Here is a 57671-nt window from a genome sequence, read left to right as displayed (position 1 = left end):
TAGCTTCGCCAGCAGCAATAGTCGTGGTGCAGTAGATCTTGTGCTGCAAGGCATTACGACGAATGGAGTACGAATCAGCGATCGACTGACGGCCTTCGGTGGTGTTGATGATCAGGGTGACTTCGTCATTCTTGATCATGTCGACCACGTGCGGACGACCCTCGGTCACCTTGTTCACACGACGCACTTTCAGGCCTGCGGCTTCGATCAGCTTGGCAGTACCGGCGGTGGCAACCACTTCGAAGCCCAAGTTGATCAGATCACGAGCCACGCCTGCAACCAGTGGCTTGTCGTCATCACGCACGCTGATGAATGCGGTACCGCCGGTCGGCAGCACTTCGCTGGCGCCCATCTGGGCCTTGGCGAATGCTTCGCCGAAGGTATCGCCCACGCCCATCACTTCACCGGTGGACTTCATCTCTGGGCCCAGGATCGGGTCCACGCCAGGGAATTTGGCGAATGGGAACACCGCCTCTTTCACGCTGTAGAAGTTCGGAATGATTTCTTTGGTGAAACCGATTTCTTTCAGGGTTTTACCAGCCATCACGCGAGCGGCGATCATGGCCAGGGAAACACCGATGCACTTGGACACGAACGGTACGGTACGGGAAGCGCGCGGGTTGACTTCGATGACGTAGATGTCTTCGCCTTGCAGCGCCAACTGAACGTTCATCAGACCGACAACGCCGAGTTCCAGGGCCATTTTCTTGACCTGTTCGCGCATCTCGTCCTGGATGTGAGCAGGCAGCGAGTACGGCGGCAGGGAGCACGCGGAGTCACCGGAGTGAACGCCAGCCTGCTCAATGTGCTGCATGATCGCTCCGATCACCACGTCGGTGCCGTCGCAAACCGCATCCACGTCCATTTCGATGGCGCAGTTGAGGAAGTGGTCGAGCAGCACAGGGCTGTCGTTCGACACTTTCACCGCATCACGCAGGTAGCGCTTGAGCTCTTCTTCTTCGTAGACGATTTCCATCGCGCGACCGCCCAGTACGTAGGACGGACGAACCACTAGCGGGTAACCGATCTTGGTGGCAGCACGAATCGCTTCGTCTTCGCTGCGCACGGTGGCGTTTGGCGGCTGACGCAGGTTCAGACGCTCGACCATTTGCTGGAAGCGCTCACGGTCTTCGGCGCGGTCGATGGCATCAGGGCTGGTACCGATGATTGGTACGCCGGCTTCTTCCAGGGCACGCGCCAGTTTCAGCGGGGTTTGGCCGCCATACTGGACGATCACGCCTTTGGGCTTCTCGACGCGAACGATTTCCAGCACGTCTTCCAGGGTAACCGGTTCGAAGTACAGGCGATCGGAAGTGTCGTAGTCGGTGGAAACGGTTTCCGGGTTGCAGTTGACCATGATGGTCTCGTAACCGTCTTCACGCAGGGCCAGTGCCGCGTGTACGCAGCAGTAGTCGAACTCGATACCCTGGCCGATACGGTTTGGACCGCCGCCCAGGATCATGATCTTGTCGCGGCCCGACGGCGCGGCTTCGCACTCTTCCTCGTAGGTCGAGTAGAGGTAAGCGGTGTCGGTGGCGAACTCGGCCGCGCAAGTGTCAACGCGCTTGTAGACCGGGAAGATTTCCAGCTTGTGACGGTGACGACGCAGAGCCTTCTCGGTCACGCCCAGCAGCTTGGCCAGACGCATGTCGGAGAAGCCTTTGCGCTTGAGGCGGAACATCAAGTCGCGATCGATGCTGGTCAGACCGAGGGTCTTGACCTTCTCTTCTTCTTTGATCAGATCTTCGATCTGTACCAGGAACCACGGATCGATCATGTTCATGCCGAAGATGTCTTCGACCGACAGGCCGGCACGGAAGGCATCAGCCACGTACCAGATGCGCTCGGCGCCCGGCACGGTCAGTTCGCGCTTGAGCACGCTCATGCTTTCCGGGTTGCTCAGGTCGAGCTTCTCGTCCAGGCCGCAAACGCCCACTTCCAGACCGCGCAGGGCTTTCTGCAAGGATTCCTGGAAAGTCCGGCCGATGGCCATGACTTCACCGACCGACTTCATTTGAGTGGTCAGGCGGGCGTCGGCTTTCGGGAATTTCTCGAAGGCAAAACGTGGCAGCTTGGTCACGACGTAGTCGATGGACGGTTCGAAGGACGCAGGCGTAGCGCCGCCGGTAATTTCGTTCGACAGTTCGTCGAGGGTGTAGCCGATCGCCAGCTTGGCAGCGATACGCGCAATCGGGAAACCAGTGGCTTTCGAGGCCAGTGCCGAAGAGCGGGATACACGCGGGTTCATCTCGATCACGACCATACGACCAGTGTCCGGGCAGATGCCAAACTGAACGTTGGAGCCGCCGGTTTCCACGCCGATCTCACGCAGTACCGCCAACGAGGCGTTACGCATGATCTGGTATTCCTTGTCCGTCAGGGTCTGTGCTGGCGCAACAGTGATCGAGTCACCGGTGTGCACGCCCATCGGGTCAAAGTTTTCGATGGAGCAAACGATGATGCAGTTGTCCTTCTTATCGCGGACAACCTCCATCTCGTATTCCTTCCAGCCGATCAGGGATTCGTCGATCAGCAGCTCTTTGGTCGGAGACAGGTCCAGACCACGGGCGCAGATTTCTTCGAACTCTTCACGGTTGTAAGCGATACCGCCACCGGTGCCGCCCATGGTGAAGGAAGGACGAATGATGCACGGGAAGCCCAGGCGTTCGAGAACGGCGTTGGCTTCTTCCATGCTGTGGGCGATACCCGAACGCGGGCAGTCCAGGCCGATGGATTTCATCGCCTTGTCGAAGCGCGAACGGTCTTCAGCCTTGTCGATGGTGTCCGCGTTGGCGCCGATCATCTCTACGCTGAACTTCTCCAGAACGCCTTCGCGCTCCAGGTCCAATGCGCAGTTCAGAGCGGTCTGGCCGCCCATTGTTGGCAGCAGCGCATCCGGACGCTCTTTCTCGATGATCTTGGCAACGGTCTGCCACTTGATCGGCTCGATGTAAGTCGCGTCGGCCATGTCCGGGTCGGTCATGATGGTCGCCGGGTTAGAGTTCACCAGGATGACGCGGTAACCCTCTTCGCGCAGGGCTTTACAGGCCTGGGCGCCGGAGTAGTCGAATTCGCAGGCCTGGCCGATAACGATCGGGCCAGCGCCGAGAATCAGGATGCTTTTAATGTCTGTACGTTTTGGCATGGGTTTGTCACTCAAATCCGCAGGTCAGTCGGCAAGCCGTCTTGTTCAATCTTTGAAGCCTTGAGGGGACCGCCGGTGTCGGGACCGCCCTCAAGCCTTGCACCAATAAAGGTGAGCGATCAGCGTCGCTTGGCCATCTCATTGATGAAGCGATCAAACAATGGCGCTACGTCGTTCGGGCCAGGGCTGGCTTCCGGGTGACCCTGGAAGCTGAAGGCGCTCTTGTCGGTACGCTCGATCCCTTGCAGGGTGCCGTCGAACAGCGATTTGTGGATCGCACGGACGTTGGCTGGCAGGGTCGCTTCGTCTACCGCAAAACCGTGGTTTTGGCTGGTGATCATCACCACACCGCTGTCCAGGTCCTGGACCGGGTGGTTGGCACCGTGGTGGCCGTGACCCATTTTCAGAGTCTTGGCGCCAGAGGCCAGGGCCAGCAGTTGGTGACCGAGGCAGATACCGAAGACCGGAATCTCGGTTTCCAGCACATCCTTGATCGCCTGAATCGCGTAGTCGCACGGCTCAGGGTCACCAGGACCGTTGGACAGGAACACGCCGTCCGGCTTCATCGCCAGAACGTCTGCGGCCGGAGTTTGTGCTGGCACCACGGTCACGCGGCAACCGCGCTCGACCAGCATGCGCAGGATGTTCAGCTTGACGCCGTAGTCGTAGGCGACCACGTGGTACGGCAGCTCGGAGGCTTCGATCGTCGCGTGGCTGTCGGTTTTCAGATCCCAGACCGTCGAGCGCCATTCGTATTGCTCTTTGGTGCTGACGACTTTGGCCAGGTCCATGCCCTTGAGGCCAGGGAAACCCTGTGCAGCGGCGATGGCGGCGGCTTCGGAAATGTTGTCACCGGCCATGATGCAGCCGTTCTGTGCGCCTTTCTCACGCAGGATGCGCGTCAGGCGGCGGGTGTCGATACCGGCGATAGCCACAACGTTGTTGGCTTTCAGGTAATCGGACAGGGACATCGTGTTACGCCAGTTGCTCGCAACCAGTGGCAGGTCACGGATGACCAGGCCAGCGGACCAGACGCGGTCGGATTCGGCGTCTTCCGGCGTGGTGCCGGTGTTGCCGATGTGCGGATAGGTCAGGGTAACGATCTGTTGGGCGTAGGAAGGATCGGTAAGGATTTCCTGATAGCCGGTCATTGCGGTGTTGAACACCACCTCACCAACGGTTTGACCGTCGGCTCCAATGGCTTCGCCGCGAAAAATGCTGCCATCAGCAAGGGCGAGTATGGCTGGCTTAGTCAAGAAGACCTCCCGTAAATAAAGCCTGAAAGGGCGATCGCAGGTTGTAAAAAAGCGGAGTGACGTATGGACACGTCACCCCGCTTCTTCACTGAATTATTCTGCGCGCTTTTAGTGGACACACTAAAGCTGTAGCTTACAGAAAAAGGCATTTTTGGTCTACCGCCAATGAGCCCGAAAGGCTGGAGAATGCGACAGGACGTCGCTTGGCGGTGTAAAACCGGGCTCAAACACTGTGTTTGAACCCGATTTCGGGCGCATCTTAACGCAGATCGAGCACGTCTTGCATGTCGTAAAGGCCTGGCTCACGACCATCCAGCCACAACGCCGCTCGCACCGCGCCTTTGGCGAAGGTCATGCGACTGGACGCTTTATGCGTGATTTCCAGACGCTCGCCCTCACAGGCGAACAGCACCGTGTGATCGCCAACCACATCACCACCGCGAACAGTGGCAAAGCCGATCGTTTCACGCTCACGCGCACCGGTATGACCTTCGCGACCATAGACCGCGACCTTTTGCAGATCACGATCCAAGGCGCTGGCGATCACTTCACCCATGCGCAACGCGGTGCCTGAAGGTGCGTCGATCTTGTGTCGGTGATGCGCTTCGATGATTTCGATATCCGCCTCATCACCCAGCACACGTGCGGCCATGTCGAGCAACTTCAGCGACAGGTTCACGCCAACACTGAAATTGGCCGCGAACACGATCGGAATCTCCTTGCCCGCCTCAGCCAGCAACTGCTTCTGCGCCGCATCCAGCCCGGTAGTGCCGATTACCATGGCCTTGCCGGTCTTGCGGCAGAACGCGAGGTTTTTCAGCATGACTTCCGGGAGCGTGAAGTCGATCAAAACATCGAACTCGTCAGCGACCGCATCCAGATTGCCGGACAACGGCACACCAATACGCCCCAGCGAGGCCAGCTCACCGGCATCCACACCAATCAGCGTGCTGCCGGGGCGCACGATGGCCGCCGTCAGACCGGTCAGCGGCGCGCGCTCCTGCACGGCCTCGACCAGAATTTTGCCCATGCGCCCGGCAGCGCCCATCACAGCTATACGTCGCATGCCGACTCCTTACAAATCGCCGAAGAAGCGCTTCACGCCTTCAAACCAACCGGTGGTTTTCGGCGAATGGCTGTTGTCGTCTGCCAGGGAGCTACGGAACTCTTCCAGCAATTCACGCTGAYGACGACCCAGATTGACAGGGGTTTCGACCGCGACACGACACATCAGATCACCCGCACCGCCGCCACGCACCGGCGCGACGCCTTTGCCGCGAACGCGGAACTGCTTGCCGGTCTGGGTCCCCTCAGGGATCTTCAGTTTGACTCGACCATCAAGGGTCGGAATCTCCAGCTCACCGCCCAACGCCGCATCGACAAAACTGATCGGCACTTCGCAGAACAGGTGTTTGCCATCACGCTGGAAGATCGCGTGCTCGCGCACATTGATCACCACGTACAGGTCGCCAGTCGGCCCACCCTGAGCGCCCGCCTCGCCTTCGCCGGACAGACGAATGCGGTCACCGGTATCGACACCGGCCGGCACTTTCACGGAAAGGGTTTTGTACTCTTCAACACGGCCTTCGCCGTTGCAGGAGTTGCACGGGTCGGAAATGATTTTGCCCTGGCCATGGCAACGCGGGCAGGTCTGCTGCACCGAGAAGAAGCCCTGCTGCATGCGGACCTGGCCGATACCGCCGCAAGTCGGGCAGGTAACTGGCGAGGAGCCTTTCTTGGCACCCGAGCCGTCGCACGGCTTGCAGTTGACCAGCGTCGGAACGCGGATGTTCACGGTGGTACCGCGCACCGCCTCTTCCAGGTTCAGTTCCAGGGTGTAACGCAGGTCGCTGCCGCGCTGGGCACCGCCACGGGAACCGCCGCGACCGCCACCGAAGAAGTCACTGAAGACATCGCCAAAGATGTCGGAGAAGTTCTGACCGCCAAAACCGGCACCGCCGCCACCCATGCTCGGGTCGACACCGGCATGACCGTACTGGTCGTAGGCCGCGCGCTTGCTGGAATCGGACAACACTTCGTAGGCTTCGTTAGCCTCTTTGAACATTTCTTCCGACGCTTTGTCATCGGGATTACGGTCCGGGTGATGCTTCATCGCCAAGCGGCGGTAGGCCTTCTTCAGGTCTGCTTCGCTTGAGCCACGCTCAACACCCAATACTTCGTAATAGTCACGCTTTGTCATAAGTCTTTGCACTCTTGAGGACGTTCGGCAAACCTCTCCTGAGCCTTGCCAAACTCGTTGAGCCCCAATACAGGCCCGGACCCAACTCACGTCAATTCAACGATCCTGGTCTTTGATTCATTGCGGTACTTGCGGCTCGAAAAGCAGGAGCATTCCCGGCCATACCAGCAGCACGCGAACGCTGTCGCATGCTGTAAAAATTCGCGTATTCCAGACACGCCAACGCGGGAGCAAGCTCCCGCGCGGCGACATCCTACCAGTCACCGCCTAAAGGCAGTCAACCGGGCGACCAACAACTTACTTGTGGTCTTTGACTTCTTCGAACTCGGCATCGACAACGTCGTCAGCCTTTTCAGCTTTTTCGTCGTGCGGTGCCGCGCCTTCAGCAGGCTGAGCCTGTTCGGCGTACATCTTCTGCGCCACTGGAGCAGAGACTTTCGACAGTTCTTCAACCTTGGCTTCGATTGCAGCTTTGTCGTCGCCTTTGACAGCGGCTTCCAGAGCAACAACAGCAGCTTCGATCGCAGTCTTCTCTTCGGCAGTCACTTTATCGCCAGCGTCAGCGACCATTTTGCGAGTCGAGTGAACCAGCGCATCGCCCTGGTTGCGAGCGGTTGCCAGCTCTTCGAACTGGCGGTCTGCGTCGACGTTGGCTTCAGCATCGCGAATCATCTGCTGAATTTCTTCCTCGGACAGACCGGAGTTGGCCTTGATCACGATCGACTGAGTCTTGCCGGTGGCCTTGTCTTTGGCGCCTACGTGCAGAATGCCGTTGGCGTCGATGTCGAAGGTCACTTCAATTTGTGGCACGCCACGTGGTGCTGGTGGAATGTCGGCCAGGTCGAACTTGCCCAAGGACTTGTTCTGAGCCGCTTGCTTACGCTCACCTTGCAGCACGTGAATGGTCACAGCGCCCTGGTTGTCATCGGCAGTCGAGAACACTTGCGATTTCTTGGTAGGAATCGTGGTGTTTTTCTCGATCAGCGCGGTCATCACGCCGCCCATGGTTTCGATACCCAGGGTCAGCGGGCTGACGTCCAACAGCAGAACGTCTTTGACGTCACCGGCCAATACCGCGCCCTGGATAGCAGCACCCATGGCAACAGCTTCGTCCGGGTTCACGTCTTTACGAGCTTCTTTACCGAAGAACTCGGTTACCAGTTTCTGAACCAGTGGCATACGGGTCTGACCGCCTACCAGGATCACGTCGTTGATTGCGCCAACGTCGATACCGGAGTCTTTCAGAGCGATGCGGCAAGGCTCGATGGTGCGCTGAACCAGGTCTTCAACCAGTGCTTCCAACTTGGCGCGAGAAATCTTCACGTTCAAGTGCTTCGGACCGGTGGCGTCTGCAGTGATGTACGGCAGGTTCACGTCGGTCGACAGAGCAGAGGACAGCTCGATCTTGGCTTTTTCAGCGGCTTCTTTCAGGCGCTGCATGGCCAGCGGGTCACCTTTGAGGTTCATGCCGCTTTCTTTCTTGAATTCGTCAACGAGGTAGTCGATCAGACGAATGTCAAAGTCTTCACCGCCCAGGAACGTGTCACCGTTGGTGGCCAATACTTCGAACTGGTGCTCGCCATCGACTTCAGCGATTTCGATCACGGAAACGTCGAAAGTACCGCCGCCCAAGTCGTAAACGATCACGGTGTGATCGCCCTTCGCCTTGTCCATACCGTAAGCCAGAGCGGCTGCGGTTGGTTCGTTGATGATACGTTTTACGTCCAGACCCGCGATGCGGCCGGCGTCTTTGGTGGCTTGACGCTGGCTGTCGTTGAAGTAGGCCGGAACGGTGATGACCGCTTCAGTCACTGGCTCGCCGAGGTAGTCTTCGGCGGTCTTCTTCATTTTCTTCAGAATTTCAGCCGAGATTTGTGGCGGCGACATTTTCTGGCCGTTCACTTCTACCCACGCGTCGCCATTGTCAGCCTTGGCGATTTTGTAAGGGACCATCTTGATGTCTTTCTGTACGACTTCTTCGTCGAACTTACGACCGATCAGACGCTTCACCGCATACAAGGTGTTGTGCGGATTGGTCACAGCCTGACGCTTGGCCGACTGGCCAACGAGGATTTCGCCATCGTTGGCGTAAGCGATGATCGACGGCGTGGTACGCGCGCCTTCAGCGTTTTCAATAACTTTGGCTACGCCGTTTTCAAGTACGGAGACGCAGGAGTTGGTGGTCCCCAGGTCGATACCGATAATTTTGCCCATGTTCACTCTCCCGAAACTTTGGATTTGGTTGCCGCAGCAGTGGTGGCTAACTGCGGTAGCACTTAAACGCTTGACTTATAAATGGGGGCCTTGCGGCCATTTTCAAGCCTGCTCATCAATCGAAGGCGAAACTGGCGCAGGCGCCTTGCTGACCACGACCATGGCCGGGCGCAGCAGGCGGCCATTGAGCTGATAGCCCTTCTGGAACACCTTGAGCACGCTGTTCGGCTCGACATCGGCGCTTTCCTGCATGGCCATTGCCTGATGCTGAACAGCGTTGAACGGTTCGCCATGCGGATCGATCACTTCCAGCTGATAACGCTTCAGGGTGTCCTGGAACATTTTCAGGGTCAGCTCGATGCCTTCGCGCATTGGACGGATGCTTTCGTCGTCCGGGTTGGACAACTCCAGACCGCGCTCAAGGCTGTCGATGATCGGCAGCAAATCGCCCGCGAATTTCTCCAGGGCAAATTTGTGAGCCTTTTCTACATCCTGCTCGGCGCGACGGCGGACGTTCTGCAGATCGGCGGCTACACGCAAAGCCTGATCCTGCGCGCCTGCCAGTTGCTCTTCGAGCACTTGTACACGAGCCGTCAGGTCATCGCCCGAAGCTTGTGGAGCCTGATCGGCGTCTAGATTTTGCGTATCCACTGTCTGTTCGTCAGCCATAGATTTCTCCTTTCAATATCGTCCGCGAGCTCAACTCGCGCTTCTGTCCCGGTATATGGGGCCGCAAAATCCAGCTTCAAGGGGATTCTTGCGATTACCCTTACAAAAAGCGCTGCATTGCGATTACCCGATGCACCGGGCATTTCGTCAGGCCAAGCAAATCGAGCCAAGCGAGGCCATTGTCAGGCACAAATAAAACACTGTATAAATAACCAGACCTAAAGCCTGGGAGCGGCCTTTATGCTGGTGCACCTGTCCGTACATAACTACGCCATCGTTGAACATCTCGATCTCGAACTCGATCGCGGGATGAGCGTGATCACCGGGGAAACCGGCGCTGGCAAGTCGATCATGCTCGACGCCCTGGGCCTGACTCTGGGTGACCGCGCCGACAGCGGCGTGGTCCGCCCAGGCGCAGACAAGGCTGACATCCTGGCCACCTTCGACCTTGTTGATATTCCGGAAGCCAGTGCCTGGCTCGCCGAGCGCGACCTCGAAAGCGATGGTCCCTGCATCCTGCGTCGAGTCATCACTGCCGAAGGCCGCTCCCGCGGCTACATCAACGGTACGCCCTGCCCTCTCGGCGACCTCAAGGCCCTGGGCGAGTTGCTGATCGACATCCATAGCCAGCACGAACACCAATCGCTACTCAAGACCGACACCCACCGCCGCCTCCTCGACGAGTACGCCGGAGCCACGGACCTTGCCCGCCAGGTACAACTGGCTGCCCAGCGCTGGCGCCAGACGCGCCAGGAGCTCGAACGCCTTTCCAACTCCGGCGACGAGCAGCGCGCTCGCCATCAATTGCTCAGCTATCAACTCGAAGAACTCGAAAACCTCGGCCTCGGCGAAAACGAGCTGGAACAACTGGAGCAGGAACACAAGAACCTTACCAACGCCGAAACCCTGCTGGGCATCTGCCGACAAGTCGTCGAGCAATGCAGCGAAAGTGATTCCGGCAACGTCCTGAACGCCCTGACCGCCAGCCTCAACCGTCTTTCGAGCGTGAACAATTCAATCGGCGCCCTGGGCGAAGCCAGCAGCCTGCTGACCAGCGCACAAATCCAGGTAGAAGAAGCCGTGGGCGAGCTGAACCGCTTCCTCGACAACTTCGACGCCGACCCGGCGCGACTGCAATACCTGGAAGAACGCCTGGATGCGATCTACACCATGGCACGCAAGCACCGCATCCAGCCGACCGAAGTCGCGGAGATGCAGCAACGGCTGCTGGATGAAATCGAAACCCTGAATGCCAACGACGAATCCATCGAGCGGCTCAGCGATGAGCTGGCCTCCTATGCCCGTCATTATCAGGAGCGCGCGCGTGAACTGAGTGACTTGCGCCATCAGGCGTCGAGCAGCCTGGCCAGCGCCGTGGAGCAGGAAATCCAGCGACTGGGCATGCCGGGGGGCCGCTTCACCATCGAACTACGACCCAACAGCAGCGATGAGCTGTTACCCAACGGGCTCGAACAGGTAGAACTGCTGGTGAGCGCCAACCCTGGACAGCCATTGAAAGCCTTGGCCAAAGTAGCTTCGGGTGGCGAACTGTCGCGGATCAGTCTCGCTATTCAGGTGATCACCGCACAAACCTCACGCGTACCAACACTGGTGTTCGACGAAGTGGACGTGGGTATCGGTGGTCCGACCGCCGAAATCGTCGGCCAACTGCTGCGTCGACTTGGGGAGCGGGGGCAGGTGCTGACAGTGACTCACTTGCCGCAAGTGGCTGCGCAGGGTCACCAACACCTGTTCGTACACAAGGTGCGGGGCGAGGATGCAACTCATACGGCTGTCTCCAAGCTGAGCAAAAATGATCGCATCGAAGAAGYGGCGCGGATGCTGGGAGGCATCGACCTCACCAAGGAATCTCTGGCACACGCGAAAAAAATGGTTGTTACCGCAAAAATTTAGGAACAGCAGACAGCACGAAGGCGACCCTGGGGTCGCCTTCGTTCGTTTCGCGAATCTGAAATTCGCGCGACATGCTTACTTTTTCTTGCGTACGTACAGCACCAGATTGTGATCAACCATCTCGAAACCATACTTGTCGACGATGGCTTTCTGCAGGCGCTCGATTTCTTCGTCGAAGAATTCGATCACTTCGCTGGTTTCGACGTTGACCATATGGTCGTGATGCTTGCCGTCATCCAGTTCGAAGACCGCGTGGCCTCCGTCGAAGTTGTGCCGCACCACAAGGCCAGCTGCCTCGAACTGAGTCAGTACACGGTAAACCGTGGCCAGACCGACGTCCTCACCAGCCTCCATCAGCGCCTTGTAAACATCTTCGGCACTCATGTGGCGTTGCTCGGCGGAATCGAGCATTTGCAGAATTTTGACCCTTGGCAGGGTCACTTTGAGGCCGGCTTTGCGTAGTTCGCTATTTTCAACCATGGTCAGCTTTCTCGCGATGCTGCTTCGCAGCTTCTCTTAATGCGGGTATGATCGGCGTTTACGTTGTCCCAGCCAAGATAGTGGAAGTCGCCCACCGATGCAAAACACCAAGCTCTTGCTAACCAGTTTCACCTTTGTGGGACTGCTCGCACTCGCCGGTTGTTCATTCCCCGGGGTTTACAAAATCGACATCCAGCAGGGCAATGTCGTCACGCAGGACATGATAGACCAGTTACGCCCGGGAATGACCCGCAAGCAAGTACGGTTTATCATGGGCAACCCTCTGTTGACTGACACGTTCCATGCCGATCGCTGGGATTATCTGTACAGCCTGCAACCGGGTGGCGGTGAACGCCAACAGGAACGCATTAGCGTTATCTTCAACCCAAATGACCAGCTTGTCAGCCTCTCTGGTGATTTCATGCCAGGCGTGAGCCGCGACGAAGCCATTCTCGGCAAGGACAAAGGCACCACAGTCACTGCGCCAGTTGAAAATGTCGAGAAGCCGAAACCGGAAAAACCGGCCAAGCCTGGTTCGTTGCTGGATCAGATCCAGAAGGACGTCGACGGTGTAGAAACCGTTCCAGTCCCGACGCCAGAACCGCTGGACACCACGCCGCAATAATTTGCGACGCAATAAAAAACCCGGAATTACCGGGTTTTTTATTGTCTGGCGTTTGACCGAATCACTGATTCCGGGCTTTGGCCTCGGCAGCCTTGGCTGCGCGCAACCGGCGAACCTCCTTCGGGTCGGCCAGCAAAGGCCTATAGATCTCGATGCGATCCCCAGCCTGAACCCGTCGACTGTCCGGATCAGCGACGACCTTGCCGAAAATCCCTACAGGGCAAGCCGCCAGATCCAGTTCCGGAAACGCTGCGCCAATGCCTGAGCATTGCACGGCGGCTCGCACCGTCGATGCTGCTGGCATCGTTACGCAGAGCAATACCTGGCGATCCACGGCGGCATACACCACTTCGACCTCAATCACCGACTCAACCATGTATCTGCTTGGCGCGCTGGCAGAACGCGTCCACCAGCGTGTTGGCCGCCTGATTGAACAAAGGCCCCAACGTTGCGCGAACAATCGGCCCGGCGTAGTCGAACGACAGGTCCAGACTGATCTTGCAGGCCTTCTCAGTCAGCGACTTGAACACCCACACGCCGTGCAATTGGGTGAAAGGACCTTCCTCGAGGTTCATTTCGATCGATTGCCCCGGCACCAGTGTATTTCTGGTGACGAAATGCTGGCTGAGGCCGCCCTTGGCCACACCCACGCTGGCACGCATGTACTCAGGCGAAATTTCCAGCACTTCGGCGGCCGAACACCACGGCAGAAACTCGGGGTAACGCGCTACGTCGTTGACCAGGTCATACAGCGCTTGTGCCGGATATGGCAGCAAGGCCGAACGTTGAATATGCGTCGTCATGTCAGCGTCACTTCCACAGCTGGGCGGCAAACACTACGAGAATGCCGATGGGCGCCACATAGCGCATCAAGAACAGGGACAGACCAAACAGTATCGGGCTGCGGATCGACAACTCGTCGCGCACCGCTTCACGCCCCATGATCCAGCCCGCAAACACCACGAAACACAAACCACCGAGTGGCAACATGATCCGTGAGGTAAAGAAATCGATCACACCAAAGAAGTCCAGACCACCGGTCGCCCCCCATTGGTAGAGGTGGAACATCCCGCCATCGTTCACGAAAAACTTGGCTTGCTTCCAGATATTGAAGGAAAACACGGTACCCAGACCGACGAACCAGCAGGAGAAAGCCAACCAGAACGTCACCCAGGCGCGGCGGATTTTGGTGCGTTCAACCAGGTAAGCCACCATGGGCTCAAGCAGCGAAATCGCCGAACTCCAGGCAGCAACCGCAACCAGCACGAAGAACACTACGCCCATCAACTGACCAAACGCTACGTTGCCGAAAGCAAATGGCAGGCTGACGAACATCAAGCCAGGGCCTTCGCTCGGGTTCAAGCCCGCTGCGAACACAATCGGAAACAATGCCAGGCCGGCCACCAGCGAAACGAACGTATCCAGCAGCGCCACGCCCACGACGGTGCCGGAAATCGACGAATGCTTTGGCATGTAGGCGCCATAGATCATGATCGAACCGACACCGACGCTCAGCGAGAAGAACGCGTGCCCCATGGCAGGCAGCAAACCGTCGAGTACTTTTTCCGGGTGGAAGTCGAACATGAAATGCACGCCTTCCATGAAGTGGCCGGTGGTCATGCTGTAACCCAGCAGCACGATGACCATCACAAACAGCAGCGGCATCATGATCCGCAAGCTGCGCTCAAGCCCGGCGACCACGCCTTTGGCGATCACCACGGCAGACAACAGCATGAAAATCGTGTGCCAAAGTGTCAGGCGCCAAGGATCGGCGATCACATTGCCGAAGTACGCGCCGACCTGGTCAGCCGTCACGCCCTGGAAGTCGCCTCGCCCCATGTCGATGATGTAATCCAGCGACCAGCCACCGACCACACTGTAGAACGACAGGATCAGCAACGCCGTGATCATCCCGGCAAATGCGCCCCACGACCATTTGGCCGAATGCCCTGCTTCAAGCGCCAACACCTTCAAGGCGTTGGCCGGACTTTGCCGGGCGCGACGACCAATCAGGGTTTCGGCCAGCATGACCGGCACACCGATCAGCGCGATACAGGCCAGAAACATCAGCACGAAAGCGCCGCCGCCATAGACGCCGACCATGTACGGGAATTTCCAGATACTACCCAGGCCCACGGCCGAACCGGTCGCGGCGAGTATGAAGACCCAGCGGCTAGCCCAACTGCCGTGGACAGAAACCTTGTCTGTCGACATCGTTATCACGCCCAAGCGTTCAAAAAAGAGGCCGCATTGTCCGGGATTCAATCAACCTGCTCAAGCACGTAGCGATACCGTAGCCGACTCGCGCGCAACTCCCTATAATGCCGCCCCTATGGCTAAACAGAAGAAACACCCAACAGGGACCATCGCGCAGAACAAAAAGGCGCGACACGATTACTTCATCGAACATCGGTTCGAGGCTGGTCTGGTCCTGGCCGGCTGGGAAGTAAAAAGTCTGCGGGCAAGCAAGCTGCAACTGGTCGACAGTTACGTGCTGCTCAAGGATGGCGAAGCCTGGCTGCTTGGCAGCCACATTACGCCCCTGATGACCGCCAGCACCCACGTCATTGCTGACCCGACCCGCACCCGAAAGTTGCTGCTCAACCGCCGCGAGCTGGAAAAGCTCGCCGCGGCCGTGCAACAGAAAGGTTATGCCTGCGTATGCTTGTCCTGGTACTGGAGCAAGCACATGGTCAAGTGCGAGATCGCACTGGGCAAGGGCAAGAAGGAATACGACAAGCGTGATACCGAACGCGAGCGCGACGCCGGTCGCGAGTTGCAGCGTGCGGTGCGCAACAAGGGCAAGGAAGACTAACTCTTTGCCTTGAGTTGATCGTTCCCACGCTCTGCATGGGAATGCAGCAATGGACGCTCTGCGTCCGCCTTGTGACGCGAAGCGTCACGGGATGCATTCCCACGCGGAGCGTGGGAACGATCAGACTACATCCCTTTGCGCCGCTCCGCCCGAGCCATGCGCTGCACTTCCTGACGCACTTCCTCCAGCACTTCCTGCACATACAAAATGTGCCGGCTGGAGACTTCCCGCGCCTGCTCCGCCCGCCCCTCGATAATCGCCAGGTACAACTCCCGGTGCTGCGTGATCAGCATGTCGCGGGTTTCGGTGCGCTGCTTGTACATGCCGCCAATATTGGTCACCACGTTGCGCTTGAGCAGATCGAACAGCCCGCGAATGGTGTGCAGCAACACCGCGTTATGACTGGCCTCGGCAATCGCCAGGTGAAATTTCGCATCTGCCGCACCCTCTTCAGCCCGACTGACGTCATCGTGACGCGAATAACAGTCCTGCAACTCATCAAACGCGGCCGTCAGCCGCTCACGGTCCACATCGGTGGCACGCAAGGCCGCGTAGTAAGCGCAGGACGCTTCCAGCGTGTGGCGAAACTCCAATAGATCGCGTTGCGCCTCAGGGTTATTTTCCAACAGCTGCAGCAATGGATCGCTGAAGGTCGACCCCAACGAATCGACGACGTAATTGCCACCGCCCTGGCGACTGACCAGCAAACCCTTGGCCGCCAGCTTCTGAATCGCCTCGCGCAATGAAGGGCGTGACACACCGAACTGCTCAGCCAGCGTGCGCTCGGCCGGCAAGCGCTCACCAGGCTTCAGCGTGCCTTCCAGGATCATCCCTTCGAGCCGCTCGACAATATCGTCAGACAAACGGCGCTGACGAATCTGATCAAACCCCATAACTCAATTCTCCACGATCCCGACAGCTTGCCGGGATCTCTATTCTGGCCTATTGGCGCGACGCCAGCATCTGGCAAGACGACGCTCGATCAAACCGATCCGATGCGCTGCACACGGCTTATTCGACAAAAGTTTTAGGGCGGCAAATTGACACGCCGCGCATAAGGCTTTTACCCTAGCCAACAGCGATTGTAAATTGGTATTACCAATTAACCAACAACGCTGCCCAGTGCCTGACCAACAACAATTAGGGGCCACCCCATATGCAAACCTGGCAACAGCTCTACACCCCGCTCGGCAGTCTCGGCGTCTCCGCCCTCGCAGCCGTCATCCCTATCGTGTTTTTCTTCCTGGCGTTGGCGGTGTTCCGCCTCAAAGGTCATGTGGCCGGYAGCATCACCCTGGCGTTATCCATCGCCGTGGCGATTTTTGCCTTCCAGATGCCGGTCGACATGGCGTTCGCCGCCGCCGGTTATGGTTTCGCCTACGGTCTCTGGCCCATCGCCTGGATCATTGTGGCAGCCGTGTTCCTCTACAAACTGACGGTCAAGAGCGGTCAGTTTGAAGTCATCCGCAGCTCGGTACTGTCGATCACCGACGACCAGCGCTTGCAGGTTTTGCTGATCGGCTTCTGCTTCGGCGCTTTCCTGGAAGGTGCAGCCGGTTTCGGCGCGCCGGTAGCGATTACCGCCGCACTGCTCGTTGGCCTGGGCTTCAATCCGCTGTATGCCGCGGGCCTGTGCCTGATTGCCAACACCGCGCCGGTAGCCTTCGGCGCCCTGGGCATCCCGATCATCGTCGCCGGGCAAGTGACCGGCATCGACGCGTTCAAGATCGGCGCCATGACCGGTCGCCAACTACCGCTGCTGTCGCTGTTCGTGCCGTTCTGGCTGGTGTTCATGATGGACGGCCTGCGCGGCGTCAAGGAAACCTGGCCCGCTGCCCTGGTGGCCGGTTTGAGCTTCGCCATCACCCAATACTTCACGTCCAACTTCATTGGACCGGAACTGCCGGACATCACCTCGGCTCTGGTCAGCCTGATTTCGCTGACCCTGTTCCTGAAAGTCTGGCAGCCGAAACGCGCCGCGGGCCAACACATTGTCGGTGCCGTCTCGGCGTCCGTGGTGACCGCCAGCGCCGGCGGCTTCGGTCAACCGCGCACCACCGTGGCCTCGCCTTACAGCCTCGGTGAAATTTTCAAAGCCTGGTCACCGTTCCTGATCCTCACCGTACTGGTCACCATCTGGACCCTGAAACCGTTCAAAGCCATGTTCGCTGCTGGCGGTTCGATGTACAGCTTCGTATTCAACTTCGCCATTCCGCACCTGGACCAAATGGTGATCAAGGTTGCTCCGATCGTGGCGGCGCCGACTGCCATTCCGGCGGTGTTCAAACTTGACCCGATTTCCGCGACCGGCACGGCGATTTTCTTCTCTGCGCTGATCTCGATGCTGGTTCTGAAGATCAACATCAAAACTGGTCTGACCACTTTGAAAGAGACCTTCTACGAACTGCGTTGGCCGATCCTGTCCATCGGCATGGTGCTGGCGTTCGCTTTCGTCACCAACTACTCGGGCATGTCTTCGACCATGGCTCTGGTGCTGGCGGCGACGGGTGCAGCGTTCCCGTTCTTCTCGCCGTTCCTCGGCTGGCTGGGCGTGTTCCTGACCGGTTCCGACACCTCCTCCAACGCACTCTTCAGTTCGTTGCAAGCAACCACCGCGCACCAGATCGGCGTCAACGATGTGTTGCTGGTGGCGGCAAACACCAGTGGCGGCGTGACCGGCAAGATGATCTCGCCACAATCGATCGCCGTGGCCTGCGCCGCGACCGGTCTGGTGGGCAAGGAATCGGATCTGTTCCGCTTCACCCTCAAGCACAGCCTATTCTTTGCAACGATAGTCGGCTTGATCACCCTGGCCCAGGCCTACTGGTTCACCGGCATGCTGGTGCACTAAGTACTACACGTTAAAAAGCAAAAACCGACGCCGGACCACGATTCCGGCGTCAGCAATTCACAACCCGGTCTGCAAGGCTGCTGAAAGCTTCCCTCTCTATATTCAGCAGCCTCAGCGGACGGATAACCGGGACCACCCGGAGACACGCCTGATGAGCGAGCTTTTTTACAACGCCGTGCCGAATGCGACCCGCGTCGCCCCGCCACTGCACGAGCCTCGGCAATACCCTAGCGAGAAACCGTCACGGGTTTACCTGTTCGGAACCTGCGTGGTGGACTTGTTCTACCCCGAAGCCGGGATGGACGCGATTCACTTGCTGGAACGCGAAGGTATTCGTGTCGAGTACCCGCAAGGGCAAAGCTGCTGCGGACAACCGGCCTACACCTCGGGTTACACCGAGCAGGCAAGGACGGTGGCGCGCTCGCAACTGGCGCTGTTTGCCGGGGATTATCCGGTGGTGGTGCCGTCGGGATCGTGTGCCGGGATGTTGCGCGAACACTACGCCGACTTGTTCAAGGACGAGCCGCAGACGTTGAAACAGGTTCAGGCCTTGGCGGCCAGGACGTATGAGCTGGCCGAGTTCCTGCTGTTTGTCTGCAAGGTGCAGCTCAAGGACAGCGGCGAGCCGGTCAAAGTGGCGCTGCACACGTCGTGCTCGGCACGCCGCGAAATGAACACCCACCTGCACGGTCGCGAGTTGTTGGCGCAATTGAGCAACGTAGAGCGGGTCAATCACGATCACGAAAGTGAATGTTGTGGCTTTGGCGGGACGTTCAGCGTCCGTATGCCAGACATTTCCGGTGCGATGGTGGTGGACAAGACCCGGTCGTTGAAGGAGTCCGGCGCGCACAAGGTACTCAGTGCCGACTGCGGTTGCCTGATGAACATCAACGGCTCGCTGGAGAAACAAAAGGAAACGCTGCGCGGCCAACACCTGGCCAGTTTTCTCTGGCAGCGAACCGGAGGTGCCCGATGAGCACTTCCACGATTATTCCTACGGTTGCCGTAGAAGAGGATTTTCGCACCCGGGCTCACAAGGCTTTGGACGACAAGCAACTGCGAAACAACTTTCGCACTGCGATGGATTCACTGATGACCAAACGGGCAGCGTCCTTCAGCGATGCCCACGAAAGAGAACATTTGCGAGCGCTGGGCAATGCTGTCCGCGCCCGTGCGTTATCCAAGTTGCCCGACCTGCTCGAGCAGCTTGAACAGAACCTGACCCGCAACGGTGTGACAGTGCACTGGGCGGAAACGGTGGACGAAGCCAATGGCATCGTCCTCTCGATCATCCGCGCTCACGAGGGGCGGCAAGTGATCAAGGGCAAATCGATGGTCAGCGAAGAGATGGAGATGAACCATGTCCTCGAGGCTCAAGGCATTGAATGCCTGGAGTCGGACATGGGTGAGTACATCGTCCAGCTCGACCACGAGAAGCCTTCACACATTATTATGCCGGCGATCCACAAGAATGCCGGTCAGGTCGCGTCCTTGTTCCACGACAAACTTGGCGTGGAATACACCAAGGACGTTGACCAACTCATTCAGATCGGTCGCAGAGTCTTGCGGCAGAAATTCTTCGAAGCGGACATCGGCGTCTCCGGCGTCAACTTCGCCGTGGCCGAAACCGGCACCCTGTTGCTGGTGGAAAACGAAGGCAACGGGCGCATGACCACCGCTGTCCCACCCGTGCATATCGCCGTGACCGGCATCGAAAAAGTCGTGGAAAACCTGCGTGACGTGGTGCCACTGCTGTCGCTGCTGACCCGCTCGGCGCTGGGCATTCCGATCACCACCTACGTCAACATGATCTCCGGCCCACGCCAGGAGCATGAACTCGACGGCCCCCGGGAAGTGCACCTGGTATTGCTCGACAACGGTCGCAGCCAGGCGTTTGCCGACAGCGAATTGCGCCAGACCCTGAACTGCATCCGCTGCGGTGCCTGTATGAATCATTGCCCGGTCTACACCCGAATCGGCGGCCACGCCTATGGGGAGGTTTACCCTGGGCCTATCGGAAAAATCATCACGCCTCACATGGTCGGCCTGGCGAAAGTCCCGGATCATCCCAGCGCTTCATCGCTTTGCGGTGCTTGCGGCGAAGTCTGCCCGGTAAAAATTCCTATCCCTGCATTGCTGCGTCGCCTGCGGGAAGAGAACGTCAAAGCCCCGGACAGCCCGAATCAGGTCATGCGCGGTCAAGGCAGCAAGTATTCGCGCAAGGAACGGTTCATCTGGAACGCCTGGGCCAGGCTCAACAGTTCGCCGACGCTTTATCGCCTGTTCGGTTTCTTCGCCACTCGCCTGCGCGCCCTCACGCCAGACAATGTCGGCCCCTGGACGCAAAACCACAGCGCGCCAAAGCCCGCCGCCCGCTCACTGCACGACATGGCCCGCGAACACCTGGCCAAACAGGGAGACCGTTGATGAGCGCCAAGCAAAACATCCTTGCCAAGTTACGGAAAAGTCTGACCGGCACTACGCCCGTGCCTGACGAATTCGACGTCGGACTGGTGACCGCGCCCTACACCTACACACCTGAACAACGCATTCCACAACTGCGCAAACTGATGGAAGCGGTGCACACCGAAATCCATCTGACCTCCAGTGAAGCCTGGCCCGCATTGCTCGCCCAACTGCTGCGTGATCGCCAGTTGCCAAGCCTTTTGATCGCACCGACGACGCCCCACGGCCAACGCATCACTGCGCACTGGGCGAATCATCCTGAGCTGCCGACGCTCAAAGCCTACGATCGTCCGGTTGAAGAATGGAAAGCCGAGCTGTTCAACGATACCCCGGCCAGCCTCACCGGCACCCTTGGCGCCATTGCCGCAACCGGCAGCCTGATTCTCTGGCCGACGCGTGAAGAACCGCGCTTGATGAGCCTGGTACCGCCGGTGCATTTCGCCCTGCTCAAGGCCAGTGAAATCCGCGACAACTTCTATCAGGTGCAGCAGGAATTCAATTGGGCCCAAGGCATGCCGACCAACGCTTTGCTGGTATCCGGCCCGTCGAAAACTGCGGACATCGAACAAGTCCTGGCCTACGGCGCGCATGGACCGAAAGACCTCGTGGTGCTGATCCTGGAGGACCAATGAGTCTACCGACGGCGTTCCTCAGAGATGCAGAAAAACTGATTCCCCACGAGCGACGTTTCGACGACCCGCTATCGACCCTGGCCTTCGGCACTGACGCCAGTTTCTATCGGCTGATTCCGAAACTGGTGATTCGCGTCGAATCGGAAGACGAAGTGGTCTCGCTACTCAAGCTGGCGCAACGGGATCACGTCCCGGTAACGTTCCGCGCCGCCGGCACCAGCCTGTCTGGTCAAGCCATCAGCGATTCGGTGCTGATCGTGCTGGGGGACAACTGGAATGGTCGCGAAATCCGTGGCCAAGGCACGCAAATCCGTCTGCAACCGGGCGTGATCGGCGCGCAGGCCAACGCCTGGCTGGCACCGTTCGGCCGCAAGATCGGCCCGGACCCGGCCTCGATCAACGCCTGCAAAATCGGCGGTATCGTCGCCAACAATGCCAGCGGTATGTGTTGCGGCACGGCGCAGAACACCTATCACACCCTGGCCGGCATTCGGCTGGTGCTGGCCGATGGCAGCCGCCTCGATACCGAAGATTCGGCCAGTGTCGCGGCGTTTCGCCAAAGCCACGCCTCGTTGCTCGAACGCCTGGCGACCTTGGGCCGCGAGACCCGCGCCAATGCTGAATTGGCTGCGAGAATCCGCCACAAATACCGTCTGAAAAATACCACCGGCCTGTCACTCAATGCGCTGGTGGATTTCGACGAGCCTGTGGATATCTTGAGCCACTTGCTGGTGGGTTCCGAAGGCACCCTCGGTTTTATCAGTGCCGTGACGTACGACACGGTGATCGATCACCCGAACAAGGCGTCCGCGCTGATCGTGTTCCCGGATGTGGAAACCTGCTGCAATGCCGTCAGCGTGCTGAAAAGCCAGCCGGTGTCAGCGGTGGAATTGCTCGACCGCCGCAGCCTGCGCTCGGTGCAAGACAAACCCGGCATGCCGTCTTTCGTACAACACCAGTCGAATAATGCCTGCGCGCTGCTGATCGAATCCCGCGCCGCATCGTCCACTTTGTTGCAGGAACAACTGGCGCAGATCATGGCGTCGCTGTCTTCGTTCCCGGTGGAGAAACAGGTCGACTTCACCGAAGACCCGGTGGAAAACGCCCGTCTCTGGGCGATCCGCAAAGACACCTTCCCCGCCGTCGGCGCCGTGCGAAAAACCGGCACCACGGTGATCATCGAGGACGTGACGTTCCCGGTGGAACAACTGGCCATCGGCGTCAATCGCCTGATCGAGTTGTTTGACAAACATCACTACGACGAAGCGATCCTTTTCGGACACGCACTGGAAGGCAATCTGCACTTTGTCTTCACCCAAGGCTTCAACAACCCGGAAGAAGTCGCACGCTATCAAGCGTTCATGGACGACGTGGCGCAGTTGGTGGCGGTGGAATTCGGCGGCTCGTTGAAGGCCGAACACGGCACCGGTCGCAACATGGCGCCGTTCGTTGAGCTGGAATGGGGCAGCGATGCCTACCAATTGATGTGGCAGCTCAAGCGCCTGCTCGACCCCAACGGCATTCTCAACCCGGACGTGGTGCTCAGCGAGGACCCGCAAATCCACCTCAAGCATTTGAAGCCGTTGCCGGCCGCCGACGAGATTGTGGATAAGTGCATCGAATGCGGTTTCTGTGAGCCGGTCTGCCCCTCGAAAGGCCTGACCCTGAGCCCGCGCCAGCGCATTGTGATCTGGCGGGATATTCAGGCGAAAAAGCGTGCAGGCGTTGATACCACCGAACTTGAAGCGGCATACGAATACCAAGGCATCGACACCTGCGCGGCCACCGGTCTTTGCGCTCAACGTTGCCCTGTCGGCATCAATACCGGCGAACTGGTGAAAAAGCTGCGCAGCCGTCACGCAACACGTACGAAAACTGCCAACTGGCTGGAAGGCAATTTCGCCACGGCGCTGCAAGGTGCACGTTTCACTCTGCACGTCGCCAATGGCGCACGGATGCTGCTGGGAGCACCACGCCTGGCGAAACTTTCGGCGTCGCTGACGAAGCTGTCCAAAGGTCAGGTTCCGCAATGGACCAACGCCATGCCGCAGCCGGAAAAAGCCATTCGCTTCAGCCCCACCGTATCGGACGAACGCCCTCGCGTGGTGTACCTGGCGGCGTGCGTGTCGCGGGTCATGGGCCCGGCGGCGGCGGATAAAGAACAGATGTCGCTGTACGACAAAACCCGTGGGCTGCTTGAAAAAGCCGGTTACCAAGTGGTCTTCCCGGACAACCTGGACAACCTCTGCTGCGGCCAGCCATTCGCCTCCAAAGGCTACGCCGAACAGGCCGAACACAAGCGCCAGGAACTGATCGGCGCATTACTGCACGCCAGTCGCGGCGGGCTTGATCCGATTTATTGCGACACCAGCCCGTGCACGTTACGGCTGGTTCAAGACCAGGGTGAAGTTCGACTCGACCTGTACGACCCGGTGCGTTTCATCCGTACGCATTTGATGGATCGCCTCGACTTCACACCGCAGGAAGCGCCGATTGCAGTGCACGTCACGTGCAGCACTCAGCACCTTGGGGAAAGTCAGGCGCTGATCGAACTGGCGCGCAAATGCAGTAAAAACGTGGTGATTCCTGAAGGCATTCACTGCTGCGGGTTTGCCGGTGACAAAGGATTCACGACGCCCGAACTGAACGCCCACTCGCTGCGCACGCTCAAGGATGCGGTTCAGCAGTGCAGCGAAGGGATCTCTACCAGCCGCACTTGTGAGATTGGTTTGACGCAACATGGCGGCATTGACTACCACGGACTAGTCTATCTGGTGGACCGCGTTACCCAGGCTAGGGTGCCCTGATAGCAGGATCTAAAGGAAGAAGCATAGGCATGCCGTGCTTATGCTTCTTGCTGGAAACGACAGATTTAAAGCAAAAAAAAGAACCCTGACGTGCCGCCGCAGTCCACTGACCAAGTCCCGCTAATGCGGGACCTCCTAAAAAATCGGTAGACCGTTTTGATGGCCAGCAATGCCTGGTCCTTCAGTCCAAGGAGAAACACATGAATCGTTCTGTGCTTTTAGGTTTGTTCGTTACTGCTTCCATGATGGCTTCCACTTCGTTTGCGGCCGAAAAAACCCAATGCGATGTCAACCTGCAAACCATTGAAAACGGCAAGGCACAGGTTCCTCAGGAAATGGCGGACCAGGTGGAGGCCTCCGTCAAGCAGGCCAAAGCCGACCAGGCAAAAGGCACCAAGGAAGGTATTGATGATTGCATCGCCGAGACCAACGACATCATCAAGACCATCACCGACGCGCACAAAGGCGGGAAGTAACTCAGCTCCGGGCCAACCTTCGGGTTGGCCTTCTGGGCCGTGCTAGCCCCACCAGATATGAAGCAAACCAAAACCCGTCAATTGCGGGTTTTGTTGCATTTGGGGGTTTGGTAATCCGTTTTAGTGCCATTGCTCCTGTCACACAGTTTTTTCATCGCTTTTCCGCAAAAACCGAATTCCTGTGCCGCGCCGCAGTCTTTTAGATAAGCCCATCAATCGTGGCTGATTTTTCAGACTCGGCCGAGCCGCCCGCCCATGCGGCAGCACCGAGACCATCAGTTCGAGGAGATACCCATGAAACGTACCGCACTCGCTGGTCTGTTCATTTCTGCTGCAATGCTGGCCTCTCCCGTATTTGCTGCGGACAACAACCTGTGTACGAGCAAGCTGCAAGAGCTCGAAGCCAAAGTGAATTCGCTGCCAGCGACCTCCAGCAATGCGCCGGAGATCAAAAGACTGTTGGCCAGCGCCAAGGCTTCACAAGCCGCCAACGATGAAAAAAAATGCGCCACCGAGGCCAGCCAGGCATTGTCGATGGCAAATTGAACAAGGAACCACCCCATGATCAATCGAGGCCAACCTTGCGGGTGGCCTTCTGAGGCGTGTTGGCGTACACTGCAAAGGCTTGTTGCTCACTTTGATTCACGGAGCAACAGGCTCGGGGCCGTTTAGGATTCGACGCCGGTTGCGAAACTTTAGGTGCATGCCGAGTTGGTAACAGAACTCGTAAATCCACTGTTGCAACTACTTATAGTTGCCAATGACGAAACCTACGGCCAGGAATTCTCTCTCGCTGCGTAAGCAGCTTTAGATCCTGAGCTTCTGGTACCTTCGGGTCCAGCAATCACCAGGGGATGTCTGTAAACCCAAAGTGATTGTCATATAGAACAGAATCGCCGTGCAGTACGTTGTGGACGAAGCGGCTAAAACTTACACAACTCGCCCAAAGCACCCTGCCCTTCGGGTCGCTGAGGGTTAACTTAATAGAAACGGCTACGCATGTAGTACCGACAGCGGAGTACTGGCGGACGGGGGTTCAAATCCCCCCGGCTCCACCATTTGATCAACTAAAGACGTCCACGGACGTCTTTTTTTGTGCCTGCAATCCAGTAAATACGGGGGGTTCAGGGCCACGGGAGGCTTTCCAGGCTTTTTGAGTTCCAGGCAGTTTGGTATTCCCAATGGTATTCCCGGCTACCCGGCGCTAATCTTGGGAATACCAAAAGGTGTCATGGAGTACTTCTCATGTGCGCTCAAACCACCCGCCTCTCCGACCGCCAGCTCAAGGCGGTCAAACCGAAAGACAAGGATTACGTCCTCACGGATGGCGACGGGCTCCAACTGCGAGTCAGGGTCAATCGCTCGATGCAGTGGAATTTCAACTACCGGCATCCCGTCACCAAAAATCGAATCAACATGGCACTCGGCTCTTATCCCGAGGTTTCTCTTGCGCAAGCGAGGAAGAAAACCGTTGAGGCCAGAGAGCTGCTTGCACAGGGCATCGACCCAAAAGCTCAGCGCAATGAGCTACAGGAAGCCAAACGAGCGGAAACGGAACACACCTTCGAGAACGTGGCCTCCGCCTGGTTCGAGCTGAAGAAGGATTCCGTCACGCCGGCGTATGCCGAAGACATTTGGCGCTCCCTCACACTGCATGTTTTTCCGAGCATGAAATCAACGCCTCTCTCCGAAGTCAGCGCCCCAATGGTCATCAAGCTCCTTCGTCCGATTGAGGCCAAAGGCAGCCTCGAGACAGTTAAGCGAGTGAGCCAGCGCCTTAACGAGATCATGACCTACGGGGTCAATTCCGGAATGATCTTTGCCAACCCTCTCAGCGGCATTCGAGCGGTGTTCAAGAAACCTAAGAAAGAGAACATGGCAGCGCTACCACCAGATGAGCTTCCGGAGCTCATGATGGAAATCGCGAACGCCAGCATCAAGCGGACGACCCGCTGCCTGATCGAATGGCAGCTACACACTATGACCCGCCCTGCCGAAGCGGCGACTACCCGATGGGCAGACATCGACTTCGAAAAACGCATCTGGACCATCCCTCCGGAGCGAATGAAAAAGCGTCGTCCGCACACAATCCCGCTGACCGAACATGCACTCTCGTTATTGGAGACGCTTAAGCCCCATAGCGGCCACAGGGAATATGTGTTCCCGTCAGATAGAAATCCGCGCACCCACGCGAATAGCCAGACAGCCAACATGGCATTGAAACGAATGGGCTTTCAGGACCGCTTAGTCAGCCACGGCATGCGCTCCATGGCCAGCACAATTCTGAATGAGCATGGATGGGATCCGGAGCTAATCGAAGTCGCGCTGGCGCATGTCGATAAAGACGAAGTTCGAAGCGCCTACAACCGGGCGGATTACATCGAACGCCGGCGTCCGATGATGGCCTGGTGGAGTGAACATATCCAGAAGGCAGCCACCGGCAGCCTGTCGGCATCCGCCATCAATCAAACCAGGGACCGTAACGTCGTGCCGATACGCTGAGCAGGCGACAATTCGTGCAGTGCAGCAGGGCGACTGAAGTGGCGACTGTCGCTAAATCAGCCGCATGCCTGCGCTTCTTCGGCCAAGCCCCTAAGTATGGGAAGGCTCCGCATTCCCATACTTAGGGGCTCACGCTTAAAGATCTATCAGACAACCACGAGTTGCGTCTTTCTGCGGCGGATCAGCCCTGCTGTTAACTCATAGTAATAGATGGTCGCTGGTGCTGAGCAACGCAGGTAGTGCTCTAAAAACCATCTGGTGTGCTTTTCCTTCCAGGACCAAGGGGTCGCACAACTCCAGCGCTCACGAATCGCCTCGTGCATCCTTTCTGCCTGCCTGATATGCCGCTGCCGCGTGGCATGCGCACCTTTGAGCACGGGGCTCAGAAACAACGCCATATCGAACTCGGACTTCATCGACGACCTCCGATGTAGGCACTCACCACGTCGATGCGGTTATGCCCCAACTCGTGGCTGATCTGCTGACGTGCACGCTGATCGAGTGCTCGATCCTCTCGTTGACCACGACCGCCATTGATGGGCGCGGAGAAGCCGGTCAGTTGTTCATAGCGCTCACAGGCGTAAGCCGCCCGCAGTTCATGAAAGCCTTTCAATCCATGCTCATGCATGATGTCCCGCGCCGGTCGTACGATTGTCTGTAAGAAATCTTTGTAGCTTTCATCAGGTGTTAACAGACTCCGACTGCCCTTGGGTGAGGCCTCGCTGGCCCTGTCGAGGGCGCCACGAACTTGATCCGTGACCGCAATCCAACGCGGTGCCGATGCGCCTGATCGACCGCCTTTGGTGCCGTCCTGGATATTGATCTTGCCCAGTTGCCGAGCCTCACGTTGCAGCCGGGGCAAGTCCGCCAAGATCGCTTCACGCAGGCGCATGCCGGTCTCCCGAGCGAGGAGCACGATGGCACTCACCCTCAGTTGCTGTCGCTCTGACAGCGCTTGCGCAATCAGCCTGACCTGCACACGGTCTTGGCCTTGTGGCGCCTCACTACGCACGCTTGAGCGCTGCAAGCCAAGCGCCTTACTTGGACTCGGGATTTTGACGTATTGATCACCGCGCAGCGCAGCCATCGTTCGGTTCACGCTGGACAGTCGGTTCTGCGCGGTAGCGATGCCGACGTTGCCCTGATCAACCTGCTCCCGCACGTGGACGGCGTACCGCATTAGGACTTCGCGGTCGATCTGTCGCGCATCATTGAGCCTCGGCCCTTCCTCGGATAGACACCAACGCACGAAGGCCTGCCAGCGATCACTATGGGCTTTGACGGTAGCAAAATGGCCGTCGCCAAACAGCTCTTTCAGTGCTTGCGGTCCGGCATAGCTGAGCTGGCGACCGTAGCCGAAATTGCGCCCTGCTCGCTTACCGACCCGAGCCATTTTTCTGTTCCTGATCGGCTGCTGCGAGATCATGCAAAAGGGCTCGCCAGTGCGCACTTACAATCGCGAACTGAGCCCAATCAGTCGGGCGAAAACACAGCGTGTTGTCGGTGACGTAAAGATGCGCGCCCTGCTCTTCCAACCATTGGATAATGGAGGTCGTCGAGGTGATAGTTCTATGGAGGGTGGCGACACCGGCGACAACGGCGACACCCCTTGCCTTGCCTGCCTTTGAGCGTGGCGACAAAGTGGCGACAGTACCGGCGACAAATCGCACTTTCGGCTCCTTTTGGCGTTGAGCCAGATGGTTGCGCAGCGCTTCATCAAGATTGAACATGGCGCACCTCGAAGGTGTGGCCGTCGGAGATCAACCACTGATGATCAATCAACTCGACCAGCAGCTTTGCGGCATGACGACTGCTCTTGCGGGCAAAGCGGGGACCGTTGCGATTCAGATCTCGAATACTGAAGCGCTTCCAATCCTTGACCTGCAGCCAGCGCAACAGCCGGTCCGCCTCTTCTTTTACCCTGCACACCGGCTCCTGCTCGGTCAGGCGCTGCATCTCGGTGAGGTAGTAGCCAACTAAGGCCGAGGCCCGCTGGATATGGTCGACCTCCACGACACTGCTCTCCTCCACAACGGCCAAAATGCCGGCGACGCGCAAAAGGTTGTCGGCGGCCTTCGAACCGCTGGGCCGCACGCTGGCGAGCTCGCCAAACTCACCCAGTTGAGCTTCGATAGCATCATGCAAATCAATCCAGCGACGACGCGCGAGCGGACTGAGGCTCAGCTTTGACAGTTGCAAGGCTCCGTCAGCGGAAAGTGACCAAGGCTGATAAAACAGAGCCGAAAGGCGGTGATGATAGCGCTTGAGGGCAGCGTCTTTGGACAAGTCGACAGCCTGGTAGCTACGTTGCCCGGCTAGACTGGTGGGCCAGGTCATCAAGCAGCGCCCTAGAATGCCTTGCCCCTGCAGCAACGGGTCACTGAGTAACTGCATGGCCAAATACGGTTGCAGCATCAGGTGCAGGCTCAAGCGTCGGTCATAGGCTCGCAAGCTTTCACCAACCATGGAACGCGCGCGATCTATCGGGCTGCCATCCCAGAGTGACGACAAGGTCGTGACCGCTTTCAAACGGTTATCCCGACTCATGGTGCTGCTGCCGAGGAATTGTCCACCCTCATCACAGAACAGACCCATGCTAGGCAGGTCATGACAGAGCCCCTTGATCAGGGCCTCGATAGTCGGGTCCGTGGTGATCAGTCTAGGGGCTGAGGGCTCCGCTTCGAGCGACATTCCGTTTGCGGGCTCAGGATCGCCGGGCTTGATACGCTGCGCCTGTCGCTGTGCGGCACGGTACCGGGCAAGTTGTTCGCGATAGCGCTGCCACTGTTCACGCTCCCATTGCCGTGCTGGCAGCAATGCAAAACGATCTGCCGCGGTCTTGCGATCACCTGACGCGGCCACTGTAATCAGGAACAGCGACAGGGGGTAATTTCGTCCATCGAGTTGCAAGCCCGCATGACCTTGAGTGGCCAGCGCCGAGGCAGCCAAGACCGATTGTGCGGCCAGTGCCTGGGGCACGCCGATGACCTCGGCCATGCGCTCAACCGCAGGCCCAAGAATTCCACCCAGTGCCTGGACCGGATAAGGCTCGGCCACGGGGTTTGACTCAATTAGCGGTCGTGATAGTTCAAGCTTCGGATCTAACTGCTGCATGGGCTCTCTCCTCGGTAATTGCTGGTTGTCCTCACGTAGTCCCGCCACGGCTGTTGAGTGTTATCAGGGATCAAGGCCCCTGCGGCCTGCGAGGTGTTCACTGACGTGGAACGCACGGCTCCTTACGGCCGGGAGCGAGGGCATGACCCCATGAACCTGACCTCCTTGACGTATCCAAAGACACGGGCGGGTGGAGGCTGTACCGACTGACGAGTTCGGCACCTGGAGATCCTGAGTGGGAGAAGGCAAAAACATCGACACCTGGGGCATGCCTGACTGTCAGTCAGATGCAGCCTTTCCTTAGGCTGCGGCACCGGTGCCTGTATTATTGCGGATGGCGACGAATCGGATTTGTCAGGCCGATTGTCACGAGGAGAGTTGCGGCAATGCTTTGTACGACGTGGCTTGCAGCAGTGGTACGAGCGCCCGTCTCTTTCAAGGAGAAAGAGACGGGCGCGGATTGGCGCAGCGAAGTGTGCCGAGAGGTGAGGTTGCTGCAGTGCAGCGAGGAAGGTCCATCGTCTGCCGCGGTGGGCAGATCAGTCGAGTAGGCGTCCATCACTCTTGGGGAGTGACCGTGCGAGCCGCCGGACGCTAATCGCACTTCGGAAGAACCACCACACAAGTGGCGTAGCCTTAAAGGTTCTGGCTACCTGGGCTGGTGCTGTCAACGACAGCGGTCCGTGCGCCAATTTTTACACCCACGCGAAAAGTCGCGTCAAGCATCATGGCAAAAGCGCTCAGAAAATGGCGACTGTCGCCACTTTTGTCGCCACGCTCCAGGCCCCATTCTGCCAGGGTTGTCGCCGGTGTCGCCGGTGTCGCCAACTCTCGAGCATAGCCCCACGACAACCCCCGCTCTGACGCTCTGGCACTGCGCGATACTCGATAGAGATCACGGGCAATTAATGACGGATAAACAACGGCGTGGCGCTAATCATATTTGAAATGGGAGGGTGGAACGAGGTGGCTTCAAGAAAGAGCGGGTGAACCCTCCGATCGGCGCGATCAAAGATCGCTGGATCGGAGGGTTTGGCGGGAAAAGCAAAGTCTCAAACGTCAATTAGAGCCTCAAGCATCGAAACTTGTTGGTCGGGATGCCGCGACTTCACGAAGGTTGATCAGCGTCTGCTGCAAACGCAGGAGAAAACCGGCCTCGAACGCTTCCTGAAAATCACCTGGACGATGACGTTTTCGATTCTGCGACAGCGCCCACCATAATGGTAATGATGAGCCTTCAAGCCAGGTCTCAGCACACCGAACGCCATCCTTAATCGCCGGAGCGAACTCATCACCCCAGGGGGTTTGAATCGCGGGCGAACCTTCTGCGGACGGAACAGAGACGTACTCACCGATCTGTTGATGAACGCGCTGAGCCGGGATGCCAGTCAAATAGCGAAAGGCCTTGTCGAAAAGCACTGCCGCGTCATCCAGCAGTTCTACGGCCAGCTCAACGTCCTGCGGAAAATGAAGCAGAATACTCTGCGCTCCATTTAGCCGAAGCGTGGCAGCCTGCCGTAGTTTAACTGCGGCATCTTCAGGGGTAAGCGATGCAGTATCGATGGTGTTGGGTTTGGGAAGGCCGATTAGAAGCGAGAGATCAAACATCACGGAATCCTCCGAGATAGTTTGAAGTACAAAACAAACGGCCGGGGTGGCGCACGAGCTTAAAAGGGGGACAGGGCATTTTCCTTATCTCCTCGGACAGTTAAGGAACCGTCCACCCAGCCGTTCTGACACGAAATGGGTGGCGGACCGTACGGGGGTCAGAAACCGGCGTCCGAGGGAACCGGCCAGGCCGAAGCCTGCCCCGCACGGACCGCCATAGAAAAGCGGCAGCTAAGCCTCTGTAAGCACTTAATTGCTGGCTATGGCGCCATGCGCCTCGAACAATTCAGGTTCTGACACCCGGTCACGGGACTGACCGCGACGGACAAAGCGTAAATGTGAAGCAGCGACAACACAAGCATGCAGTATCAATAAGATATGCGTCCGAACGAAGGCTGCCGGCCAGACGCTGATGCTCGCAGGTATCTGGTGGCCCTCTATCGCCTCAGGTCTGACCCAACGACGATTTACCGCCGAGTCCGGCCACACTGATAGAATCGATCAGGCTGTACATAACACCCTTCTGAGAAATGATATGAATATAGAGTTGACGGAAGAAGAGATGCGCCGGGCGCTATTCAGTGAGTCTAAGTCCCCTGCACCGGCAATTAACTCACACGTGCAAGACACCGTTCCGGATGTCGTGACCGTGCAACCGGTAAAGGCAGCGAAGAAAAAGAAAGCGTCAAAAGCCTTTACGCCCAGGCTGAGAGTCACGCTGCGGGTGGGAAATGAGTTTGAAGGCAAAATGCACGAGGAAGTACATGAGGTCGATACACTGAGCACCCTAGTTGCGGAGCAAGAAGCTAAAAAGACGGCTAGAAAAAAATTCAAGTTTGTGGAGGTTATTTCGGTCAAGTCGATGTAAGCGGCCATTCTAATTTGGCCTTGAATCGCTTGCTGTTACCGCGAGTCGCCCAACCGGCGAGTTCGTGTCGCTTGATCACTTAAACCTCAGTTACGGTGATGGTATCGCTAGTTTTACAGTACAGTATCATTCGCAGTATCGTCCCTAGCTGAACGCTCCCCCGATGCCGAGGGTACCGATAGGCATAAACCGGCCAAAAGCGGCCGGTCGGCCCTATAAATAAATCGTCCCCTTTTAATCTTTCAGTTATTTGTAGACGCATAACGAGGCATTATTCTCTATTTAGTGCCTTGTTGTGCTAATTCGTTGAGTCGTCTCGCGGTTCACATTAAGCATGGCAGGCCCAGCTCTTTCAGAAACACATTGTGTTTGTCCCGTGCCGCTTGAATGGTTTCTTCTAACGTAGCCAGTTTGTCATTCACGGCTTGTAGGTTAATGTCTGTCTCTGCGCTCGCGGTAGTGATGTAGCGGGAAATATTCAGGTTGTAGCCGTTCTTTTCAATCTCCCCCATCTCCACCCTACGAGCATAGCGGGGCTCCTCTTTACGGAACTGGTAAGTATCGATGATCTTGGCGATGTTCTCATCGGTCAGTTGGTTCTGGCGCTTACCTTTGATGAAGTGTTCAGCCCCGTTGATAAACAACACGTCGTCCGGTTGCTTGCACTTCTTGAGCACAAGAATGCAGACAGGGATACCTGTGGAATAAAACAGGTTAGATGGCAAGCCGATCACGGTATCGATGTGGCCGTCTTTTAGCAGTTTGGTGCGGATGCGCTCTTCAGCACCGCCACGGAATAACACACCGTGGGGCAGGATGATGGCCATCACGCCTTCGTCTTTCAAAAAGTGAAAGCCATGCAGCAGAAAGGCAAAGTCGGCAGCCGATTTAGGTGCTAGTCCGTGGTTTTTGAAGCGCACGTCATCGGCCAGGGCTTCCGTGGGGTCCCAGCGGTAGCTGAAGGGCGGGTTAGCGACAATGGCATCAAACGTGGGTTTTTTAGCAGGGTTTAGCTCGCGTAGAATGCCCCAGTCGTTGCTCAAAGTGTCGCCATGGTAAATCGCGAACTCGGTGTCCTTCACCCCGTGCAGCAGCATGTTCATGCGGGCCAAGTTATAGGTGGTGATGTTCTTTTCCTGGCCATAAATCTTGCCAATGCCATGCTGCCCCATGCGCTTGCGCACGTTAAGCAGCAGCGAGCCGGAACCGCAGGCGAAGTCCAACACACTTTCCAAGCGCTTTTTGGGCCCGGTTTTGGGGTTTTGGCTGTCAAGGGTGACTATAGCGGAAAGGATGTCGGAAATTTGTTGGGGGGTGTAGAACTCGCCCGCCTTCTTGCCTGAACCAGCGGCAAACTGGCCGATCAGGTATTCGTAAGCATCGCCCAGTGCATCACTATCTGTGGAAAAGTCTGCTAGGCCCTCGGCGATCTTTTGGATGATGGTGCAGAGCTTAGTGTTGCGCTCCGTATAGCTCCTGCCCAGCTTGGGGGACCCCAGATCGATTTCCGAGAAAAGGCCTTGGAAGGTGCTCTCAAAGGACTCGGTTTCGATGTATTTAAAGCCCGCTTGCAGCGTAGTGAGCAGATCATCGTCCTGAGTGCGTGCCATATTGGCGATGCTGTTCCATAGATGTGCCGGCTCGATGACGTAATGCACTTTGCGGCGCATCTGCTTCTCGAAGGCGGGGATGTCCGCCTTGTTCTCCTCATACCAGACTTGAAGAGGAGTCGCTGCCCCCGTTTTTAGCAAGGCGTCAGTGGGCAACTCTGGATAGTCTTTTCCAAGTTCCTTCTTCGCCGCTATTTCATAGTTGTCGGAGAGGTAACGAAGGAAGAGGAAGGACAGCATATAGTCGCGAAAATCATCCGCATCCATAGCTCCGCGCAATTGATCGGCAATGGCCCATAGGGTTTTTCCGAGTTTCTTTTGGTTTTCGGTCATAGTGATTAATTCGTTTCGCTGGAAAACAGCGCTTCGTTAAAAGGGTAAGTGGCAATAAAGTTTCTGAAGATTTTTTGGAAGTGCTCTTTGTTTTCGCCCATCATTTCCCTCGGCTCGTATATCGAATAATCGCCATGACTCATTAGATCAATGATTCTTTTGTGTAAAGTTTTATCTTGGTCATCATTCTCAATTTTGATGCAGTCATCCCAGCTATTCAAGTCGAAAAAATTCGCTGTTTGCTCCATTACGCGGCGCAGCATGTTGAAGTGGTGCGTATATATGGCACCTGTGGCAATTGACTCATTAAGTTCAGCCAGTGTCGCAAGGTGGTGTAGGAATGGCTTGCTGGTTGTGTCCTCAAGGATATAGTTTTCTGGAGCCGCCCCCTTTTTGACAAAGTGACGATAGGCCTTCTTCTTCAGTTCGTTGCTTAGGACGTTAAAGAAGAGAACATGGTGCGATGAAATAACTGTTCTAGGCATCTTGTCTGTTTTGGTTAACAATTGCGCCAGATGATTGGCAACGGTTATTGCGTTATGCTCGTCGAGAGAGGAGATTGGATCGTCGATATAAATGTACTTTACCCAGCTATAAGATTCTGTGTCATCCAGCACTAACTGAACAACGGCGAGAAAGAAGCACCAGATGAAGATATTTTCTTCACCTCGGGAAATTTTAATATGAGTTTCCATCTTGGTGCGTTCTTCTAGAGGGCTGGTTGCGTTCTCATCGAAGTTTGGATTAGGTATTTTTCGAGAAAAGACAACTTCCCAATTTTCGGTGTCAATTCGGAAGTCGAAGTCCGCATAGCGAGCAAGAAACGGGCGAATTCGCGTTTCCATCTCCAGCTCCCACAGTGCGGTGATGAACCGCGAGTTGCGGTTTATTTTAAGCTTCCGCTCTCGGTCTTCCTCAAGGTCATTATCCCAGTAAAACAGGTCCTCGGTGAATGCGTTGAAATAAAGTGTGTCAGGCTCGCCATCAATCTTGCCAAGGTCTTTGAATGTTGTAGAAAGACGTGTTTTTCCAGTGCCATTGAAAGCGTAGAGAATAACAATTTTTTTAGTATTCAATGCATCTCGTAAGTGGAGTGCTAAATTCGTTAAATTAGCAAAAGAAGAAGGCATCAGACGTCGATCTCTGCAAATAATGGGAAGAGCTGCTGCATCAAGCCCATTTTGTGGGCCTTTATGGCTTCAAGCTTAAGACTTTGGGTAACGATCAGGTCACCAAGTGATGACAGGCAGGCAGAGATCTTTCGTTGTTCCAGATCGGATGGCACCAGAATTGGCAGTTTTTTTAAGATACTTCCAGTTATTAGTGGCTGACCCGAACCGAAGATGAGTCTGTTTATATTGATGCTTTCCAGGTAGTAAAAGATAAAATCAATATTGATTGAAGGCTTTAGGCTGACCACAATAGTATTGTCAGTTACGCCAAACGAACCTTTTGCTTTGGTTAATAGGCCAGCATTTGCTCCAACTCTGGCGATTAGTATTCGTTCGCCGCTAAAGCTTGGGCTTGTCGTTTTTCCGATGATGCTAGTCGATCCGTAAAGATCAAAAGCTCCTTCAGGATTGAGCTTATCTCGACCCGATGAAATACTGATGCAAAGACTATCGAGCTTATTTACGATCCATGATTCTCGGAAGCCAGAAAAGCGCAGATTAGGTTGGGTTTCGCCTTCGCGTGGGAAAAGCTGCTGCAGCAGCCCTTCTTTATGGGTCTTGAGCGCGTCCACTTTGCTGCGTTGAGCGACTATCAATGCGTCCAGTGAATTCAGACAATCAGCGATTTTTTGTTGTTCGTCTGGTGACGACACAGGCAAAGGCATTGCCATAAAGTCGTCGCTTGATATGGCCATCCTATCGTGGCGTGCACCAGTGCTAGATGCCTGCCGCATATAGGTGTGCCAGCCGGTAGTCTTGAAAAAATGTTCGTAAAAATCGTTCCTATCGTCTTTGAATTTAAAGACTGTATATAGCGGCGACATTACTCCTGTGCCAATTTTGTTCTTTGATATGGGGCCTACTGGCGCTGTTGACGATATGCGTGGGTTGTAGACGTAGCAGCCCAGCCCAACAACAAAATAGCCTTCAAGTTTTCCTTGCGTAGCGATGTCCTTATCAAAAAAATCTCTCTGATCTACTACACCAAATTCAGCAGAATTGGTTAGCACACGATCAATTTTTTCGTCTCGATTTTTCTGTTTAGCACGAATCGCCAAGCGATTTAGAGGGGTAAACTTCCAGCCCTCTGCCTGCCGAAACTCCGGAAACCGCAGTTTCGGCACCAGCGTGGGCGTGCTGTCTTCCATCGAACTGGTTGTATTTGTCTTACTGCTCATACGCGCTAAGTCCTGATATTTCGCGGCCTTGGGCGCGTTTAATAAGTAGGTCGTGGAGTTCTTTCATCAACGCCAGCTCTGCTTGGGCGCGTGCTTTCCAGCCGAGGTCGAGCGGGGCCATCAGGTCACTTAGCTGGTCGCCGTCGAAGATCATGCGTTGCAGAATGCCATCCACAAAACCTTGTAAGGCTGCTGGGGCCAGGTTGTGTTTGTCTGCGATAGCGGCGAGTTCGGCGGTGTCTTTGTGTTGCTTGAAGCGGCTATAGCCGTCCCGGATAGCGGTTTCGCTCAGCCCCTCACCGGCCTTAAGAGTAGCGATATAGGCGGCAATGTCCTCGCGCTCGTTGATAAACTTGGCATCAGCCTGAATCAGGCCAATCAGCTGTTCGCGGCTCATTTTCTGCTTGCTGGGCTCTTGCTGCGAGAAGCGTGACATCAGCCCCACGATGTAGTCGTAGTCAATAACGGTGGAGGCGAAGAGCACGAACTCGAAATCGAGCTGGTCAACTGCATTGGCTTTGCCATCTTTGTCTTTGCTGTGCTTATCTTGCTGAGCCTTGAGGCGCTGGGCTGTTTCCAAATAAGCACCGCGAAAGCCCAGCAGGTTTTCCTTGGGCAGGATGTGCTCAATGGCAGCGGCGTTGTCTTCAGTGAGGTCGGTATATTGGTCAAGCTGGGTTTTGAGACGCTGCACTTCCTTGAAGTGGCTAATAAAAGCAGCGCGGGCATCGTCTCCTTTTAGGTTATTCACGGCCTCCGGTGCGCAGGCCACGCCTTGCGATTGCATAAAGTCATCAAGCTTTTGCACGGCAGCCTGTAGTTTTTCAATAACTACGGGAGCCTTGTCAACTAGCCAGATTTCGCGGGCCTGTTTGCCGGATTGTTCGCCGGAGAACCGGGTAATCGCGATATCTACAGCATCTTGCTGCTGGCGGAAGTCAAGAATGTTGCCGTAGGGCTTGGTGCTGTTAAGTACGCGGTTGGTACGCGAGAACGCCTGGATCAAACCGTGGTACTTGAGTTTTTTGTCCACGTAGAGCGTGTTCAGGTATTTGGAATCGAAGCCAGTGAGCAGCATGTCGACCACGATGGTGATGTCGATTTTCTGCGTATGTGGGTGGTCAGCATTGGGCCACTGTTGGTCTTTGATGCGCTTTTGCACGTCTTGGTAATAGAGGTCGAACTCGCTGATGCTGTGGTTGCTGCCATAACGGGCGTTGTAGCTACCCAGGATGGCTTTGAGCGCTGCTTTTTTGCTTTCTGGGTCTTCTTCGTTGTCCTGCTTTTCTTGCGGCAGGTCTTCCTGAATCTGCTTTACGTCCGCATTGCCTTCAGCTGGCGGCGAGAATACACAGGCGATATTCAGCAGCGGGTAGTCAGGTTCGGCCAGTTGTTTGGCATGTTGCAACTCGGCAAACAGGCTATGGTATTCGATGGCGTCGTTGATGCTGGCCGTAGCCAAAATGGCATTGAAACGACGCTGGGAGGTGGCCATGTCGTGCTTAGCGAGGATGGCTTCGATTACGGCTCGCTTGGCCAAACCTTCCCCAGGCTTGGGCATTTTTTTGCCCTCTGGTTTAAAGTAATCGATATGGAAGCGCAGCACGTTGGCGTCTTCAATAGCGTGGGTGATGGTGTAAGCGTGCAACTGCTTCTGAAAAAGCTCTTCTGTGGTTTGGTAAGAGGCCTGCTGGTCTTCCACTTTTACGCGTGAGGCGTTTTCTTCGAAGATGGGCGTGCCGGTAAAGCCAAAGAGCTGGGCTTTGGGGAAGAACTCCTTGATGGCTTTGTGGTTCTCGCCAAACTGGGAGCGATGGCATTCATCGAAGATGAACACAATGCGTTTGTCGCGCAGTGGGGCCAACTGCTCTTTGTAGGTGAGCTGGTCGTTCCGTTTGCGCTGCTTGTTACGTCTACTGTTTTCATCCAGCGCGAGGCCGAGCTTCTGGATGGTGGTGACGATAACTTTGTCAGCGTAGTCCTCGGACAGCAGCCGACGCACCAGCGCAGCGGTGTTGGTGTTTTCTTCGACGCAGCCTTCCTGGAACTTGTTGAATTCTTCACGGGTCTGGCGGTCGAGGTCTTTGCGGTCCACCACAAAGAGACATTTCTCGATCTCTGGGGTGTCCTTGAGCAAGGTAGAGGCTTTGAAGGACGTGAGCGTTTTGCCGCTGCCGGTGGTGTGCCAGATATAGCCATTGCCGCAGTTTTGCTGGATGCACTCGACGATGGCTTTGACTGCATAGACTTGGTACGGGCGCATCATCATGAGCTTTTGCTCGCTGGCAATGAGCACCATGTAGCGGCTAAGTGTTTGGCCAAGCGTACATTTGACGAGGAAGGTCTCGGCGAAGCTGTCGAGGTAGGTAATCTTTTTATTTGCCTCGTCAGCAAACTGATATATGGGCAAGAAGCGCTCATCAGCGTTAAACGAGAAATGACGGGCGCTATTATTGGCGAAGTAGTAGGTGTTGTCGCGGTTGCTGACGATGAACAATTGCAGGAAGCACAGCAGCGTTTTGGTGTAGCCGTTGCCGGGGTCGTTTTTGTATTCGACGATCTGCTCCATGGCGCGCCGCGGGTTGATACCCAGCGTTTTGAGTTCCACTTGAACGCACGGAACACCATTGATAAGGATTAGGACGTCGAAGCGGTGGTGGCTGTTGTCGGTGTTGATGCGTAGCTGGTTAACCACCTCAAAGGTGTTTTTGCACCAGTCTTTGATGTTGACCAGTGTGTAGTTCAGAGGAGTGCCGTCTTCGCGGGTGAACGCATTACGCTCGCGCAGGGTGCGCGCCGCCGCAAACACATCAGGGGTGACGATCTCGTCGAGCAGGCGTGCGAATTCGCCATCAGTGAGGCGAACGCGGTTGAGTGCCTCGAATTTATCGCGAAAGTTGCGCTCCAGTGAGGCGCGGTCTCTGATATCTGGGCGGTAGGTGTATTTGAGCTCAACTAGCTTGTCTATAAAGCCTTGTTCGATTCTTTGCTCACTCATTGATGGTGCTCTGCGATCTTCATATGGCCCGTAGTAAAACATGACTATTGTGATTCGCCACATGTTAGCTGGAAAGGGCCTGCGTTCGTAGTTCGTAGGATCAGTTGAGCTGCGTGATACCCATCATTGTTTTTGCTGTTGCCGCGATCGCTGCCGATGGGTATCGCTTCGCTCAACACATCCTACGGCGCACGTTTAGCCCAAGCCTCGCTCCGTCCAGGCGCGCGCTACGCTGTGATGCAGAATCCCGTGGCGCTCGGGCAGGGCTGTGCGGTCTTTGTCGTAGCCGCCGATCAGCCCTACCGCGGGAATGTCGCTGCCCAGGCAGCGGTTAGGCACGGCTTCGTCGCGGACGACGACCGCCCACTTCTGGCCGATTTCTGCCTGTCGTCACCGGCAGCTATACGCAGTTAACTGCCAACCATGGTTACGAAGTGTGCTGGTCAACTCCGATGCAATCGGTGGTCAGATCGAATGCAAACGGGTGGCCAATTTCGCACGGCATTCCAGGTGGTATTCCAAGTGGTATTCCAGCCAAAAACAAAAACCGATATTAATTTTATAAATCAATAACTTAATTAACAGATTCAGATTACCCCGGCCCACCAAATACGAAGCAAGACAAAACCCGCCAAGTGCGGGTTTTGTTGCATCTGGGGTTTGGAAAATTGCGGAGGATTGTTGTGGCGTCCTGTCGACTCACGCCCACATCGGCGACTTATCAGCGGCATCCTCTCCGGCACTCTGCCGACCGCTCGAAATCCCTGATCGCTTGACCGACGCGTGGAGCGATTGGCCCACTGGCAGACCACGTTCACGATCAGTACTTGATGTCCCGGGCTGTGCGACGGGTATCTTGCTTGGTACTGCGCTTGTCCTGGCGACACTCTACGTTGCTCTTGTCATTGCCCTTTCTACACTCATCCTTGGTTTGCCGGGCATCGGAGCGCCCTTCCTGCCGGGTATCGCGAGCATCACGCCGTTGTTCACCCTGCTCGGTCGCGTAGGCGGGCAGCGTCACCCACTGCACGCCAGCGGCGATGAGCAGCGTCGCCAAGGCTTTCAAGTAGTGCTTGCGAATCATCATTTTTCTCCCATTTTTTATCGCTCAGTCGCTTCGTTTGCTCACCGAAGAACTCAGCGAAAACGTGTGTTACAGCGTGCGCTCACAACTCTCAAAGCACTTTGCGGTATGTGAAATCTGACGATATGGACAGACAGGCAGTGGCGCAAGGCTGTTATCTGCATGATTGCAAGATGGACATCGGTAACGACTCAGTTTGTTCTATGAAAACCCCAAGATGCGGGGTTACAGCCAACGTTGATTACGGATTTGACCGTGGGCTCATCACTGGATCGAACCAGCGGGCTGGGCAGCCCAACACAATCGGGCCTATGCTGGCGTTCTATTCGCAAGGAAGCCGCCATGAAATTCAAAATGCTGATTGTCGCGTTAACCCTCTCCCTGACGTCCGGTTGCGCGTACTACAACGACCGCACCACGGACACCAACAAGAACGGGCGGATTGCCTGTGATGCCGAGCCGGCCAATCAGCCGGGCTGTTATACGAAACAGTCGAAGGATTGGAATTGGGGTGGGTTGAAGTTTGGGGTCGGGGCTTCGAATTAGTTTCGGGTCCTACAGACGCTGTGATTTTTGGAGAGATTTCCGACAGGTTTTGGCGGTTGTTGGGTGGGAAGCAGAGCCCGTAGGCTTTGTCGGTCGCTGCGCATCAGCGATCGGGTGTGGAATCCCGAGATAAACATACTTGCCCCCATGGCATACTGCGGCGCTTTTTCAGGCGCAGTTTTAAGTTATGGCGGCTGTGCGTGGGAGGCCTTCGGGCCTGCCGGGTTTTGTCCGTTTATCTCGGTTATTCCACCCCGCGCACAGTTGCCACCCATTCGAGTGGAATCGGAGCAGTGGCAGCGCCTATGACTCAACGGACGATATTTGCCATGATTAAAGAAACCCCAAATCCGCCTACTGCGGACGACGCGCCCCCCTGCTCCGCCCTCAAATCCCCCGCATCCCGCAAACCCAGCACGATGTTTTTCGTTTCGCCAGATATCAACGACGAAGACCTGTTGGCGCATGCCTGTGAGTCATTGGCTTCGGCGAGTGTGATGACGAGTAATTTTGCGGGGCATCTGGAAGGGCCGCATCGGCACACGGCGATGGCGATTCAGCAGATTGTGATGCTGGCGGAACTGGCGGTGAACCGGATGCTGGATAACGTTGAGTTGCCAAAGTCACCACACTGCTAGTCCCCTGTGGGAGTGAGCTGCTCACGATGGCGGTGTGTCATTCGATATCCATATTGAATGAACCATCGTCATCGCGGGCAAGCCCGCTCCCACATGGGTCAGGTGTATGACTGAAATTTCTTCATCACACCTAAACCACCTTCAACTCCACCTCAACATGCCCACGGGTCATCCGCGAATACGGGCACATCTGATGCGCCGCCTCAGCCAGTTCACGCTTCACCCCCGCCTCCAGCCCGGGAATGTTGACGTTCAGCCGGACCGCCAACTGAAAGTCCCCGGCACTGGTTTTGCCCAGGTCCACCTCTGCATCCACCGAGGTATCTTCCGGCAATTTGATTTTCATCTTGCCCGCTGCCACCTGTATCGCGCCGATGAAACAGGCCGAATAGCCCAGTGCAAACAGTTGCTCCGGGTTGGTGCCGGGCTTGCCCGAACCGGGGGAGCTGAAGGTGACGTCCAGCTCGCCGTCGCTGGATTTGCCAGTGCCGGTGCGGCCACCGACGGTGTGGGTTTTTGCGGTGTACAGAACGGTTTCCAGTGCAGTACTCATGGTCGTGACTCCTGAAGGGAAGCGACAGAGTAGGCAAGCCTAGCAGTGCAATCCCTGTTCACAGGCGACGTTGGTCGGATGAAAAAAAGGCACTGGGCGATCATCGCCAGTGCCTTTTTTGTGCCTGAATAATCCGTCAGCGCGACAACATAAACGTGTCGTACTCCAGATCTTCCAGTGCGGTTGTCAGCCTGTGTAAACCCAGCAATACACAAATCAGCAACGACAAGGTAAAGCCATAACCGAAGAAGCTTGGCCCCAGGTACATGCTGAACAGGGTCAACATGGCGTTCAACACCGCGAACAGCACGCACAACTCCAGCACCACGGTGCGTTTGTCCAGGTAGAAGAACACGTTAAGCAAGGCCATGAACACCACCTGGATGCTCACACCGATCAAGTCGATGTAGAACAGCGGCAGGTAATAACTGGAAATGCCCAGCCACTCCAGCAAGCGCGGTGCGAACAGGAACAACAACACCGCCGTCAGCCCCTGCACCTTGCAGATTTCCACCAGGCCCTGACGGATCGACAAGGTCATTTCGGTTTTCAACTGACCGATGTGCTGCAGCGTTTCACCTTCGCGGATCGCCCGAAAAAGTCGGTCGTACCACTCGGCGAAATCGGTCTCGATGCGCACCAGAAACACCGCCATGCCGGGGATGATCGCCAGGTATGCGAGGAAGATCGGCAAGTCGTACAGGATCGAAGCGCGCAGCGGGCCGACGATTTCGCTGGAGGTGCCGGGGTTGAACCAGAACATGAATTTGTCGATCCAGATGCCCAGGTTGTAGAAGAAACCGGTGGCCAGCAGGCTGAGGAAAACGTTGCGCCGTGCGAGGAAATCGAAGGCGATCAGTTTTTCGGCGCGGTACTCGCGCAGGATGTCGTAGAGGAACAGGAACAGCAGCGTGCTGTGCCCGATCAACAGCGCCAGCAACAAGCCCGGCATTTGCAGAAAGCTGAGTACGTAAGCACTCGCGACCATCAGCGAGTACCCCACCAGCATCACCAGCAGAATGCGGTTATAGGCCTTCATCCCCGAGAGAAAAATGATCACCAGCCACAAGTTGCACAGCACCACAAAGTTGGCCAGGACCAACACGCGGTAAATCAGCGGCTGGTCGAACAGCAAGCCCAGCACGACAATCCCCAGCAGCCCGGCGCCCAGCGTCACCAGCAACAACACGCCCAGCAGGTTGGGCAGAATCTGATCGTACTTGTGTTCAAACAAGCGGTCGGACACGAAGCGGGTGAAGAACAGCTGCAAGCCGCCCGTGAGGATCAACGAGCTGGCCATCAGGTACGTCACCGTCACCAGAAACTGCCCGACCAATGCGTTGGGCAGCAACAAGCCGAGACTGATGATCCCCACCAACATCACGCTGATGATCGACAACACCCACGGGCCGGAGCTGATCAAGCCGGCGTACACGTAGGCGTGCAAGGTGGCGGTGTAGGAGTCACGCGAAAGGATTTTTCGCAGTTCGAAGCCAATCCCGGCCATTTAACTGTTCTCCATGGCAGCTTGATACAAATCGCGATAACGCTGCAGCATCAAGGCTTCGGTGTAGTAACGAGTAACCCGCAACAAGCCGCTGGCCTGCGCGGCCTCCCAGCGTTGCGGGCTGCGCAGCAGTTCGAGGATCGCCGCGCAGGTGGCTTGCGGGTCGGCGATGGCCACCACTTTGCCGGCGTGCCCGAGGTCACGGTCCTCGGCGCTGCCGCCTTCGATCAACTCGCGGCATGAACCCACGTCGCTGCTGACCACTGGTGTACCGGCGGCCCAGGCTTCGAGGATCACCAGCGGCTGTGCCTCACTGATCGAGGTCAGCACCATCAGGCCGAGTTTGGGCAGGATGTCCTGAATGCGCTGGAAGCCGAGAAAGTGCACCTTGCCTTCCAGCCCGAGACTGGCCATCAGGCTGCGGCATTCGTTGACGTATTCCGGGTCTTCCTCTTCCGGGCCGACGATCCAGCCTTCGGCCTGCGGCATGGCGCTGATCACGCCACGCATCGCCCGCAGAAAGGTTTTCACGTCTTTGATCGGCACTACTCGCCCGATCAGCCCCACCACCGGTGCAATACCCTGCGCACGGGATTCCAGCGCGGCCGTCCAGACCGGCAGGTCGATACCATTGGGAATCACCTGCGTGCGAGCCAAGAGGGCGCCGTCCTTGATCTGCCGCTGACGATTACCGTCATAGAGCGCGATGATGTTGTCGGCGCTGTTGTAAGTCAGCTGACCGATGCGCTCGAAAAACCGCACCCACAACGTGCGGATGTACCCCGAACCGGCGTCGAGACTGCGGTTCAACGCCTGACCGGAGCTCTCGGCGATCCAGCTGGCCTGCGCCAGGTCGATCTTGCGTTCCTTGGTGTAGATGCCGTGTTCGCTGAGCAAATAGGTGCAGTTCCAGCGCTGCTTGAGGATGCATCCCAGAAAGCCCGCATAGCCGGTGGAAATCGAGTGCAGCACTCGCGCTTTCGGCATCCGGCGCGAGGCTTCGGCGAGCATCAGCAGTGGCGACTGCATCGAGCGCAGGGTCCAGAAATAATTGACGAACGAAGGGTCGGCGCAATGCTGACGGTAGCCTTCGCTCAATGCCGACCAACTGGCGCGGCTGCGCAAAACGTCGTCGAGGGTCAAGCGGCCCTGGGCGATGCAGTCGAGCAAGCGTTCACCCAGCTCCGCTTCTGGCGCATCCGGGTGATGCAGGAAACGATACAAATCCTGCAATTGCTGCTCGTCGGCCTCTCGCGGATCGCCAAGGGTGTCGGTCGGATGCGTCGCATCTTCGAGAAACACCTCTTCAATGTGCAGCACGTTCGCCGGCACTTCGTAGCGTCGCGCCGAATACGCCTGACGCTGTCCACCGATGAACATCACCGAGAAGGTCAGCTCCGGCAGCCCCAGAATCATCTGGTGAATCCAGCTGGAAACGCCGCCGCGCACATAAGGCCAGGTGCCTTCGAGCAGCAGGCAAATGTCGGCAACGGGTGCCTGTTCCTTGTGAGTCATGTCCAGCTCCTGACCAATACGGCGAACGGCGGACGCTGACGGGTTTCCTCGGGAAGGCGCGCCAGCAATCCGGGAATTTCGTGATAGCGACCGGCCTCGAATGCCAGCTCGGCGTGAAAGGGCAGCACCTGCGCCGCGCCCATTCCGTTCTCCTGGGCCTGACGGAGCAGCACTTCGGCGCGCTCGATATCGCCACGTTCCAGGGCGATGCGTCCGGCCAGCAGAAACAGTTCTCCGCCCTCGCCCGCTGCCAGGCCAAGCTCGGCGTGCTCACCCGCTTGAGTCAGCACGTGTTCGAGCACACTGCCTTGCGCCAGCCCCAGATACGCGAGTTCCCAGTACCAGCGCGCCAACCTGCCGTGCAGCGAACCCGCCGCTTTGGCATTGGCGTCGGCCAGTTCGCCGAGCGCGATCTGGATGTGCAGGTTGATGTCGCTTTCCTGCTTGTCGAGCATCGAATACGCCAGCAGTCGCACATCGTCACTCGGGTCGGCGAGCGCCAGTTTGAGGATCGGCACGGCTTCTTTGCCGGGCATGCGCCGGGTGGCCAGCAACGCGGCCAGACGCTGATCCGGATCGGGCGCATGACGCAACACGTCCTGCAAACCGCCATCGGCGAAGATCGGCTTATGCAGTTGCAACTGCGCGCGGTACGGCAGGCTCGGAATACCCACGGCTTTCCAGGCCTGCTTGTCGCGTTTGCGCGGCAGGTACAGCGCCGGGAAAATCGCCGCGACCACGCCCACCGCCCCCAGCACCGGCACAAAAAACGCCAGGCTGAAGATGAACAGCGGGCTCCACGGCAACGGCGAACGGTAACGCGCCGGCAGCAAAAGCCACACCGCCGCGCACAGCATCACGCAGGCCAGACCGTGGCTGAGGGTGAACACCAGCAATTGTTGTAACTCGGGCGCCGCGAGCCACAAACTGGCCCAACTGCCCGCCTCTAACAACAAGGCTCCGCTAAACAGCCACTTGCTGATCATTCAGGCCACACTCGTTGAACAGGAAATTACGCAGCCCGTTGCGTTCGCAGCCAGGCTCCAGGTTGAACGGCAGCACGCGTACGCCAAGGCTTTCCAGGCTACTTTCGACGCCAAAGTGCTCGTGCAGCATCAGGTTGATCCGAGCCAGATAGCCTTCAGTACCTTGCGGGCTGGTCAACGGCAGCAGCACCAGCAGCAATTGATGATCGAGGTTGTTACGCAGCGACAAATGCAGATCGAGGCCGCGCTGACTACGTTCAAGCAGACGCGTCAGCTCATCGTTGTGACGAGTGATTTCGAAGGCAAACAGCCCGGCCGCCAGTTGATGCTGCTCGACATCCACCAGCGATCGCTTGAGTTGCAGCGTGAACTGCTGCGCGTCGGCGTCGGCCAGTTGCAAGACTTGCGGGTCGCGGCGCAACAGGTCGGCGATGTGCCCGGCGAGCAACGCCAGCAAACTCAGGGTACGATCCTGGAAGGCGAAGAACGGCATCTGCCGCACGGCCAGAATCGCCAGCAAACGACCTTCGGCATCGATCAGCGGAATGCACGCCTGTAGCGATGAGAATTGCGCCGAGCTGCCGGCATCGATCAGTTCCTGACGCACGCTGACCAGTTCACCGCGCTCCAGGCACAGCTTGACCAGACCGTCCTCGGTGCCCAACGGCCCCATGACGCCGATGGTCGCCAAGGCTTCGGGCAACACATTTTTTTCACGCTCGTCGACGCGGTACAAACCGGCCACGCGCAACGCACCGTACTGGCCGAGCATGGTCACGATCGGATCGGCCAGCGCGAGCAGCGCATCACCTTCGTTCGGCATCACCCGCAGCTTGTCGCGCAAGCCCAGCAGGGAACTGCGCAAACTCTGATCGCTGCCGGCCACGCGCTGTTCCAGCAGGTCGTGAGAGACCCGCAGAATCTGGTGTGCCCGGGTGAATTCATCGAGGCGATACTGACGGTAATCGTTGGCCATCTGCAGGCGCTGCAATCGTCGCTCCCACAGATCGCGCACCTCGCCCACCAGCATGCCGCTGACCAGCACGCCAACAATGAACGACGGATCCAGCTCTTTGTAGCCTTCATGCCCGACGTAGCGCAGGGCGAACAGCGCCATCACCAGCAGACTGGCGCTGACCAGGCCGCGCACAAAACCGTAACGCACACCCAGCAGCAACGGCGCCAGCACCGGCCAGGGGAAACCGCTGTGCATTTGCAACGGGTCTTGCGGGGTCAGCCACAAGCCCAGGCCGATGGCCGCACCGGTCACCAACAGCGTTTCCAGCCAAGACACCGGGCCGCTGGCACGCGGCGCGAGGCTGTAATCCATATGGGGAGAATTCATTGCATTCACTCGAACTTGAGGGCGCCAACAAGTGTGTCGAGCACCGTTTGCGCGGTGCCGGCCAGGCTTTCACGGGACCAGCCGGYGCGGGCGCCGCTTTTGCTCCAAAGCACACGACCGCTGCTGGCTTCGAGCACGCGCAGGCTGATGCCCACCGCTGGCTCGCCGTCCAGACCGTTCTTGTACTGCCACTCTTCAACGCTGCCGGACAGGACGTAATCGAGCTTCTGATCGCGTGCCCAATCGAGCGCGCCGGCCAGGCGTTCGCTGTCATCCATCAAGGCTTGTTCGCCCTGGGTGCTGGCCGGGTAAACCCGGGGTTGCAGACCGTGGCTGCTGAGCACGCTGAGCAGGATTTGCTCACTGCGCTCGCCGGCCTGCGGGGTCTGCGAATAGTTGACCATCGGCACCACGCCCCACTTCGCGTTACGCGGCAGATTGGGGCTGGTGTCGCCGGTGAAACTGGCGCAACCGGCGACGAACAGGACGGCCAGAGCCAGGCTCAGATTACGAATTGCTTGCATCGGTATTACTCCTGTAAACAGTTGATGATCAGCGTCCGAAACGCACGCCGTAGCTCACACCCAGTGTTCCGCCCGCCTGACCATCCCCGCCCTGTGGCGCAGATTGGTAACCGAAGGTCAGGGCCAATTCGTCATTGCCCAGCACTTCGACGCCGATCCCGGTGTTGATGCCGTAGTTGAAGGTTTGATCGAACCATTGCCAGCCCGCCGTCACGTCCACCAGCCAGGTGTATTGCGGGCGGGTGCGCACCAATGCGCCCGGCAAACCGCGACGCCAGGAGCTGCCGACATACAGTTGGCCGTAGCGGCTTTGCAGCAGATCGCTGGCCGTGACGACTGAGGGATCATCCGAGTTATCAACGTTTTTCACCGGGCCGCCGTTGGCGCTGGACAAGTCATTGAGCGTGCGGTCATCCACGTTGTTGTGCTGGTAATCGACGCCGCTGCGCAGGGTCCAGTTAGGTCCGGCGAATTCCAGCGTGTGGTTGTATTCCATCTTCAGTGCCTGGCCGTTGCCCAGGGAATCGCCTTCACGGGTGGAGAACGATTTCTGTGCCACTTCCCAACTGAGCTGGTCTCGCGCCGACAACCCGTGACGACCGCCGAGCCATACGCTGTCGTGCTGACCGAAAGCGCGCATCAAACCGCTGTCTTCGCTTTTGCGATGCCAGTCCAGGCCCGTCTCGATTTGATCACTGGCGCCCAACTGCCAGGTCCGGGACAGGCCCAGGCCATTGCGGTCGTCGTCCTTGCGCTGGCTGGTGTCGGCGAACAGTTTGTAGCTGCCGTCCTCGACGAAACGCTGCAAGGTCAGGCCGGCGTTGTTCTCATCACCCATGCGCGATTCAATCAACTGATCGCTGTTGTACGTGCCCTGCTCCAGCTCAACGTTGGCGTACCACTGATCGCCAATGTTGTGTCCGACCTGCAAGCGCGGGCCGTTGATTTCCAGGCCGCCGAAATCCTGTTGATGCCAGGACAGCAGCGCGCCTTGCGGAGTGAGCTCCTGGAGTTCCACCGCCTGGCGACGCAGTTGCTCGCGCACGGCGGCCGGTTGATCGTCACCCAATGCGGACTGGCTGAGGTCCAGGGCCTCGCCGAAACGGCCGAGACGACTGAGGGCCTGCGCGCGTTGCGCCGGGTTCAGGTCGTTGCTGGCCAACAGCGTTTCGACGTGCTGCTTGTTGCGGCTGCGCAAGGCCTGCTGAATCTGCTCATAACGCTCGACCTTCAAGCCCTGGCTGCGCGCCCAATCCAGCCATTGGTCTTTCTGCGATTCCTGGTTGGTCGCGTCGAGACGCGCCAGCAACCGTTCGAACCACAATTGCAGCATCGCCGGCGAGCCGTCTTTCCACTGCGACACTTCCTGCGACGCCTTGCCAGGCGAATAACTGCTGGCCATCAGGCGCAACCAGACCGCGTAACGCTGGGACGACGGCTTGATTTCTTCACCCTCGGGGCTGCGCAGTAACTTCAGACGCAAGCGTTGAGCTGCGTCCGTATAACCGGCGCTTTCCAGCGCGTCTGCATAAGCTGCGCGTACCAGCCAATCCTGCGGGCTGGTCTTGAGGTACAGGCGATACCAGGCCAGGGCCTCGCTTTCACGACCGAGCAACTGGCTGGCACTGGCGAACGGCAACCACAGAATCCGGTCTTCCCGCGCCTGCTTGCGCCACTCGGTCAGCAGCGGTTTCAGAGCCGTTGTGTTGCCCTGATCGATGTAGAGCCACATCAGGCGCTCGCGGAACTGGTTGTCATCCGGGTAACGCGACAAGCCCAACAAGTACAAGCGCTGCGCTTCTTCGGGCTGCCCTTGCTGCACCGCCAAGGCGCCCCGAATCGACAGCACCTGAGCCTGCTCGTAGGCGTCCGGGTTTTGCTCGGCGCTCTTGAGCAACGCGGCCACTTGCGGCCAGTCCTGCAAATCCTGGGCTTGCTGCAAGGCTTCGACCAGACGCTGCGGGTCTTGCAGACGATTCCAACTGCCAACCATCATGGTCAGCGCACGCTGGGGATTGCTGGTGCGGTACATCGTGATCAGCTGACTTTCGTCGCCACTGTTGAGCGAGCCTCGCAGCGTGAGCAGTTTTTCCAGCGACACCTGCAACTCGTTGTCGAGTTCCAGATCCCAGGCCAGCGCCGAGCGCAGGCGCCAATATTCCTCATCGGCGATCTTGCGGTTATCGACCTGCATCACGCCCCACGCCGACTGATTGTCGAACAGCTTCAGGTAGGTGTTGGCCCAATCGACACGCTCGGCAGTGGTCAGTGCAAAACGTTTGGAGTAAGTCTGGTAGACCTCGGTCTTGTGCGCATACTGCCCGGTGTTCTCCAGGTTTTGCACCAGCCGCGTCCAGGCCAGACGATGCGCCGGGTACTTTTTCAGGTAAGCGCGCAACCACGCTTCGGCTTGCGTCGGTGTGCCGCGCGATTCGTGACCGTAGATCAACGCATCGAGTTCGACGTCGGTCAGCGCACGCTGCTCCATGATCTGGGCAAGCAACGGGATGGCTTGATCAAAGTCAAACTGCTGACTCGCCAGACGCCAGGCGTGCTCGCGGGTTTGCGGGTCTTCGTGCAATGCCAGCACGCGAATCCAGTAGGCCAGCGCCGCCTGACCATCACCACGCCATTCACCCAGGTGCGCCATTTGTTCCAGCAAGGCCGGCTCATCCGGGTGTTCGGCCACGAGCTGTTGACCGCTCTCCCAGGCACCGGCCAGGTCGCCGAGGGCCAGGCGCATGCCAAATTCTTTCCTGAGTATTTGCGGGTTGTCCGGCTGCAAAACACGCCATTGATCAAGGAAGCGCTGCGCCAGATCAAAGCGCTGACTGCCGACGGCGACATCGACGCCCTGCTCCAGCCACGGCGCGTCGGTTTGCGGATCCTTGAGCTGATCCAGTTCATCGGCGAGCACACGCGACGCCTGGTCACCACGACCAGCGGCCAACAGGCTGTTGAACGCCAGTTGTGCATACTCACGACGCTCTGAGGCTTGCTGGCTGTCCTGTTTGAGCAGCAGATAAATGTCGGCTGCGCGCCCCGGCTGCTCACCACCCAGGTACCACTGCGCGGCGGACTTGAGCGCCTCGATGCGCTGCGCCGGATCACGATCGGCGATTTCTTCGTAGACGCTGGCGGCGAAGGCCGGCGCCTGCAACGTCAGGGCAAGCTTGGCCAGGTTCTGCAATTGCGGCAGCGGCAGCATCCGGTGATCGAAGCTTTGCAAGCGCTCGATCAAGGTTTTCTGCGCAACCGGATCCTGCGCCTTCGCCGCTTCCAGTGCGTCCAGTTCAAGCCGGTAATACGCCTGCAACTCCGGCATCGGTGTCGGCCAGTTTTCGAGGTGCTGGCGTGCCTTGGTGTAGTCGCCGAGACGGATCAACAGGTCGACCAATTGCAGTCGCAAGTGATCGTCGTCCGGGTGAGCCGACAACAGCAGTTCGGCGTAATTGGCCGACACCGCGTCCGGCTCGCGACCGTCGGGCTGGAACACTTCTTCGCGCTGGAACGTCAGCCAAAGGATGCCACCCACCGCCACTGCCACCACCGCCAATGTCCACGGATTGAGCAGGCGGCTGCTTTTAGTTGCTGGGGAGTTAGTTGCAGAAGAGCTGACCATGACTCACCTGCTTCATTGGTAATTGAAAAGTCCACAGGCCGGCAGATGCCTTGCCTGCAAAACGTTGTCCATCCACTTCAACCCGGCAGGTGCCCGCCGAGCGTACGGAGAAGGTCAGGTCGACCTGCCCCGCAAACGAAAAGTCCACCTGGTGCTCATCCACATAGCGCCAGTCCACCAACGGCAGATTGGCCTCCTCCAGTGCCGGTCTGTCATCCCGATCAGGGCGCAACACCAGCAACGCATGGTCGCTGCTCAAGGCCACGTAACGGCCTTGCGGCAAGTCGCGAACACCGGCCACGCCTTGCGAACGCATCAGGTCCGGCCAGCCCATTTGCGGGTCCAGTCGCAGGGTGCGCAGTGCGTCCAGCCCACGAATTTGCCAGGCGCCGTCGGCGGTCCGCGCCATGCTCACTTGATACAAGCCGTGCAAACGATCCAGGTAATCGCTCATCCACAGCGACATCGGCTGCTGCGTCTTCATGTAGCCGTAGATGTCGTCCATGGCCTTGATCGAGGCCTGCTTGGTGCTCGAATAGAAGTGGTAATAGAGGTGCAGCCCACGCAAGCGCCGTGGGCTGTCGGTGAGCTCGAAGGTGTCGATCACATCGCGGAAACCGTAATACGGTCCCTTCCACAAATTGGTGTAGAGGTTCTCGTTGATGATCGGTGCGTAGTACTGCAAACCCCCTTCGGTCGGGCGCAGCAGCGGGTTCAAACCGGTCAGCGACGGGTTGGCCTTGGTCAGCATGGTCTCGGCGCCGTTGACGTTTTTCAGACCGGCGTCGTACGCCAGTTTGATCGTGGCGGCAGACGGCAATGCGTCGCCCGGCCAGAACACCATCTTCACCGGTTTTTCCGGGGTGGTGAGGTGCTGGTTGATGTAGTCGCGCGAGCCAAAAATCTCGCGGCGAAAATCGATTTTGTCGTAGCCCGGTATGGCCATTTTCAGGCCGTATTCAGGGTTGAAATTTTCACGCTTCTTGGCCAGTTCAGGTTGCAGAAAAAACGGGTGGCTGAAGGTGTGAGTGGCGACTTCGACTTTCGGGTCGGCGAACAAATCACGGGCAATCGGTTCCAGTTCGCGGGCGAGAAACGGGAACATACCGCGCGGTGAAATCTCACCTTCGATCACCGACACCGAGGTCAGAAACGGATTGGGCCGAATGAAATCGTCGAGCACCTGTTTGCCGGCATACGGCGTGCCGCGCACTTCAGCCCGGGACGGGAAACCATCGCCATCGATGTGCACGGTAGCGATGCGCCGACCGTTTTCGGTGGTGGTGTCCGGACGTGGTTGCACCGGCAGGCGCAAGCTGGCCTGAAGGAAAGCGAACGGATCGAGAATCCAGCGGCTGCGCTCATTGTTGGTTTCGAGAATGTACGGCGCGAGGGCCAGACCACCCCACTCGCCCACCGCCACCGGCGCAAAGGTCTGGCCATCAGCAGCGGTCAACAGCAGCGCGGCTTTTGGACCTTTGGGCAACAGGGAGATCGCAGTCAGGTCACGGGATCGGGGCTGCACCGGTGCTTCGAACGCTCCAATCAGCGCCTTGTCCTGATAGGTGATGCTCAACGCTTGCGTGCCGATCGGCGCCGCACGATTCAAGCCCAGACGCTTGAGCAGCAGCGGGTCTTGAATCGGCAGGCCGGAAAAAAACACCACCGGCACTTGCTCGTCCAGACGCTTGCCGATCCAGCTGTTGAATGCCGGGGCATCCTGCGGCGGGCCGCTGGTCATCCAGGTGATGACGCCCGCGTACAAACCGCTGAAGCGATATTCCGGCAAGGTGTTGTCGACTGGCAGGTAATCCACACGATAACCAAGGTATTCGAGCAAGCCACCGAGCAAAGTGTGCCCGGCGTTGCGAATCAGGTCGCCTTCACGCGGGTCGTACAGCAGCGCGACCCGGCGCGGCTGGACTTCGATGTTGCTGACGCCCATCGAGTCCAGTTCAGGCGTGCCGATGTAGGGAATAAACCCCTCTTCGCGCAGACGCGCGGCCAGTTTGCGCGCTTCATCGCGACGCTCCGGCGGCAAGTAGTCGATCGCCACCAGCGGGATGCCTTTGGCACGCAAGGGCTGGATCTGGGTTTCCAGCCATGCTCGGTCGGCTTCAGGCACCGGGCGATAACGCTTGGCGGTCGCATCCCAACCAGCGTGAATCGATTCGACAGCCACCGCCGCTGCGACGCCATCAAGCTCGGGCAGCACTTCAAAACCACGGTTGAAAAACAGCTTCAGTGTTGGCTGGCGCTGGTGCAATTCGCGCAGGAAACTGGCGAGCGCCAGACGCTGTGTTTCTCGGTCTGCCTCGGGCTGCAACTGGAAACTGTCGAGGGTGTCGAGGAACAACCCGGCATAGCCTTCGGCCTGCAACGCCTTGGCGCGACCGAACAAATGCTCACGCCAGGCCGGCGCGGCAAGGTTCATCACCTGACTGTCCCAGGCGCCGTTACGCACCGGGCTGATCGCGCCGGCGAGGTGGGCTTTTTCGATGTCGGCCTTGTTGCCGCTGAACTCGCCAATCGACAGATAGGCGAATGGCTGGCTGCCCAAGTCGCGCAGGGTTTTGACGTCGCCTTGGGTCATGTGCCCGGGCTCCACCACCGACCAGTCGAACTGTGCGAGCTCCGGGATCGGCGGCTGATCGGCGTACCAAAACGTCACACTAGAGGGTTGTGGCAAGGCAGCAGCCTGGGCTGCCGGGCCACTCACGATAAGCGCGATGGCAGCCAGCAGCCGTTTAGCGGCCGAGCGGACACGCGTCCTGCGAAAAACGATTTCCATAACGCACTCTTGAATTGACTGAATCGATACCGCGTCAACGTCGAGCCGAGTGACTCGGCCGAATTACAGACTGCGGATAAGCTGCGCTAAACCCTTGCCGATGGTGGTCGGCTCAGGGAGCGTGAAACGCTCGAGCAGGCGAGCGTTGTTGGCGCGCGAGTGGCGAATGTCGCCTTGTCGTGGCGCGTGATGAACCACCTTCAGTGGCGTGCCGACCACACTCCCCAACTCAGTGATCAGGTCGTTGAGACTGGTGGAGCGGCTGAGACCGACGTTGACCGCACCGGGGCTCGGTTCGCTCACTTCCAGGGCCTGGACGAGAATGCTCACCAGGTCCTTAACAAACACGAAATCGCGGGTCTGCCCACCATCACCGAAAATCGCCACCGACTGTTCGGCCATGGCCAGTTTGGTGAAAATGCTGATCACGCCGGAGTACGGCGAAGACGGGTCTTGGCGTGGCCCGAAAATATTGAAGAAGCGAAAGATCATCGGCTCCAGGCCGTGCTCGCGACGATAGAAATCGAGGTAATACTCGCTGGCCAGTTTGTCGGCAGCGTAGGGTGTGAGCGGGGATTTTGGCGTGTCTTCGTGGATCGCCGTGCCTTCGCCGTTATTGCCGTAAATGGCCGCGCTGGAGGCAAACACCACACGCTTGATCCCGGCTCTCGACATGCTTTCGCAGACGTTGAGGGTGCTGACGAAATTGCTTTGATGCGTGCTGACCGGATCATCCACCGAGGCTTGCACTGAAGCCACTGCCGCCAGGTGCACCACGGCGCTGCAATCGCGCATGGCCTGCTCAACGACAGCGCCATCCGCCGCATCACCGATGACCAGGTTGAGATGGGCATTGTCCATTGGCAAATTATCGACTTTGCCGGTCGACAGATTATCCAGCACGCGAACTTTGTAGCCCTTGCCAAGCAACGCTTCGACAAGGTGCGAACCAATAAATCCCGCCCCGCCAGTCACCAGTATTCGCTCGACAAACATCACATTTCTCCCTGAACAGTAGAGCGGGTTCCGCCGACTTTATGGCGCAAGGCCACCAAAACGCGGCCGATAATGGGAGTTCAGGAGCGMACTGTCAATAGTTTGTCTAATCTGATCAGGCATGAAAAAACGCAGTCGAACACGTCATTAATTTGGCGGCATTTAATAGATTCAAGATGTCATGCTACTGCCAAGAAAGAACGACAGACTCGTCTGAAACGGGGCTCTGCGCCGGTTTCGAGGGGCACATAGGCGACGGCTAGCCCACCCCGACCGCATCACCGCTTATCGACGCAAGCCACTGGACGATGACGGCGTGATTGAGGCTGATCGCTGCGTATCAAGTACCAGAGTCGAACGGCTGATCGAGCCAGTGGCGAATCGATTTCAGCGCCGAATGGACTCCCTGATCTATCCTTTCGTCGTCGGTGTACTCAGGAAAATAAATATGAATTTTTGGCTGGGCGCCATTCTGTTGACCGTGATTTTCACGTCTGCACAAGCCGCCACTGAAGTTGCACCTCGGGTCGAGCAAGTGCCTTTCGACAAGGGGACCGATAGCGCCAGGTTCAATGAGTCCATCAAAGGCCGGCTCACCACGCAGTACCGCACCACCGCCAAGGCAGGCCAGATACTGACCGTCGACCTCAAGACATCCAACACATCTGTCTATTTCAATATCAGCGCCAAAGGCGCGGACGCTGCGCTGTTCAACGGCTCGATCATGGGCAACCACTTCATGGGCCCGTTGCCCGTGGATGGCGAATACACGGTTCAGGTGTACCTCATGCGCAACGCCGCACGGCGCAACGAAGTGGCGAATTACAGCCTGTCCATGAACCTCAGCCCCTCCTCGGACAGCGCCCAGCCGTTTGATCAAACACTTGAACTGCAAGGCATTCGATTTCAGGTGAAGGGCGAATGGGTCGACGGCAATCCGGTGGTGCGCATCTCGCCGCAAGGGCTGGAAATCGACAACTCGGCTATCAGCCGACCGCTGACCGGCAACATCGCCCGCGCTGAAGTCGCCGACCTTGACCAGGACGGCTCGCCGGAGATTTACGTCTTCGCCCGATCACCTGGTCGCGGCATGCCGGGGGAGTTGGTGGCGTACGCGGCTAACCGTAAGAAGTCGCTGAGTGAGATTTACCTTCCGCCGGTTAGTGAAAACGCGAAGTGGGCGGAGGGGTATCAAGGGGAGGATGAGTTTGCGGTGGTGGAGAATGCGCTGGTGCGGCGGTTTCCGGTTTATGAGAKTGCGGATGCTGGAGCGGGGAGGACGGGGAAGATGCGGCAGGTTCGGTATCGGTTGGAGGCTGGGGAGGCGGGGTGGGTTTTGAAAGGGGATGAGGGGGTGGAGTATTAAGAAATAATCTGGCATCCCGGGGGTGTCAGAAATTTTGTGTTCGGGCATAACATGAGTAAGAGGTGCATGTATGCCAACCAAGAAGAAACCCGCGTTGCGAGAGCTGCCGAAAATCCCGAAAGAGCTGCTCGAGCAATTCACTGATGGACCGATGACAGCGGAAGCCATTGAGGACGCCTCTGCGGCGTTCAAGAAGGCTTTGATCGAGCGAGCCCTGAGTGCTGAGCTCGGCCACCACCTGGGCTATCCGCCGGGCGCGCAGCGC

At 57.6% G+C, this 57671-nt stretch carries 46 protein-coding genes, 1 other RNA gene and 2 pseudogenes (1 of these 49 running past the window's edge); 18 read left to right on the top strand and 31 right to left on the bottom strand.

Annotation, left to right across the window (positions count from 1 at the left end; genetic code table 11):
- From carB to grpE, 6 genes are all read right to left on the bottom strand, one after another.
- Nucleotides 1-3145, bottom strand: partial view of a carbamoyl-phosphate synthase large subunit gene (carB, locus tag AC1D2P_RS06505; RefSeq protein WP_477758419.1) — the 5' portion only. 77 nt of this gene lie to the left of the window's left edge; 3145 of the gene's 3222 nt are visible here — the first part of the coding sequence; the start codon lies at nucleotides 3143-3145; its stop codon lies beyond the left edge, outside the window.
- 119 nt (nucleotides 3146-3264) lie between these two features.
- Complete coding sequence (gene carA, locus AC1D2P_RS06500) at nucleotides 3265-4401, bottom strand: glutamine-hydrolyzing carbamoyl-phosphate synthase small subunit (protein ID WP_046031921.1); 1137 nt, start codon at nucleotides 4399-4401, stop codon at nucleotides 3265-3267.
- Nucleotides 4402-4660: 259 nt separating this feature from the next.
- Entirely contained in the window at nucleotides 4661-5467 is an 807-nt protein-coding gene (gene dapB / locus AC1D2P_RS06495; RefSeq protein ID WP_109787591.1) for a 4-hydroxy-tetrahydrodipicolinate reductase, read from the bottom strand.
- A 9-nt stretch (nucleotides 5468-5476) separates the two neighbouring features.
- Complete coding sequence (dnaJ, locus tag AC1D2P_RS06490; protein ID WP_477811351.1) at nucleotides 5477-6601, bottom strand: molecular chaperone DnaJ; 1125 nt, start codon at nucleotides 6599-6601, stop codon at nucleotides 5477-5479.
- A gap of 297 nt (nucleotides 6602-6898) precedes the next feature.
- Nucleotides 6899-8815, bottom strand: coding sequence for a molecular chaperone DnaK (gene dnaK / locus AC1D2P_RS06485; protein WP_007942898.1), 1917 nt, complete (start codon nucleotides 8813-8815; stop codon nucleotides 6899-6901).
- A gap of 102 nt (nucleotides 8816-8917) precedes the next feature.
- A complete protein-coding gene (gene grpE, locus AC1D2P_RS06480) occupies nucleotides 8918-9484 on the bottom strand; it encodes a nucleotide exchange factor GrpE (RefSeq protein ID WP_046031918.1) in 567 nt (188 codons plus the stop codon).
- A 240-nt stretch (nucleotides 9485-9724) separates the two neighbouring features.
- Between grpE and recN the strand changes: the two genes are divergently transcribed.
- The gene (gene recN / locus AC1D2P_RS06475) at nucleotides 9725-11398 is read left to right on the top strand and encodes a DNA repair protein RecN (protein WP_477811350.1); all 1674 of its coding nucleotides are present in this window, start codon (nucleotides 9725-9727) and stop codon (nucleotides 11396-11398) included.
- 75 nt (nucleotides 11399-11473) lie between these two features.
- Here the strand turns inward: recN and fur are convergent, their stop codons facing one another.
- On the bottom strand, nucleotides 11474-11878 hold the full coding sequence (fur, locus tag AC1D2P_RS06470; protein WP_003197684.1) for a ferric iron uptake transcriptional regulator: 405 nt from the start codon (nucleotides 11876-11878) through the stop codon (nucleotides 11474-11476).
- Nucleotides 11879-11975: 97 nt separating this feature from the next.
- Here fur and AC1D2P_RS06465 point away from each other — a divergent pair, with 97 nt between their 5' ends.
- Complete coding sequence (locus tag AC1D2P_RS06465) at nucleotides 11976-12503, top strand: outer membrane protein assembly factor BamE (RefSeq protein WP_109787588.1); 528 nt, start codon at nucleotides 11976-11978, stop codon at nucleotides 12501-12503.
- Nucleotides 12504-12564: 61 nt separating this feature from the next.
- On the opposite strand, the gene AC1D2P_RS06460 is transcribed toward AC1D2P_RS06465, so the two are convergent.
- From AC1D2P_RS06460 to AC1D2P_RS06450, 3 genes are read right to left on the bottom strand one after another with little or no spacing between them, the layout of a single operon-like run.
- Nucleotides 12565-12879: an RnfH family protein gene (locus AC1D2P_RS06460; RefSeq protein ID WP_477758418.1), complete on the bottom strand. Its 315-nt coding sequence runs from the start codon at nucleotides 12877-12879 to the stop codon at nucleotides 12565-12567.
- A complete protein-coding gene (locus AC1D2P_RS06455; protein WP_046031914.1) occupies nucleotides 12872-13306 on the bottom strand; it encodes a type II toxin-antitoxin system RatA family toxin in 435 nt (144 codons plus the stop codon). The genes AC1D2P_RS06460 and AC1D2P_RS06455 overlap by 8 nt, the downstream gene beginning before the upstream one ends.
- A gap of 7 nt (nucleotides 13307-13313) precedes the next feature.
- Nucleotides 13314-14717, bottom strand: coding sequence for a sodium-dependent transporter (locus AC1D2P_RS06450; RefSeq protein WP_477758417.1), 1404 nt, complete (start codon nucleotides 14715-14717; stop codon nucleotides 13314-13316).
- 118 nt (nucleotides 14718-14835) lie between these two features.
- Here AC1D2P_RS06450 and smpB point away from each other — a divergent pair, with 118 nt between their 5' ends.
- Nucleotides 14836-15318, top strand: a complete 483-nt coding sequence (gene smpB / locus AC1D2P_RS06445) for an SsrA-binding protein SmpB (protein WP_028623113.1) — start codon at nucleotides 14836-14838, stop codon at nucleotides 15316-15318.
- A 125-nt stretch (nucleotides 15319-15443) separates the two neighbouring features.
- On the opposite strand, the gene AC1D2P_RS06440 is transcribed toward smpB, so the two are convergent.
- Nucleotides 15444-16211 carry a GntR family transcriptional regulator gene (locus tag AC1D2P_RS06440; protein ID WP_046031912.1) on the bottom strand — a complete coding sequence of 256 codons (768 nt, stop codon included), beginning with the start codon at nucleotides 16209-16211 and terminating at the stop codon, nucleotides 15444-15446.
- A gap of 263 nt (nucleotides 16212-16474) precedes the next feature.
- Between AC1D2P_RS06440 and AC1D2P_RS06435 the strand changes: the two genes are divergently transcribed.
- From AC1D2P_RS06435 to AC1D2P_RS06395, 9 genes are all read left to right on the top strand, one after another.
- Nucleotides 16475-18169: a lactate permease LctP family transporter gene (locus tag AC1D2P_RS06435; protein WP_109787585.1), complete on the top strand. Its 1695-nt coding sequence runs from the start codon at nucleotides 16475-16477 to the stop codon at nucleotides 18167-18169.
- A gap of 151 nt (nucleotides 18170-18320) precedes the next feature.
- Entirely contained in the window at nucleotides 18321-19145 is an 825-nt protein-coding gene (locus tag AC1D2P_RS06430) for a (Fe-S)-binding protein (RefSeq protein ID WP_477758416.1), read from the top strand.
- Complete coding sequence (locus AC1D2P_RS06425; RefSeq protein WP_477758415.1) at nucleotides 19142-20596, top strand: LutB/LldF family L-lactate oxidation iron-sulfur protein; 1455 nt, start codon at nucleotides 19142-19144, stop codon at nucleotides 20594-20596. The genes AC1D2P_RS06430 and AC1D2P_RS06425 overlap by 4 nt, the downstream gene beginning before the upstream one ends.
- Nucleotides 20596-21267: a LutC/YkgG family protein gene (locus AC1D2P_RS06420; protein ID WP_477758414.1), complete on the top strand. Its 672-nt coding sequence runs from the start codon at nucleotides 20596-20598 to the stop codon at nucleotides 21265-21267. The genes AC1D2P_RS06425 and AC1D2P_RS06420 overlap by 1 nt, the downstream gene beginning before the upstream one ends.
- Nucleotides 21264-24074 carry an FAD-binding and (Fe-S)-binding domain-containing protein gene (locus tag AC1D2P_RS06415; RefSeq protein WP_477758413.1) on the top strand — a complete coding sequence of 937 codons (2811 nt, stop codon included), beginning with the start codon at nucleotides 21264-21266 and terminating at the stop codon, nucleotides 24072-24074. The genes AC1D2P_RS06420 and AC1D2P_RS06415 overlap by 4 nt, the downstream gene beginning before the upstream one ends.
- A gap of 200 nt (nucleotides 24075-24274) precedes the next feature.
- Complete coding sequence (locus AC1D2P_RS06410) at nucleotides 24275-24550, top strand: hypothetical protein (protein ID WP_046031906.1); 276 nt, start codon at nucleotides 24275-24277, stop codon at nucleotides 24548-24550.
- Nucleotides 24551-24844: 294 nt separating this feature from the next.
- Nucleotides 24845-25096 (top strand): hypothetical protein, encoded by a 252-nt coding sequence (locus tag AC1D2P_RS06405; RefSeq protein ID WP_077430897.1) that lies wholly within the window; start codon nucleotides 24845-24847, stop codon nucleotides 25094-25096.
- A 114-nt stretch (nucleotides 25097-25210) separates the two neighbouring features.
- Nucleotides 25211-25608, top strand: a transfer-messenger RNA (tmRNA) gene (gene ssrA, locus AC1D2P_RS06400).
- 187 nt (nucleotides 25609-25795) lie between these two features.
- A complete protein-coding gene (locus AC1D2P_RS06395) occupies nucleotides 25796-27052 on the top strand; it encodes an integrase domain-containing protein (RefSeq protein ID WP_046038677.1) in 1257 nt (418 codons plus the stop codon).
- A 146-nt stretch (nucleotides 27053-27198) separates the two neighbouring features.
- Here AC1D2P_RS06395 and AC1D2P_RS06390 read toward each other — a convergent pair whose 3' ends face one another.
- The 5 genes from AC1D2P_RS06390 to AC1D2P_RS06370 all read right to left on the bottom strand — a co-directional run bounded on the left by AC1D2P_RS06390 (nucleotide 27199) and on the right by AC1D2P_RS06370 (nucleotide 31774).
- Entirely contained in the window at nucleotides 27199-27468 is a 270-nt protein-coding gene (locus AC1D2P_RS06390) for a hypothetical protein (RefSeq protein WP_046038675.1), read from the bottom strand.
- A complete protein-coding gene (locus tag AC1D2P_RS06385; protein WP_046038673.1) occupies nucleotides 27465-28445 on the bottom strand; it encodes an integrase domain-containing protein in 981 nt (326 codons plus the stop codon). The genes AC1D2P_RS06390 and AC1D2P_RS06385 overlap by 4 nt, the downstream gene beginning before the upstream one ends.
- Entirely contained in the window at nucleotides 28429-28782 is a 354-nt protein-coding gene (locus tag AC1D2P_RS06380) for a hypothetical protein (RefSeq protein WP_046038671.1), read from the bottom strand. The genes AC1D2P_RS06385 and AC1D2P_RS06380 overlap by 17 nt, the downstream gene beginning before the upstream one ends.
- Nucleotides 28769-30166 (bottom strand): YfjI family protein, encoded by a 1398-nt coding sequence (locus AC1D2P_RS06375; RefSeq protein WP_046038669.1) that lies wholly within the window; start codon nucleotides 30164-30166, stop codon nucleotides 28769-28771. The genes AC1D2P_RS06380 and AC1D2P_RS06375 overlap by 14 nt, the downstream gene beginning before the upstream one ends.
- A gap of 1071 nt (nucleotides 30167-31237) precedes the next feature.
- The gene (locus AC1D2P_RS06370; protein WP_046038667.1) at nucleotides 31238-31774 is read right to left on the bottom strand and encodes a LasR-specific antiactivator QslA; all 537 of its coding nucleotides are present in this window, start codon (nucleotides 31772-31774) and stop codon (nucleotides 31238-31240) included.
- A gap of 535 nt (nucleotides 31775-32309) precedes the next feature.
- On the opposite strand from AC1D2P_RS06370, the gene AC1D2P_RS06365 reads away from it, so the two are divergent.
- On the top strand, nucleotides 32310-32642 hold the full coding sequence (locus AC1D2P_RS06365; protein WP_046038755.1) for a hypothetical protein: 333 nt from the start codon (nucleotides 32310-32312) through the stop codon (nucleotides 32640-32642).
- A 323-nt stretch (nucleotides 32643-32965) separates the two neighbouring features.
- Here the strand turns inward: AC1D2P_RS06365 and AC1D2P_RS06360 are convergent, their stop codons facing one another.
- From AC1D2P_RS06360 to AC1D2P_RS06335, 6 genes are all read right to left on the bottom strand, one after another.
- Entirely contained in the window at nucleotides 32966-34585 is a 1620-nt protein-coding gene (locus tag AC1D2P_RS06360; protein ID WP_046038666.1) for a type I restriction-modification system subunit M, read from the bottom strand.
- Nucleotides 34586-34590: 5 nt separating this feature from the next.
- Nucleotides 34591-35715: an AAA family ATPase gene (locus AC1D2P_RS06355; protein ID WP_046038664.1), complete on the bottom strand. Its 1125-nt coding sequence runs from the start codon at nucleotides 35713-35715 to the stop codon at nucleotides 34591-34593.
- A complete protein-coding gene (locus tag AC1D2P_RS06350) occupies nucleotides 35715-36935 on the bottom strand; it encodes a restriction endonuclease subunit S (protein ID WP_046038662.1) in 1221 nt (406 codons plus the stop codon). The genes AC1D2P_RS06355 and AC1D2P_RS06350 overlap by 1 nt, the downstream gene beginning before the upstream one ends.
- Nucleotides 36925-39933 carry a type I restriction endonuclease subunit R gene (locus AC1D2P_RS06345; protein WP_185754754.1) on the bottom strand — a complete coding sequence of 1003 codons (3009 nt, stop codon included), beginning with the start codon at nucleotides 39931-39933 and terminating at the stop codon, nucleotides 36925-36927. The genes AC1D2P_RS06350 and AC1D2P_RS06345 overlap by 11 nt, the downstream gene beginning before the upstream one ends.
- 195 nt (nucleotides 39934-40128) lie before the next feature.
- Nucleotides 40129-40272, bottom strand: coding sequence for a hypothetical protein (locus AC1D2P_RS06340; RefSeq protein WP_404942348.1), 144 nt, complete (start codon nucleotides 40270-40272; stop codon nucleotides 40129-40131).
- A 481-nt stretch (nucleotides 40273-40753) separates the two neighbouring features.
- Nucleotides 40754-41017, bottom strand: a complete 264-nt coding sequence (locus AC1D2P_RS06335) for a hypothetical protein (protein ID WP_046031887.1) — start codon at nucleotides 41015-41017, stop codon at nucleotides 40754-40756.
- A 216-nt stretch (nucleotides 41018-41233) separates the two neighbouring features.
- On the opposite strand from AC1D2P_RS06335, the pseudogene AC1D2P_RS06330 reads away from it, so the two are divergent.
- From AC1D2P_RS06330 to AC1D2P_RS06320, 3 genes and pseudogenes are all read left to right on the top strand, one after another.
- A pseudogene (locus AC1D2P_RS06330) lies at nucleotides 41234-41308 on the top strand (hydrolase); the annotation flags it as partial.
- A gap of 51 nt (nucleotides 41309-41359) precedes the next feature.
- A complete protein-coding gene (locus AC1D2P_RS06325; protein WP_109787515.1) occupies nucleotides 41360-41563 on the top strand; it encodes a hypothetical protein in 204 nt (67 codons plus the stop codon).
- A 329-nt stretch (nucleotides 41564-41892) separates the two neighbouring features.
- Nucleotides 41893-42201, top strand: coding sequence for a DUF6124 family protein (locus AC1D2P_RS06320; protein ID WP_477758412.1), 309 nt, complete (start codon nucleotides 41893-41895; stop codon nucleotides 42199-42201).
- A 130-nt stretch (nucleotides 42202-42331) separates the two neighbouring features.
- Here AC1D2P_RS06320 and AC1D2P_RS06315 read toward each other — a convergent pair whose 3' ends face one another.
- From AC1D2P_RS06315 to AC1D2P_RS06275, 9 genes are all read right to left on the bottom strand, one after another.
- Nucleotides 42332-42754, bottom strand: coding sequence for an organic hydroperoxide resistance protein (locus tag AC1D2P_RS06315; RefSeq protein WP_046031885.1), 423 nt, complete (start codon nucleotides 42752-42754; stop codon nucleotides 42332-42334).
- A gap of 136 nt (nucleotides 42755-42890) precedes the next feature.
- Complete coding sequence (gene pelG / locus AC1D2P_RS06310; protein ID WP_109787476.1) at nucleotides 42891-44261, bottom strand: exopolysaccharide Pel transporter PelG; 1371 nt, start codon at nucleotides 44259-44261, stop codon at nucleotides 42891-42893.
- Nucleotides 44262-45776, bottom strand: a complete 1515-nt coding sequence (pelF, locus tag AC1D2P_RS06305; protein WP_477758411.1) for a GT4 family glycosyltransferase PelF — start codon at nucleotides 45774-45776, stop codon at nucleotides 44262-44264.
- The gene (locus tag AC1D2P_RS06300; protein ID WP_477758410.1) at nucleotides 45773-46762 is read right to left on the bottom strand and encodes a HEAT repeat domain-containing protein; all 990 of its coding nucleotides are present in this window, start codon (nucleotides 46760-46762) and stop codon (nucleotides 45773-45775) included. The genes pelF and AC1D2P_RS06300 overlap by 4 nt, the downstream gene beginning before the upstream one ends.
- Nucleotides 46740-48107: a PelD GGDEF domain-containing protein gene (locus AC1D2P_RS06295; protein WP_477758409.1), complete on the bottom strand. Its 1368-nt coding sequence runs from the start codon at nucleotides 48105-48107 to the stop codon at nucleotides 46740-46742. The genes AC1D2P_RS06300 and AC1D2P_RS06295 overlap by 23 nt, the downstream gene beginning before the upstream one ends.
- Before the next feature lie 5 nt (nucleotides 48108-48112).
- Nucleotides 48113-48631, bottom strand: coding sequence for a penicillin-binding protein activator LpoB (locus AC1D2P_RS06290; protein WP_477811349.1), 519 nt, complete (start codon nucleotides 48629-48631; stop codon nucleotides 48113-48115).
- Nucleotides 48632-48659: 28 nt separating this feature from the next.
- Nucleotides 48660-52253: a tetratricopeptide repeat protein gene (locus AC1D2P_RS06285; RefSeq protein ID WP_477758407.1), complete on the bottom strand. Its 3594-nt coding sequence runs from the start codon at nucleotides 52251-52253 to the stop codon at nucleotides 48660-48662.
- Nucleotides 52231-55044, bottom strand: a complete 2814-nt coding sequence (locus AC1D2P_RS06280) for a bifunctional glycoside hydrolase/polysaccharide deacetylase family protein (protein ID WP_477758406.1) — start codon at nucleotides 55042-55044, stop codon at nucleotides 52231-52233. The genes AC1D2P_RS06285 and AC1D2P_RS06280 overlap by 23 nt, the downstream gene beginning before the upstream one ends.
- Nucleotides 55045-55107: 63 nt before the next feature.
- Nucleotides 55108-56040: an NAD-dependent epimerase/dehydratase family protein gene (locus AC1D2P_RS06275; RefSeq protein WP_046031877.1), complete on the bottom strand. Its 933-nt coding sequence runs from the start codon at nucleotides 56038-56040 to the stop codon at nucleotides 55108-55110.
- A gap of 448 nt (nucleotides 56041-56488) precedes the next feature.
- Here AC1D2P_RS06275 and AC1D2P_RS06270 point away from each other — a divergent pair, with 448 nt between their 5' ends.
- Together AC1D2P_RS06270 and AC1D2P_RS06265 are read left to right on the top strand one after the other, a co-directional pair.
- A complete protein-coding gene (locus AC1D2P_RS06270; RefSeq protein WP_477811348.1) occupies nucleotides 56489-57406 on the top strand; it encodes a hypothetical protein in 918 nt (305 codons plus the stop codon).
- A 70-nt stretch (nucleotides 57407-57476) separates the two neighbouring features.
- Nucleotides 57477-57671 (top strand): annotated as a pseudogene (locus AC1D2P_RS06265) (IS256 family transposase); the annotation flags it as partial.

It is taken from the genome of Pseudomonas sp. P1_F1_2, from assembly GCF_056405815.1.
The sequence above is the reverse complement of the archived record's forward strand: the minus strand, read 5'-3'. Positions and strand labels throughout refer to the sequence as shown.

Excerpts from the sequence above, each read along its gene's own strand:
- dapB (WP_109787591.1), bottom strand. The coding sequence starts at position 5,467 with ATGCGACGTATAGCTGTGATGGGCGCTGCCGGGCGCATGGGCAAAATT.
- dnaK (WP_007942898.1), bottom strand. The coding sequence starts at position 8,815 with ATGGGCAAAATTATCGGTATCGACCTGGGGACCACCAACTCCTGCGTC.
- grpE (WP_046031918.1), bottom strand. The coding sequence starts at position 9,484 with ATGGCTGACGAACAGACAGTGGATACGCAAAATCTAGACGCCGATCAG.
- fur (WP_003197684.1), bottom strand. The coding sequence starts at position 11,878 with ATGGTTGAAAATAGCGAACTACGCAAAGCCGGCCTCAAAGTGACCCTG.
- AC1D2P_RS06465 (WP_109787588.1), top strand. The coding sequence starts at position 11,976 with ATGCAAAACACCAAGCTCTTGCTAACCAGTTTCACCTTTGTGGGACTG.
- AC1D2P_RS06460 (WP_477758418.1), bottom strand. The coding sequence starts at position 12,879 with ATGGTTGAGTCGGTGATTGAGGTCGAAGTGGTGTATGCCGCCGTGGAT.
- AC1D2P_RS06455 (WP_046031914.1), bottom strand. The coding sequence starts at position 13,306 with ATGACGACGCATATTCAACGTTCGGCCTTGCTGCCATATCCGGCACAA.
- AC1D2P_RS06450 (WP_477758417.1), bottom strand. The coding sequence starts at position 14,717 with ATGTCGACAGACAAGGTTTCTGTCCACGGCAGTTGGGCTAGCCGCTGG.
- smpB (WP_028623113.1), top strand. The coding sequence starts at position 14,836 with ATGGCTAAACAGAAGAAACACCCAACAGGGACCATCGCGCAGAACAAA.
- AC1D2P_RS06440 (WP_046031912.1), bottom strand. The coding sequence starts at position 16,211 with ATGGGGTTTGATCAGATTCGTCAGCGCCGTTTGTCTGACGATATTGTC.
- AC1D2P_RS06430 (WP_477758416.1), top strand. The coding sequence starts at position 18,321 with ATGAGCGAGCTTTTTTACAACGCCGTGCCGAATGCGACCCGCGTCGCC.
- AC1D2P_RS06425 (WP_477758415.1), top strand. The coding sequence starts at position 19,142 with ATGAGCACTTCCACGATTATTCCTACGGTTGCCGTAGAAGAGGATTTT.
- AC1D2P_RS06420 (WP_477758414.1), top strand. The coding sequence starts at position 20,596 with ATGAGCGCCAAGCAAAACATCCTTGCCAAGTTACGGAAAAGTCTGACC.
- AC1D2P_RS06415 (WP_477758413.1), top strand. The coding sequence starts at position 21,264 with ATGAGTCTACCGACGGCGTTCCTCAGAGATGCAGAAAAACTGATTCCC.
- AC1D2P_RS06410 (WP_046031906.1), top strand. The coding sequence starts at position 24,275 with ATGAATCGTTCTGTGCTTTTAGGTTTGTTCGTTACTGCTTCCATGATG.
- AC1D2P_RS06405 (WP_077430897.1), top strand. The coding sequence starts at position 24,845 with ATGAAACGTACCGCACTCGCTGGTCTGTTCATTTCTGCTGCAATGCTG.
- AC1D2P_RS06395 (WP_046038677.1), top strand. The coding sequence starts at position 25,796 with ATGTGCGCTCAAACCACCCGCCTCTCCGACCGCCAGCTCAAGGCGGTC.
- AC1D2P_RS06390 (WP_046038675.1), bottom strand. The coding sequence starts at position 27,468 with ATGAAGTCCGAGTTCGATATGGCGTTGTTTCTGAGCCCCGTGCTCAAA.
- AC1D2P_RS06385 (WP_046038673.1), bottom strand. The coding sequence starts at position 28,445 with ATGGCTCGGGTCGGTAAGCGAGCAGGGCGCAATTTCGGCTACGGTCGC.
- AC1D2P_RS06380 (WP_046038671.1), bottom strand. The coding sequence starts at position 28,782 with ATGTTCAATCTTGATGAAGCGCTGCGCAACCATCTGGCTCAACGCCAA.
- AC1D2P_RS06375 (WP_046038669.1), bottom strand. The coding sequence starts at position 30,166 with ATGCAGCAGTTAGATCCGAAGCTTGAACTATCACGACCGCTAATTGAG.
- AC1D2P_RS06370 (WP_046038667.1), bottom strand. The coding sequence starts at position 31,774 with ATGTTTGATCTCTCGCTTCTAATCGGCCTTCCCAAACCCAACACCATC.
- AC1D2P_RS06365 (WP_046038755.1), top strand. The coding sequence starts at position 32,310 with ATGAATATAGAGTTGACGGAAGAAGAGATGCGCCGGGCGCTATTCAGT.
- AC1D2P_RS06360 (WP_046038666.1), bottom strand. The coding sequence starts at position 34,585 with ATGACCGAAAACCAAAAGAAACTCGGAAAAACCCTATGGGCCATTGCC.
- AC1D2P_RS06355 (WP_046038664.1), bottom strand. The coding sequence starts at position 35,715 with ATGCCTTCTTCTTTTGCTAATTTAACGAATTTAGCACTCCACTTACGA.
- AC1D2P_RS06350 (WP_046038662.1), bottom strand. The coding sequence starts at position 36,935 with ATGAGCAGTAAGACAAATACAACCAGTTCGATGGAAGACAGCACGCCC.
- AC1D2P_RS06345 (WP_185754754.1), bottom strand. The coding sequence starts at position 39,933 with ATGAGTGAGCAAAGAATCGAACAAGGCTTTATAGACAAGCTAGTTGAG.
- AC1D2P_RS06335 (WP_046031887.1), bottom strand. The coding sequence starts at position 41,017 with ATGATTCGCAAGCACTACTTGAAAGCCTTGGCGACGCTGCTCATCGCC.
- AC1D2P_RS06325 (WP_109787515.1), top strand. The coding sequence starts at position 41,360 with ATGAAATTCAAAATGCTGATTGTCGCGTTAACCCTCTCCCTGACGTCC.
- AC1D2P_RS06320 (WP_477758412.1), top strand. The coding sequence starts at position 41,893 with ATGATTAAAGAAACCCCAAATCCGCCTACTGCGGACGACGCGCCCCCC.
- AC1D2P_RS06315 (WP_046031885.1), bottom strand. The coding sequence starts at position 42,754 with ATGAGTACTGCACTGGAAACCGTTCTGTACACCGCAAAAACCCACACC.
- pelG (WP_109787476.1), bottom strand. The coding sequence starts at position 44,261 with ATGGCCGGGATTGGCTTCGAACTGCGAAAAATCCTTTCGCGTGACTCC.
- pelF (WP_477758411.1), bottom strand. The coding sequence starts at position 45,776 with ATGACTCACAAGGAACAGGCACCCGTTGCCGACATTTGCCTGCTGCTC.
- AC1D2P_RS06300 (WP_477758410.1), bottom strand. The coding sequence starts at position 46,762 with ATGATCAGCAAGTGGCTGTTTAGCGGAGCCTTGTTGTTAGAGGCGGGC.
- AC1D2P_RS06295 (WP_477758409.1), bottom strand. The coding sequence starts at position 48,107 with ATGAATTCTCCCCATATGGATTACAGCCTCGCGCCGCGTGCCAGCGGC.
- AC1D2P_RS06285 (WP_477758407.1), bottom strand. The coding sequence starts at position 52,253 with ATGGTCAGCTCTTCTGCAACTAACTCCCCAGCAACTAAAAGCAGCCGC.
- AC1D2P_RS06280 (WP_477758406.1), bottom strand. The coding sequence starts at position 55,044 with ATGGAAATCGTTTTTCGCAGGACGCGTGTCCGCTCGGCCGCTAAACGG.
- AC1D2P_RS06275 (WP_046031877.1), bottom strand. The coding sequence starts at position 56,040 with ATGTTTGTCGAGCGAATACTGGTGACTGGCGGGGCGGGATTTATTGGT.